The sequence below is a fragment of the Ensifer sp. ZNC0028 genome, from assembly GCF_000799055.1.
Lineage (GTDB): Bacteria > Pseudomonadota > Alphaproteobacteria > Rhizobiales > Rhizobiaceae > Ensifer.
The window spans coordinates 1-51,447 of sequence record NZ_JTLA01000072.1; the positions used below are offsets into that span (position 1 = coordinate 1).

Below are 51,447 nucleotides of genomic sequence, written 5' to 3' on the forward strand. Positions count from 1 at the left end.
CGGCGGCGCGTCGGCCGTGGCCGGCGTCAGCGACACGGCGGCGCAGCCGAGCGGAACGGCTGTGCCCTTGGTTGCGATGTTTTCCTTGATCGTCACCGGCACGCCGTCGATCGCCCCCAGAGGCTCGCCCTTTGCCCAGCGTTCCTCCGAAGCCTTGGCGGCCTTGCGCGCCTCAGTCGGATCATAGGCCCAGAGCGCATTCAGCTTCGGCTCGGAAGCGTCGATGCGGGCAATGACGGCTTCCGTGACCTCGACGGGGGAAAGCTTCTTCGAGCGGTAGGCGTCGACAAGATCGACGGCGGAGAGATCGGCGAGTTCGGACATGGGGCACTTCCTAGGCAAAATGGCAGCGGGCGGACCAGGCCGGCGTTACCGGCTTGGCCTCAGGCGTTCGGCTCAGACAGATCTCCTGTCTCGCGGGACAGACGGCGGCATAGGCGCAGCCGGCTGCGGTCGTTGCGGTATGGACGGGCGTTTGCGGTGGCCCATCGGAGCGCACGCGCTTGCGGCGCCCGGAAAACGGCTTGGGCACGGCGGCGACCAGCGCTTGGGTGTAAGGATGGCGGGGGTTGTCGAACACCTCTGATGTCGGGCCTTCCTCGACGATGCGGCCGAGATGCATGACCGCCACCCGGTCGGTGATGGCGCGCACGACGCCGAGATCGTGGCTGATGAAGAGATAGGAAAGGCCGAGCCTTTCCTGCAGGTCCATCATCAGGTTCAAAACCTGCGCCTGGATCGAGACATCGAGAGCCGACACCGGTTCATCGGCGACGATCAGCGCCGGCCTTGTGATCAGCGCACGGGCAATGGCGATGCGCTGGCGCTGACCGCCGGAGAATTCGTGCGGATACTTGTCGGCCGACACCAGTGGCAGGCCGACCGCCTCCAGAACCTCGGCGATGCGGTGGTTGCGCTCGGCGGCACCCGATCCGCGCTCCAGCGAAACGATCGGCTCGGAGATGATCGTGCGCACCGTATGGCGCGGATCGAGTGAGCCGTAGGGATCCTGGAAGATCGCCTGAAAGCCCTTGCGCGCCTCGCGCAGTCCGGCGCGATCGAGCGCATAGATATCCTTGCCGGCAATCGAGACCTGGCCGGACTGAGGCCGTTCCAGCCCCATCACGGCGCGGGCCAGCGTCGATTTGCCGGAGCCGCTTTCGCCGACGATGCCGAGGCTCTGGCCAGCGGCCAGTTCGACGCTGACGCCGTGCAGCACGCGCAGACGGCTCTGCTTCGAGAATATCGAGGGGCGCGGCAGGTCGTATTCGCGCACCAGATCGGTGGTCTTGAGGATTACCTCGCTCACGATGCCACCATCCTTTCGCGCGGATGAAAGCAGGCGGCGCGATGCTCGACATTTTCATCGGTATTGATCAGGTCCAACGCCGGGATCGCCAGGCGACAGTCCGGTTGGGCATAGGAACAGCGGTCGGCAAAGGAGCAATGCGGCGGCCGGCCGAACGGGTCAGGCACGATGCCGGGAATGGCGTTCAGCCTTGGCCGCCCTTCACTTGGATGTCGCGGGGCGAGTGCTGCGCCATGCGGTGAGGCGGCGAAAAGGCCACGGGCATAGGGATGCGCCATGCGGGCAAACACATCCTCGGTGCGCCCGGTTTCGATGATGCGGCCGGCATACATGACGGCGATGCGGTCGGTCATCTCCGAGACGACGCCGAGATCGTGGGTGATCAGCATCAGCGCCGTGCCAGTGTCTTCGATGAGTTCGTCGAGCAGGTCGAGGATCTGCGCCTGCACGGTGACGTCGAGCGCGGTCGTCGGCTCGTCGGCGATCAGCAGGTCCGGCTCGCAGGCGATCGCCATGGCGATCATCACGCGCTGGCGTTGACCGCCGGAGAGCTGATGCGGATAGAGGTCCAGATCGAAGCGCGGCGCCGGCAGGCCGACGCGGTCGAGCAGCGCGCGCGCCTTCTTCTCGGCATCGGCTTTCGTTTCGCCGAGGTGCAGCCGCCGACCCTCGGCGATCTGCGCGCCGATCGACTTGACCGGATTGAGCGCGGTCATCGGCTCCTGGAAGATCATCGCCATGCGCCGGCCGCGATAGCCGCAATAGTCGGCTTCGCCCAAGCCCGCGAGATTGCGGCCGTCGAAGGAAAGTTCGCCACGCACCCGCATGCGCTGCGGCAGCAGCCCCATGACGGCAAGGGCGGTCATCGACTTGCCGCTGCCGGATTCGCCAACGATGCCGAGGCGTTCGCCGCGATTGAGCTCGAGGTCGATGTCGCAGACGATATCAACCGTGTTCTTGCCGGCTGCGAGTTCGACCGACATGCCGGCCATCTGAAGCAAGGGTTTCGTCATCGTTGCCGCCTCACGCGCGGGTCGAGAATGTCGCGCAGGCCGTCGCCGAGCAGGTTGAGGCCGAGCACGGCGAAGGTGATCGCCAGTCCCGGGAAGATCGCGAGCCAGGGCGCCTGATAGATGAAGGTCTGGGCGTCGTTCAGCATCTTGCCCCAGCTCGGCATCGGCGGCTGGGTGCCGAGGCCGACATAGGAGAGGCCCGCTTCGGCGACGATTGCCAAGGCGAACTGGATCGTCACCTGGACGAGCAGCACGTGGTTGATGTTGGGCAGGATGTGCAGAAGCGTGATCGACACGTCGCCACGGCCGGCGCAGCGGGCGGCCTGTACATATTCGCGTTTCCAGAGGCCCATCGAGGCGCCGCGTGTGACGCGGGCAAAGACCGGGATGTTGAAGATGCCGATCGCGATCATCGCATTGGTCGCGCCGGGACCGAAGATGGCGGTGATGATGACGGCGGTCAAAAGTGCGGGGAAGGCGAAGGCGAGGTCGCTCATGCGCATGACGAGACCGTCGACCCAGCCGCCGCGGGCAGCCGCCCAGGCACCAAGCGGCACACCTATGCCGGCGCCGACGAGCACCGCGACGATCGAGACGCTGATCGAGTTGCGGGCGCCGACCATGATCATCGACAGGATGTCGCGGCCGAAATTGTCGGTGCCGAACCAGTGGGCGAGGCTCGGTCCCTGCAGCTTGTCACGGAAGTTCATCGCGGTCGGCGAATAGGGCGTCCAGACATAGGAGACGAGCGCCATTGCCACGAGGATGACAGTGACGGTGGCGCCGATCGTCAGGTTTCGGCTGCCGATGAGCTTGGAGAAGAGGCTGGGTTGCGCGGCAGTTGCAGGAGCGGACATCAGCGGCCTCCCCTCGACAGGCGCGGATCCAGATAGCCGTAGACGAGATCGACGAGGAAATTGATGGTGATGACGGAGGCGGCAAGCAGTGTCACCAGCGTCTGTACCGTCACGAGATCGCGCTGCGCGATCGCCTGGAAGACGAGGCGGCCGATGCCCGGCAGGTTGAAGACGTTTTCGATGATGATCGTGCCGGCAAGCAGGAAGGAGAACTGCAGGCCGATGATGGTGACAACCGGGATCAGCGCATTCGGCACCGCATGTTTCCAGAGTGCCCCGGAGCGGCTCAGCCCCTTGGCGCGGGCGGTGCGGATGAAATCCTCGCCGAGCGTTTCGATGACGGCCGAGCGCGTGACGCGGCCGAGAATGGCTGCAAGCGGCAGGCCGAGCGCGAGCGCCGGCAGGATCAGCGAATGCAGGCCGTTCCAGATGCCGCCTTCCCAGCCGGCAAAACCGGAGGCCGGGAACCAGGCGAGCTTCAGCGCGAAGAGCAGGATGAAGAGCAGCGCCAGCCAGAAGTTGGGGATGGCGACGCCGACCTGGGCGATGCCCATGACGACGGTGTCGCCGGCCTTGCCGCGGTTGGCGGCGGCATAGACGCCGATGGCGATGGCGACGACGACGGAGATCGCCATGGAGAGCAGTGCCAGCGGCAGCGTCACCAGGATGCGGGGCCCGAGCAGTTCGCGGATCGGCACCGAATAGGTGAGGCTCATGCCGAAATCGCCGACGACGAAGCCGCCGATCCAGTGGAGGTAGCGGATCCAGATCGGCTGATCGAGGCCGAGCTGCCGGTGCAGCGCCGCGATCGCGTCGGCGTCGGCATTCATGCCGAGCATCAGCACGGCCGGGTCGCCGGGCAGCACCTGCATCAGCAGAAAGACGATGACTGAGGCGACCAGTGTCGTCAGCAAGAGCGACACGAGGCGACCGCCAATGAAGGAAATCACATCAACCTCCCGGAAAGAGCGAGCGTTGACCGGCGCCGGGTGCGGCGGCCAACGGCAGATCTGCGTCCACTCCCTCAGCGAAGGAGCGGATGCCAGAGCGGGGTGCGGTTTTCCGGCCGCATCCCGCTCAATGAAAGTCGATCAGTTTTCCCAATAGGTCTGGGTCTGGTCGTCGGCCGGTACCGGCATGTTCTTCCAAAGGCCCTTCACCTTCTTGTTCCAGACGCCGATCTTCGGCAGCGCGTAGAGGAAGACGTTCGGTTCGTCGGCTGCCAGCTTGCGCTGGAGCTGGCCGATCAGGTCCATCTGCTCGGCCTCGGTCGCAGCCAGCGTGTAGGACTTGTAGAGCGCCTTGTATTCCGGGTTCTGGTAGTTGAAGTAGTACTTGTCGCGCGCATAGATATCGAGGTCGCGGGCTTCCGCATGGGCGATGATCGTTGCGTCGAAGTTCGAGTTCTTGAAGACCTGATCCAGCCATTGTGCGAACTCGATCGGAACGAGGTTCACCTTGATGCCGACTTCGGCAAGCATCGCCGCAATGATCTCGCCGCCGCGGCGGGCATAGGCCGGCGGCGGCAGCATGATGGTGATTTCGAGGTTCTGAACGCCTGCTTCCTGCAGCAGCTGCTGCGCCTTGCCGGGGTCATAGGGGTAGGTCTCGTTCAGATCGACATAACCGGGCTCGACCGGCGAATAATGCGAGCCGATGGTCGTGCCGAAGCCCGAGTAAGTGCCTTCGACCAGCGCCTTGCGGTCGATCGCATGGGCAAGCGCCTGACGGACGCGCACGTCGTCGAAGGGCTTCTTCGCATTGTTGAGCGCGAGAACCACCTTGCCCGAGGTGCTGCCGACCTCGACCTGAAGGTTCGGATCACTCTGGAACTGGCTCACCAGTTCTGCGGCCTGAAACATCGGGAAAGCATCGACGTTGCCGGCAAGAACGGCGGCGGCGGCGGCCGACGGGTCGCTGATGAACTTGAAGGTGACTTCGCTGAGCTTGGCCGGCTCGCCCCAATAGTCGGCGTTCTTTTCAAGCACCACCTTGTCGCCCTTCGCCCATTCCTTGAACTTGAACGGGCCGGTGCCGACAGGCTTGGTCTTGTTGTCGGCGGCCGACGACGGCGCGATCATGACCGCGTCGCCCCAGGCCATGTTGAAGAGAAAGTTGGAGGCCGGGCGCTTCAGCGTCACGACCGCGGTTGCCGGATCCGGGCATTCGGTCTTTTCGATCGGCTCGAACAGGCCCTTCTGGGCGTTGGTGGAATCGGCCGAGACGGCGCGCTCATAGGAGAACTTCACGACCGAGCAGCCGAAGGCGGTGCCGTCGTGGAACTTGACGCCCTGGCGAAGCTTGAAGCTGTAGGTCTTCTGGTCGTCGGAGATCGTCCAGCTCTCGGCGAGCAGCGGCTTCACCGTGCCGTCTTCGACCACGCGGACAAGACCTTCGAAGAGGTTGCCGTAGGTGATGTAGCGGATCGGTGCGGCGGCACCCGCGGTCGGGTCGAGGCCCGGCGGTTCGAGCACCTGGCCGACGGTGATCGTATCCCTGGCCATTGCCGGCGTCAGCGACGCGGCGATGAAGCACGAGGCAAGCGCCAGTTTCGTCAAGTTCATCATGGTTCCCCCGCTTTGCGGTTTCGTTGTTTATGGTCCCAGAAATCGGATCGAAGCAATCAGATCGAGCGTCCGCCGTCGACATCGAGCGCCACGCCGGTGATCATCGACGCCTGTGGCGAGGCGACGAAGAAGGCGGCCTCGGCAAGGTCCTCAGGCTTCAGCAGGCGTCCGAGCGGAATGGAGTTGCGGAATTTCTTGCGGATGTCCTCGCTATCCTCGCCCATGAAGGTGGTCAGCAGCGGCGTTTCGCCGGCAACCGGATTGAGCGCGACGACGCGGATATTGAAGGGCGCCAGTTCGATCGCCAGCGCCTTGGTGGCGGAAACGACCCAGCCCTTGGTGGCGTTGTACCAGGCAAGGTTCGGCCGCGGCCGGTTGGCGCCGGTCGAAGCGATGTTGACGATGACGCCGGACTTGTTGTCCTTCATGTGTGGCAGCAGCGCCCGCGTCATCAGATAGACGCCGCGCACATTGACGCCGAGGATGCGGTCGAACTCGTCGGGCTCGACCAGTTCGGCGTTTTGCGGCTTGTGGCCAATGCCGGCATTGTTGATCAGGATATCGACGCGTCCGAACTGTTTGAGGCCTGCGGCAACGGCAGCGGCGACATCCGTCTCCTTGGCGATATCGGCAACCACGGGAAACGCGTTCTTGCCGAGTTCCTTGGCGACGCGCTCGGCGCCTGACGCATCGCGGTCGACGACGATGACCTTCGCGCCGCCTTCGATGAAGCGCTTCGCAATGCCCTCGCCGAAGCCGGAGCCTGCGCCGGTGATGAGAGCGACCTTACCTTCTAGTGACACGTGTAGTTCCTCCCGAGGAGACTTGGATCATGGGTGAGAGCGGGATGCGGGCGGAAAACCGCGCGCACTTTTCCTCATCCCGCTCTAGCCGTGGTAGACAGAAATGGTTTTCATGCTGGCAAAGCCGTAGAGGGCCTCGAAACCCTTCTCGCGGCCATGACCGGATTTCTTGACTCCGCCGAAGGGCAGCTCGACGCCGCCGCCGGCGCCGTAATTGTTGATGAAGACCTGGCCGGCGTGCACGGCGCGCGCCATGCGCAACTGCCGGCCGCCATCATTGGTCCAGACGCCGCAGACGAGGCCATAGTCGGTGCCGTTGGCAAGCCGGACGGCCTCCTCTTCGCCGTCGAACGGCATGATCACCTGCACCGGGCCGAAGATTTCTTCCTGCACCGTGCGGTGTTGATGCGGCACGTCGCGCAGAAGGGTAGGGGCGACATAAGCGCCCTCGGTGGGCGCGTCGGCGACGATCTCGCCCTGCGCCGCAACTTTCAGGCCATCCTTGGCGGCATCGAGAAGGAAACCCTCGACGATCGCCTTCTGCCGCTGCGAGACGACCGGGCCAACCGAGAGATCGCTACCGGCCGGACCGACCTTCAGGGCGCGGTATCGCTCGCTCATCCGCGCCACCACCTCTTCGTAGACGGCGCGCTCGACCAGGATGCGCGACGAGGCCGAGCAGGTCTGGCCGGCATTCTGAATGCCGGCATTGACGAGGAACGGAACGGCGCGATCAAGGTCCGCATCGGCAAAGACGATCTGGGCTGACTTGCCGCCGAGCTCCAGCGTCACCGGCACCGCGTTCTTTGCCGCTGCCGCCTGCACCATTTCGCCGGTGCGGACCGAACCGGTGAACGAGATGTGGTTGACGTCGGGATGTTCGGAAAGGGCCGCACCCGCTTCCGAGCCGAAGCCGGTGACGATGTTGAGGGCGCCCGAGGGCAGGCCTTCTTCCTCGGCGATGCGGGCGAATTCGAGGATCGTCAGGCAGGCTTCTTCCGCCGGTTTGACCACGGCGGCATTGCCCATCGCAAGGGCGGCACCGAGGCTGCGGCCGAGGATCTGCATCGGATAGTTCCAGGGGATGATATGGCCCGTGACGCCATGCGGCTCATAGACGGTCAGCACGGTGAAGCCGTTCTGATAGGGGATGGTGTCGCCATGCACCTTGTCGGCGGCACCGCCATAAAATTCGAGGTAGCGGGCAAGTGCCACGACGTCGGCGCGGGCCTGGGTCAGCGGCTTGCCGACATCGCGCGCCTCAAGCTCCGTCAGGAGGTCGATGTTGCGCAGCACGCCCGCCGAAATCCGGGTCAGAACCCGGCCGCGCTCGGTCGGCGTCAAACGCCCCCAGTCACCGGAAAGCGCTGCGCGTGCCGAACGCACGGCGAGGTCGATATCGTCCCGGTTGCCCCGGGCGATGCGCGCGAATTCCTGGCCATTGGATGGGTCCCTGACGGCGATGAACTCGCCGCCCGTTGCGTCCTGCCACTTGTTCGCGATGAAATTGCCGTAGGTCTTCACAGTCATGCCTCTTTGTCAGTCCCGCGCTCTTCAAGCAGCGCCTTCAGTCTCATGGCCGTCGCGTTGATGTGGGCGCGGGCCAGCTTCTCGGATTCATCAAGGTTGCGCGCGGCGATCGCCTCGACGATCAGCCCGTGTTCGGCGACGGCCGTGCTCGCCCGTTCGCTCGAAAGCGAAAAGGCCGGCGCGAAAACCTGGGAGGTCATGCGCAGCAGCGGCCCGAGCGGCGCCAGGGAAGCATTGCGCGAGGCTGCAACGATCGCCTCGTGAAAGACGACGTTGGACTGTGTGTAGGCGCCGGGATCCCAGTTCTCTACGATCTTGCGCTGGCGCTCCACCTGCTTTGCCAGATCCTTGATCTCGGCCGTGGTTGCTCGTTCGGCGGCGTTGCGGGCCGCCACGCCATCCATTGCCTCGCGCACCGCATAAGCATCGAGCAATTTCGGCAGGTCGGCCGTCGCCACCCGGACGCCGCTGCCCGGCTTGTTGACGACCAGCCCGTCGCGCTCGAGCACGCGCAGCGCCTCGCGCAGCGGCGTGCGGCTGATGCCGAACTCGGCAGCGATCTTCTCTTGGCGGAGCGTCGCGCCGGGGGCGTAGACGCCTGCATAGATGCGTTCGCGAAGGGCCTGTGCCACTTCGTCGAGCAGTCGCGATTGGCTTCGCCATTCAAAGGATTGGTTCATCGATCCCTCCCAAGATCGAGACAAATTGTATCCAGGATACAGGCGGTGTCAATCCGGTGATGACACCTAAGTCCCAGGGATTGTCATCAAGCGCTGGCGACTCCGTCGGCTTCGGCGATCCCGACTTGCGTCGACGCGTTGACGCGCCGCTCGCAGCGGCTTCTATTAGAGATAGCTGTGGTGGGAGGCTGACCGTGCAGATGCTTGATTGGATTGCGATTATCCTGTTCCTCGTGACCTGGGTGGGGCTGGAGCCGATGATGGCGCTTGGCTGGCCGCGCCGGACCGACAGCCTGATGCTGGATATGGTGCGCATCCGGCAGGCCTGGATGCGCGAAGTACTGACCCGGGACACCAATTTCATCGGCGATGCTGCCATACTCGGTCACACGATCAACTCGGCCTCGTTCTTCGGTTCGGCCAATCTCATCGTCATCGTCGCCATGAGCAGCGCGCTTTTCATTCAGCCGACGATCGGACTTCAGTCGGGCATCATCGCGATGTTTGCACCGATCGAGCCGTTGTGGCTGTTTCAGTGCAAGGTGCTGCTCGTCATGGCGACGCTGCTGCGCGGGCTGTCCGAATTCATCTGGGCGGTGCGGCAGATCAATTACTGCCTCGCGGCGATCGGCGCGAGCCCGTCGCGCGAAGAGGCCCGCGACATCGCCGCATGGGCCCACGCCCTGTCGCTGATGATCAATCCGGCCCTTCGCTCCTTCAGCCAGGGGGTGCGCTCCTACTATTTCACCGTGGCGGCGGCGCTCTGGTTCCTGGGGCCGATCGCCTTTGTTATCGCCATCGTCGGCTCGGTCGCGCTTCTCGTCTGGAGACACAGCTGGTCGGATACGGCCAAGGGCGTGATGGAAGTGCGCAGGCTGCTCGACGAGAGCCATCCGGTGACCGTTGCGGCAGAACCCTCAACAGCCGTCCATTCTTCGGCGGCAAACAGCTGAGGGTTTTTGGCGTGACCGGTTGGAATCGGCCGGCGAGGGCACCACCTAGTATCTGTAACGCTCTGGAGGCGGTCGCCCATGTCAGACAAACCGATCAAGATCCCCGGTCCCGATCATCCGATCACCACCGAAAGAAACCCGGCCCGCGTCGTCGTCACACTCGGCGGGCGCGTCATCGCCGATACCCGCAATGCGCTGGCTCTGCGCGAGGCAACCTATCCCGCGGTGCAGTACATCCCGCGGGAGGATACCGACATGTCCCTGCTTGAGCGCACGGATCATTCGTCCCATTGCCCCTATAAGGGTGACGCCTCCTATTTCAGCATCCCCTTGGGCGGCGAGCGGTCGCGCAACGCCGTCTGGACCTATGAAAACCCGCACGCGGCGGTGGCCGCCATCAAGGACCGGCTGGCCTTCTATCCAGACCGGGTCGATTCGATCGAAGAGATCCAGCCCTAGAGCTTCGGCCTCAACTGAACGTCTGCATTCACGCGAACGGCGACACCTTTGCCGCAGGGTCACGCGTCGCGAAGCCGAAACGTCTCGCGCACGGCCTTCAAGAATTCCGCCACTTTCGGCAGGTCGCCGAGTTGCTGGTGGAAGAGATAGTAAATGTGGGTGGACGGCCCGGACCACGCGGGAAGAACCGGAACGAGCCGTCCGGTTGAGACGCCGTCGGCGGCAAGCGCTTCGCTGAGCATGCCGATGCCGAGACCCTCGGCGGTCAGCCGCTCGCTGATCGCCGGATCGTCGACGACGATCGACGGCGGGCGCTCCAGGATAAACTGCCTGTTGCCGTCCGAAAGCACCCAATGGGCAAGGTCCCGCCGCATGCGCGTCCGGTAGGCGATCAGCGCCACATGCATCAGGTCTTCCGGAGACGAGAGCGCCAATCCGGCGGAATAGGCAGGAGCGGCATAGAGGCGCGGGGCGATCGTTCCGATCTTTCGATAGATCATCTCGCTGTCGACCGGCTGTCCCATCCTCAAGGCCACGTCGACGCCTTCGCCGATCAGGTCGACATTCTGGTGGGTGGTCTGCACGTCGACCTGCACCTCGGGGCAAAGCGCCGCATAGCGCTTCAGGATCGGTGGCAGGAAGGTGCGGGCAAAGGCGACTGATGTGGCGACACGCAGGCGCCCGCGCGCCGTACCGTCGGCGGGCTGGAAGCCGGCGATGCCGCGGTCGATGAGTTCGACGGCGCCGCCGACCGACTCCAGCAGGTGCTTTCCGGCCTCGGTCAAGGAGACCCGACGGGTGGAGCGCAGCAGCAGGGCGACGCCAAGGGCGGCCTCAAGCTCGCCCAGGCGCCGGCTGACCGTGCTCGGTGGCAGGTGCAGGCGAAGCGCTGCTGAGGAAAAGCTCTCGGAGCGGGCGACCTCGAGGAAAATCCTGAGGCTGTTGAGATCGGCAGATTGGGGGGATTTCATGCGTTTCCGGAACAATCACTTCCACGATCGCAGGATAATCGACCGGCGGTTGAATTGATAGCGTCTCGGCATCCAATCGAAGGAGCCGATCATGACCACCCGCAGACAAGCTTTGGGCCTTCTTGCCGCCACCGCCCTGTTACCGCTCGCACCGCGTTTCGCCTTTTCCGCCGCGCCGTTCTCGACCGTCGCCAATGCCGGTTACTATCGTTTCCGCTTCGGAAAGTTCGAAGTCACCGCCTTGTCGGACGGCACCGTGTCGTTGCCGATGACGAAGATCTATCAGAACGAACCGGAAGCCGAACTGCAGCGCAGGCTGGAGGCGAATTTCCTCGGCAAGGAGCCGCATCTGTCCATCAACGCCTACCTCGTCAACGACGGCGAACGGCTGGTGCTGATCGATGCCGGATCGGGCGCCCTGCTCGGTGCTGCCGCCGGCAAGCTCGTGCAGCATCTCACCGCCTCCGGCTACCGCGCCGACCAGGTCGACGCCGTGATCCTGACCCATGTGCACGCCGACCATTCCGGCGGCCTCATTGTCGACGGCAAGCCGCAATTTCCGAACGCGGAGATCCATCTCGCCGACCGCGAATACCGCTACTGGATCGAGCGCGAGGGCGTAACGGCGCTGACCGAGGCGCAGAAGACCGATTTCCAGCGGGCACACGACGCCCTTGCTCCTTACATCGCCGTCGGAAAGGTGAAGCGGTTCGCCGACAATGGCGCCGTCTTGCCGAACCTCGGATCGGCACTGCGCGCCGGGCACACGCCCGGGCATTCCGCGATCGTGCTGACAGCGGATGACGGCCAGCGCCTCGTCTTCTGGGGCGACGTCATTCACGGGGATTACATCCAGTTCGACACGCCCGACGTTTTCGTCAGCTTCGACGTTGACGGCACTGCGGCGGCGGCGACGCGTGCCGTGGCGCTGGCGGATGCGGCCGATGGGCGATACCTCGTTGCCGGTGCGCATCTGCCGTTCCCTGGTGTCGGCCATGTGGCGCGCGAGGAAACGCTCTATCGCTTCGTCCCCTGGAACTACGTTGAGTAGCAGTTGGCTGCCTCGGCCTTGTCTACGAGATGACGTTGCGGATGAAGGTCACGACGTCGTCGCCGTCATTGATGTAGGCATAGGCCTGGGCCGAGCTGTAGACGGTATGGGTGCCGCTTGCGTAGCGCTTGCGCTCGCCCGAGAGCTCCAGCGTCAGGGCGCCTGCCGTCACGAACAGCATCTCATGCCATCCCTGCGGATCGGGCTCGGCGTCGTAGCGTTCGCCGGGCGCCAGCGACCAGAGCCACATCTGCGCCTCGCTCGCAGCCGGGGTGGACGCAAGCAGCCGCGCCTCGCTTTCCTTTTGCCGACCGCGCCAGGTCACCGCGTCGATGCTGCCGCCGGACTGTCGTGACGGATCCCGGACGAGATCGATGAAGCCGACCTTCATGGCGGCTGCCAGTTTGTCGAGGCTGGAGAGGCTGATGTTGGCGTCTCCGCTCTCGACCGCGACGATCATTCGCCGGCTGATGCCGGACGCCTCGGCCAATGCCGACTGGCTGAGGCCCGCCGCCTGGCGGATCCGTTTCAGGTTTTCGGCGACGTGAGACAAAACGTCGGATCGATCTTGACGGTGCAATATATTGCTCATAACATCTTTCTACAGCGACCGAACACCAATTGCCACAGCTTTTCCAGGGGGCTCCGATATCAACGGAGTGTCTGTGCGGAGGCGTGTCAGCTCGTCGGTTCATGTCACAGCAGACGGTAATTCTCAACGAGAGCGCCGTGGCCGTCTCGACCGTCGCACCGGCATGGTCGGGGCCATGCTTTCAACATTCGAAAGGAACTCCGCATGAAAATCCGCGACTTCGGCGTCGAGATCTGGATGAACCGCTATGAGAACCATTGCGAATGGAACCTCGCCGAAACCTGCGTCGAGTCGCTGACCGTCGCAGAGCTGCTGGAGATGGCGGGCAAGACGGATACGATCCTTGCTGAATTGCTGCCGCTGAAACTGACCTATGGCGCGATCGAGGGATCCGAGCGGCTGCGCGGGCTGATCGCGGGCCTCTATGCGAAACAGGGCATCGAAAACGTCGTCACCACCCATGGCGCGATCGGCGCAAATGCGCTGGTGCACGAAACGCTGGTCGAACCGGGCGACCGGGTGATTTCGGTGCTGCCGACTTATCAGCAGCACTATTCGATCCCCGAGAGCTACGGTGCCGATACGCAGATCCTACGCCTGACTGAAGAGGCCGGTTTCCTGCCCGACCTCCAGGAATTGCAGCGGCTGGCGATCCCCGGGACCAAGCTGATCGCCATCAACAATCCCAACAACCCAACCGGCGCGCTGATGGACCGCGCCTATCTCGAAAGGATCGTCGAGATCGCGCGCGCTTGCGGCGCGTGGATCCTCTGCGACGAGGTCTATCGCGGCACGGATCAACAGGGCGATGGCATGACGGCGTCGATCGCCGACCTCTATGAAAAGGGCATCAGCACCGGCAGCATGTCGAAAACCTTTTCGCTCGCCGGACTCAGGCTCGGCTGGATCGTCGCGCCGCCCGAATTGATCCGGGCCGTTTCCGTCCATCGGGATTACAACACCATCAGCGTCGGCATGCTCGACGACCATTTCGCGGCCATCGCTCTTGAAAACAAGGACAAGCTCCTTGCCCGCAGCCAGGCGATCACCCGCACCAACCTCGCCATTCTCTCGGACTGGGTGGATGCTGAGCCGCTGATCTCCTGGATCAAGCCGCAGTCTGGCACGACCGCGCTTCTGAAATACGACCTGCCGATGACATCAGAGGCGCTCTGCCTGCAACTGCTTCAGCGAACCGGCGTGATGTTCACGCCGGGCAGCGCCATGGATATGGAGGGCTACCTCAGGATAGGCTACGCCAATAACGAAGGCATCCTGCGCGAAGGCTTGAGGCGCGTATCGGCGTTCCTGCGGGAGCAAAGGGTCGCCGCCGCGTGAATGTCGGCGGCGCATTTCTTCATGGTGCGATATCCAGTTCCGGATAGCGGCGGAAGATGCCGTCCTCGTTGAAGGCCAGGCGTCGCGGCGACGCGAGATAGGCGGCGATGTTGGGCCGGCTCTTCACCAAAGCATGCAGCCTTATGAGGTTTGGAAACCGCACCTCGTCGTGCCGCATCGCCTTCGGGAAGGCATAACGCAGCCCTTCGATCACCTGGAAAAGCGAGAGATCCACGTAGGTGACGGCGTTGCCGATCGCGTGGCCGTTGCCATCGGGGTTTTGTGCAAGCACCCGCTCGAAATAACCGAGAAACTTCGGGATGCGGTTGGTGACGAATTCGGCCGCGCGGGCCTTGGCCTCCTGCTTCTGGTCTTCGTAATATTTGGACGTCGCGATCGGATGGTGCGTGTCGTGCACTTCGGCGATGAAATCGGTGATCGTCAGCTGCAGGCCGTTGGAAAACCAGCGCAACGCCTCATCGTTCGGTGCAAGGCCGAGCTTGGGGCCGAGGTAGCAGAGGATGTTGGCCACATGCGAGATGATCTGGTCGCCATCCTTAAGGAAGGGCGGGGCGAACGGGATGTACGCTTCGGTGGTGCTCGCCATCAGCTTCATCATTTCGCCGGTGCCGCGGCCTGGTTCGCGCGTGACATCGACGTAACTGGCGCCGGCGTCCTCGAGCGCCAGCCGCACGAATTCGCCGCGGCCCTGAATGCCGTCCCAGTAATACAACTCATAGGTCATGGATGCCTCGGCGTGGTTCTTGATCCCGGCTTGATATAGGCAGCGAACGAGCCACGGCGAGGGCGGGCCGCACTTGGGCCCGCCCCCTGTCGAGCAAGCCCTGTCCCATGTTATTGCGCTAGGTGATTGTGTCGTCGGCCTGCCGAGGAAGCTTAGTGAGCAAACCGAACTATCGCGACATCGCTGAATTAGCCGGCGTCGGAACCGCGACGGTCGAGCGGGTCTTGAACGGCCGCGGTGGTGTTCGCCCGGACCTCGTCGAAAAGGTGGTCGTTGCGGCGCGCGCGCTCGCCTATCCGCGAACCCTTCCCGAGGCCCATCGCGGGCTGCTGCGCATCGACGTGCTGATGGTGCGGCCGGAGACGACCTTCTATCGCCGCCTGTCCCAGGCGTTCCAGCGGATCGCCGAGACGCTGGATCCGCTCGTTGTCGTGCATCGCAGTTTTACCGAGGAAATGAAGCCGGAGGAGATCGCCAGGCGCATCCTGTCAACCGAGGTTACCCGCGCCGGATTGATCCTGGCCGTGCCCAACCATCCGCTGATCAGCGCCGCCGTCGAAGCGGTGATCGCGCGTGGCGTGCCGGTGGTCCATGTCGTGACCAGGGCCTCGCACGAACTGGGCGAGTTCGTCGGCATCGACAATCACGCGGCCGGACGAACGGCGGCACTGTTCATCGCGCGCATGGCGCGCCAGACAGGGCCAGTCGTCGCGCTCTGCCACCCGATCTATCAGGTCCACCGCGACCGCCTCAGCGGCTTTTCGGATTATTTTGCAGCGCATCCGGGCGAGCGCCGGTTCGAGTGGCTGGGCTTTACCCGCGACGAGGAGCATTACGGCGCCGAAGCGTTGCGATGGGCGCTCGACATGTATCCGGATATGGCCGGGCTTTATAATGCCGGCGGCGCGAACGCGGCCGTGATCGACGTGCTTCGCCGGCACCCGCGCGGCAGGGAGATTTTCTTCGTCGGCCACGAACTCACCGATTACACCCGCAAGGCGCTGAGCGACGGCATCATGGACGTCGTGCTCGACCAGGCGCCAGAGGCGCAGGCCCGTCGCTCGCTTGACCTGATGCTGCGCCGTATCGGGATCTCCGAGATGGAGCCGGACACGGCGCCCATTCGCTTCGTCACCATCACCGCCGAGAGCCTTTGATCTGATTTGATCAAACAAGCTTTCGCCGTTCCAACCGCCTCCTGCTAGATTTTTATCAAGAAGGAACGCGGATCCGACCGAACCGGACAGCGATCTCCTTCACCGGAATTTGGCGGAGCGCACGCGATCCGCCGGGAGGAGAGCGTCATGGATGATCTGAAATATGGAACGCGCAACAAGCGCGGTGACTGGGCGCCGAACGACCCGATCGAAACCGCGCCACTGTTTGCCTTCCCGCCAAAACTGCTGGCACTCATCAAGTGGCTGCCGCACTACTTCTTTCCGTGGAATGCGATCTTCGCGGCCTCGGCCGTTGCCTATTGGGCCTGGGTGATCCCACCGGTCGAGACGATGCAGACGCTCGGTATTGGCTGGATCGCCTGGCTTTACGTGGTGAACGCGGTCTGCGTCTTCCTGTTCTACGGCGCGTTCGAGTTGCACCTCTATGTGCTGAAGCGGCAGGAAAACCGCTTCAAGTACAACGGCAAGTTCCCGGCCGAGCAGAAGAGCAAGGCTTTCTGGTTCGAGAGCCAGAACCTCGACAACATCCTGCGCACCTTCCTGTCGGGCGTGACCATCTGGACCGCCGTCGAGGTCGCGATGCTCTTTGCCTATGCCAATGGCTATGCGCCGTGGCTGACCTTCGCGGACAATCCCTGGACGCTCGCGCTTGTCGCACTCGTCGTGCCTGTCATCCACGAGTTCCACTTCTTCTGCATCCACCGGCTCATCCACACGCCGCTGCTCTACAAATGGGTGCATTCGGTCCACCACAATTCGGTGAACCCGTCGCCGTGGTCGTCGCTGTCGATGCATCCGGTCGAGCATCTGCTCTACTTTGGCACCGCGTTCTATCACCTGATCCTGCCGTCGAACCCGATTCTGATGCTCTACCAGCTGCACTATGCGGGCTTCGGCGCCATTCCCGGTCATGTCGGCTTCGACAAGGTCGAGGTTGGTGAAGAGACCCTGGTCGATAGCCACGCCTATGCGCACTACCTGCACCACAAGTACTTCGAGGTGAATTACGGCGACGCCCTGATCCCGCTCGATCGCTGGTTCGGCACCTGGCACGACGGCTCCAAGGAGGGCGAGGCGCGGATGCAGGAACGCTATCGCAAACGCAAGGAAAAACTAGCTAGCCGCAAGGCACGCAACACCATCGCGGAGGCAGCAGAATGAGCAACGTGATCAACTGGGTACCCGCTTGCAAGCTTGACGACATCGAACAGGAAGGGGCGATCCGCTTCGACCATGGTGGCCGCACCTACGCCGTCTACCGCGGCCCCGACGATAGCGTCTATTGCACCGCCGGCCTCTGCACCCACGAGGCCGTCCATCTCGCCGATGGCCTCGTCATGGACTACGAGGTCGAATGTCCCAAGCATTCCGGCGCCTTCGACTACCGCACCGGTGAAGCCATCAGGCTTCCGGCCTGCGAGAACCTGAAGACCTATCCCGCCGAAATCGTCGACGGCGAGGTTCGCGTGGCGCTCGGCTAGGGCCACCCACGCAAGCATTGATCAGGCCCATCGAGCCTCCGGAATGCGATCGGGTGATCCGGCACCCTCGGGAGGAAATCATGAAATCCATGTACCTGGCGGCAGCGCTTGCCGCCTTGATGGGAAGTGCTGCCTCGGCGGAGACGATCGGCGTCTCGATGCAGAGCTTCGACAACAACTTCCAGACCCTGCTGCGCGAGGGTATCAATGCCCGGGTCGGCGAGGTCAACGGCGCCACCGTCCAGATCGAGGACGCCCAGACCGACATCTCCAAGCAGCTCAACCAGGTGAACAACTTCATCGCGGCGGGCGTCGACGCCATCATCATGACACTGACCGATACCTCGGCCGCAGCAGGGATCAGCGAAGCCGCCGAGAAGGCGGGCATTCCGCTCGTCTACCTCAACCTCGAGCCGGAAAACCTCGGCAAGCTGCCGGCAAAACAGGCCTATGTCGGCTCGAAGGAAACGGACTCCGGTAAACTGGGCGCGGAAGCCGCCTGTTCGCTGCTGAAGGAAAAGGGCAAGGCCAGCGATGCGCAGGTCTACATCCTGATGGGCGATCTTGCCCACCAGGCCTCGCGCGATCGCACCTCGGCGTTCAAGGAAACGCTCGCTGCCGGCGACTGCAAGGGTGTCACCATCGCCGACGAGCAATCGGCCGCCTGGACGCGCACCAATGCGATGGACCTCACCACCAACTGGATCACCGCCGGACAGCCGATCGACGTGGTCTTTGCCAACAACGACGAAATGGCGATCGGCGCCATCCAGGCGCTGAAGGCCGCTGGCGTGTCGATGGACGACGTGATCGTCGTCGGTATCGACGCGACCCAGGACGGGCTTGCCGCCATGGCCGCCGGCGACCTCGACGCGACCGTGTTCCAGAACGCCAAAGGGCAATCGGCCAGTGCCGTCGATGCCGCGGTCTCGCTGGTGCGTGGTCAAAGCGTCGAAAAGAACGTCTGGGTTCCATTCGAGCTCGTCACGCCCAAGAATATGGCCGACTACGCGGCGCGCAACTGATCCTCCTGCATCCCTTTGATCGCAACCGGTCAAAGGGATGCAGGGACTTAAAGTTCGACAGCGACCTTGTCTGATCAGACGTGCGGCGCTGAGGGCCGGCGCATTTCTCCTGCCTGCGCCGGCCACCTTTTTTGAACGGACTGACAAATCTACGTGCGGTTCTGCTGGACCGCACCGTCAACGCCTGGTCTACGGAGCAAGCCATGGATCGCATCATCATCATCGGTGCCGGGGAATCCGGCACGCGCGCGGCCTTTGCGCTGCGTGAATCGGGCTTCGTCGGCAGCGTCACGCTCATCGGTACGGAACCGCATCTGCCCTATGAGCGCCCGCCATTGTCGAAGCCGCTCGATGGCGCGGTGCAGATGAAGCCGATCTGCGGTGCCGAAGCGCTGGAGACCGCCGGTATCGACTATATCAAGGGCGTTTCCGCGTCTCGACTGGACCGGCATGCCCGCTCCGTGACCTTGAGTGATGGGCGGACACTCGCCTACGACAAGCTGCTCCTCGCCACCGGTGCCCGGCCGAGACGGCTCACGTGCGCCGGGGCCGAGCGCACGCTCGATTTTCGCACCTACCCGGATGCGGCGGCGATCTTCTCGCGTACGGAGACCGCCAAAAGCGTTGCGATCATCGGCGGCGGGCTGATCGGCATGGAACTCGCGGCAGTGCAGCGCGGCAAGGGCATCGCTGTCAGCGTCATCGAAATGGCACCGAGGCCGCTCGGTCGCGCGGTGCCGCCACGCTTCGCCGCGAAGCTTCATGCCCGGCATCTGGACGAAGGCGTCACCTTCCATTTGGGGCGGGGGATCGCTGAAATCATCGATGATGCGGTTCTTCTTTCCGATGGCACCGCGGTGCCGGCCGATATCGCCGTCGCCGCCATCGGCGTCCAGCCGGATACAGCACTCGCGGAGGCGGCAGGGCTGGCCGTCGGCAACGGCATCCTGACCGACCTCTATCTGCAGACTAGCGACCCGAACATCTATGCATCAGGCGATTGCGCTGCGGTGGCCCAGCCCGGCGGTGGGCATATCCGCTTCGAAAGCTGGCGCAATGCGCGCGCCCAGGCGGAGGTCGCAGCCCGCAACATGGCCGGCGGCAAGGACGTTTTCGCGGCGATCCCGTGGTTCTGGACTGATCAATATGACCTCGGCCTGCAGGTGGCAGGCCTGCCGCATGCGGACCATGAAACCGTGACGCGCCAGCTCGACGGCGGCGAACTCGAATTTTACCTCGATGGCGGGCGTCTCGTTGCGGCCGCTGGCCTCGGTTTCGGCAATGGTCTCGCCAAGGAGATCAAGCTCGCGGAAATGCTGATTGCTGCCGGCGTCAGTCCCGATCCGGGAGCGCTGGCCGACGCCAGCGTGAACCTCAAGGCGCTGCTCAAAAGTGCCAGGGCCGCCTGATGCAGACACTGCTTGTCTTTCAGTCGCTCTGGGCGATGGAGCGCCGGCATGCGGACGGATTTGAGCGCAGTCTTGAAGAGAACATTGCAATGATCGTCGAGGCCGGGTTCGACGGTATCAGCGCGCATTACACCAATCGGCGCGATGTCGAGCACCTCAACGCCGTGATCCGTGGCACCGGCCTGAAGATCGAAGGTGTCTGTTTTCCTCGAAGCGTCGAGGATCTGCGCTTGACGCTGGAATTGGCCGCGGAATTTCCGGTCAGCCACATCGACCTGCAGGCCGACATTCGTCCGCGCCGGGTCGAGGATTGCCTGCCGCTGCTTGACGGCTGGACACGGCTTGCCGAGGCGAAGGGCGTACCCGTCTATATCGAAACCCATCGCAATCGGATTACCAGCGACCTTCTGTTCACGCTCGATCTGCTCGACCGGCGCCCCGACCTGCCGCTCTTGGCCGACCTTTCGCATTATCTCGTCGGTCGGGAGTTTGCTCTTCCGGTGGAAGACGAAAGCCACGCCCAGATGCAACGCATCCTGCGCAACGCTAGGGCTTTCCACGGCCGCATCGGCTCCTGCCAGCAGATCCAGATCGAGCTTTCCTTTCCGCATCATCGACTCTGGGTCGACCTCTTTCATCAGTGGTGGACCTACGGCTTTCGGCACTGGCGCTCCCGTGCCGCTGAAGATGCCGAGCTGGTCATGACCTGCGAACTCGGCCCGAGGCCCTATGCCATTACCGACAGGAACGGCAACGATACGACCGACCGCTGGGCCGAAGCGCTTTTGCTCCGCGATATGGTCCGCGAGATCTGGGCGGATTGCGCCACTTCCTCGACGCGTGAAGGACGGGAATTGCGGACGCCCGAACGCGTCACTTAACGAAGGACGGCCGGAACGGTAGATTGTGCTCGAGGCCGAGCCAGGGCGGGTTTTCCGCATACATCTCCACGATCAGCGCCTTGATCAGTTCGATGTAGCGCGAATTGTCGCCGACCCGGTGGTTGAGGATAACGGGTGAAGTCGCCCGCTCGCCCTCGATCATGCGATAGTGCAGGTCCGAGCGGACCTGGCGCGCCGAGGAGGGGACGATGCAAAGTCCGGCATCTGAGGCGACGAGACCAAGGGCGCTCTGGATCTCGCGCACCTCATGCACCTCGGCCGGGCGCACATCTTCAGCGTGAAGCAGGCTCAGCACGTGGTCGGCATAGCTCGGGCGCGGTTCCTTCGGGTACACGATCAGTTTTTGCCCGGCAATCGCGCTTAACGGCAGGGGAGACGTGTCATCGGCAAACGGCGTGCCCTGCGGTATCGCCAGGGCAAGGCGCTCTTCCCGCATGAGGATGCCGGCGACGTTGGGATCGTTGTGATGCAGCCGGCCGAAACCGACATCGATCCGGCCCTCCTTCAGCGCCGCGATCTGCTGCACCGACACCATTTCCAGCAGGCGGATGTCGAGTTCCGGCGCGTTCTGCCTGAGCTTGCGCACCAGCGTCGGCAGCCCGCCATAGAGCGTGGACGCGACAAAGCCGATCGACAGCACGCGGTTCTGGTTGAGGCCGACACGGCGCGTCGCTTCCACCATCTGTTCCACCCGGCCGAGCACCTGTAGCGACTGTTCGTAGAACAATCGGCCTGCCTCCGTCAGCCGCACCGGCCGGCTCTTGCGGATGATCAGCGGCACGCCCAGTTCTTCCTCAAGAAGCTGGATCTGCCGGCTGAGCGGCGGCTGGGCGATGTGCAGCTGCTCGGCGGCGCGGGTGAAATTGCGCTCGCGGGCGACGGCGACGAAGTAGCGAAGCTGGCGCAGATCCAATGTTACGGCCCCTATTGTCCTACCATTGCGGTATGTTGCAGTGCGGCAAGCGCATGAATGCGCGTAATCTTTGCCGTACTATACCGTGAAGGTATCGTAGATAACCTATTTGGTGTTGGACGTCACCCGGTGCGTGAGCGCACTGTTCACGCCATGAACACGACCCTTGCACCCATCGCTCCGACCGCAGCCTTTTCTCCCGTCGTCGAACGGGTCGAAACTGTTCTGGTCGATCTGCCGACGATCCGGCCGCACAAGCTCTCGGTCGCGACCATGACCGGCCAGACGTTGATGCTGGTGAAGGTGCATTGCAGCGACGGCACGGTCGGCATTGGCGAGGGCACGACCATCGGCGGTCTCGCCTATGGCGGCGAGAGCCCGGAATCGATGAAGCTTGCGATCGACACCTATTTCGCACCGCTCATGATCGGCGAGGACGCGAGCCGGGTGAGAGCCCTGATGGCCCGGATCGGCAAGGCGGTGAAGGAAAACCGCTTCACCAAGAGTGCTGTGGAAACGGCGTTGCTTGACGCCTACGGCAAGCGCCTGGGTCTGCCGATCAGCGACCTCTTGGGCGGGGCACTGCGCAAGCGCCTGCCGGTCGCCTGGACGCTGGCGTCGGGTGATACGGCCAAGGACATCGCCGAAGCCGAGAAGATGCTCGACCTTCGCCGCCATCGGATCTTCAAGCTGAAGATCGGTGCCAGGCCGCTGAAGGACGATATCGCCCATGTGGCGGCGATCAAGAAGGCGCTCGGTGACCGCGGTGCGGTGCGTGTCGACGTCAACATGGCTTGGAGCGAATTCGAGGCGGCCTATGGCATGGCGGCACTTGCGGACGCCGGTTGCGAACTGGTCGAACAGCCGGTCGCCTCGACCGCAGCACTCGGCCGCCTGGTCCGTCGCTTCCCGGTGGCGCTGATGGCGGACGAGTCCCTCACGGGACCGGAAAGCGCCTTCGAGATTGCCAAGACCAAGGGTGCCGACGTCTTCGCGGTCAAGATCGAACAGAGCGGTGGCCTGTTCAATGCGCAGCGCGTGGCGGTCATCGCCGATGCCGCGGGCATTGAACTCTATGGCGGCACGATGCTGGAAGGTGGTGTCGGCACAGTGGCGTCAGCCCACGTGTTTTCCACCTTCGCCAAGCTGCAATGGGGCACGGAGCTTTTCGGCCCGCTGCTTTTGACCGAGGAAATCCTGGCGACGCCGCTCGACTACAGCGACTTCGAACTGACGGTGCCGGACGGGCCGGGGCTCGGGATCGACCTTGATGAAGACCGGCTGAAATTCTTTGCGCGCGACGGGCTGCGCAAGACGATCAGCGTTGCAAAGTGAGGATCAAGCCATGCTGTTTCACGTCAGAATGGATGTTCGCATTCCCCACGATCTGCCTGCCGAGCAGGCGGCGGAGATCCTCACCCGGGAAAAGGCCTATTCGCAGTCGCTGCAGCAGAGCGGCAAGTGGCGGCACATCTGGCGGATCGCCGGGCAGTACGCGAACTACAGCGTCTTCGACGTGAAGGACAATGCCGAGCTGCACGAGATCCTCTCGGGCCTGCCGCTCTTCAAGTTCATGCAGATCGAGGTCACGCCGCTGCTTCGGCACCCATCCTCGATCCGTGAGGACGATAGCTGAGAATTTGTGCGTGCCGCGGCCGGGAGGTTTGGCAAGCGGCTTGAGCTTCAAGACAATCCAAGTGGAGGAATTGATATGAACGTGAAGATTTTCGACAAGCCGGAGACTCAAGCTTTCCTGAAGGTTCTGAGCGGCCTCGACAAGGACGGCGGCAACCCGCGCGTCAAGCAAATCGTGCACCGGGTAATGTCGGACCTGTTCAAGGCGATCGACGATCTCGACATCACCCCGGACGAATACTGGACCGGCATTGCCTGGCTGAACGAGATCGGCGCTGCCGGCCAGGCCGGCCTGATCTCGCCCGGCCTCGGCCTCGACCACTTCCTCGATGAACGTCTCGACGCGATCGACGAAGCGCTCGGCATCGAGAATCAGACGCCGCGCACCATCGAGGGCCCGCTCTATGTTGCTGGCGCGCCGGCTTCGGAAGGCTTTGCCCGTCTCGACGACGGTCGCGACACCAATGGCCAGACGCTGATCATGCACGGCACCGTCTATGATGCCGCCGGCCAGCCGCTGAAGGGTGCCACCGTCGAAGTCTGGCACTGTGACACCCGCGGTTTCTATTCGCATTTCGATCCGACCGGCCTGCAGGCGCCGTTCAACATGCGCCGCACGATCGTCACCGACGCCAAGGGCTGTTACAAGTTCCAGAGCATCGTGCCGCACGGCTACGGCGTGCCGCCGGGCAGCCCGACCGAGCAGCTGCTTTCCGCCCTTGGCCGCCATGGCCAGCGCCCGGCGCATATCCATTTCTTCATCAGCGCCGACGGCCACCGCAAGCTGACGACCCAGATCAACATCGCCGGCGATCCGCTGGTCAACGACGACTTCGCCTATGCGACAAGGGATGGCCTGGTGCCCGATGTCACCGAGCGGACCGACGAGGCGAGCATCAAGGCGAACGGTCTTTCCGGTCCCTTCGCCGAGATTGTGTTCGACATCCATCTCACCTCGCTGGTGAACGGCGTCGACAACCAGGTCAACGAGCAGCGCAAGCGCGCCGCCGCCTGATCACCTCTGCGGCGGCCGACTGAGCCGCCGCCCCCTGACATCAGACATTGTTGCAATCGCTAGAGCCGAGCACGGATCAGCCGTTTGCGGGAGAAGAACCATGTCCGCCGTTATCGACAAAGCCCAAGCCCTCGACGACCTGCTCGCGACAGCGGTCGAGGACGATCATGAGGCCGGCACCTTCCGTTGCCGTCGCGACATCTTCACCAACGAAGACCTCTTCGAGCTGGAGATGAAGCACATCTTCGAAAGCAACTGGGTCTATCTCGCCCATGAGAGCCAGATCCCCGAGAACAACGACTATTACACCACCACCATCGGCCGGCAGCCGGTTGTCGTCACCCGCGACAAGACGGGCGAACTGCACGCCGTCATCAATGCCTGCGCCCATCGCGGCGCCATGCTCTGCCGCCGCAAGCACGGCAACAAGGGCAGCTTCACCTGTCCTTTCCACGGCTGGACCTTCTCCAACACCGGCAAGCTCTTGAAGGTGAAGGACGAGAAGACGACGCAGTATCCGCCGCAGTTTGCCAAAGACGGTTCGCACGACCTGAAGCGCGTTGCCCGCTTCGAGAGCTATCGCGGTTTCCTCTTCGGCAGCCTCAATCCGGATGTCACCTCGCTCGAGGACTATCTCGGTGAAACGAAAGTCATCATCGACCAGATCGTCGACCAGGCGCCGGGTGGTCTCGAAGTGCTACGCGGCAACTCTTCCTACATCTACGACGGGAACTGGAAGCTGCAGATGGAGAACGGCTGCGACGGCTATCACGTCAGCTCCGTTCACTGGAACTACGCCGCCACCATGGGCCGGCGCAACGAGGAGGGCACCAAGGCGGTTGATGCCTCGAGCTGGAGCCGCTCGATTGCCGGCGTCTACGGTTTCGACAACGGCCACATCCTGCTCTGGACCAACACGATGAACCCGGAAGTCCGGCCGGTCTTCCACGCCCGCGAGGAGATCAAGTCGCGCGTCGGCGAGGTCCAGGCGGATTTCATCGTCAACCAGACCCGCAATCTCTGCCTCTATCCGAACGTCTTCCTGATGGACCAGTTCAGCACGCAGATCCGCGTCACCCGTCCGATCAGCGTCGACAAGACCGAGATCAGCATCTTCTGCTTTGCCCCCAAGGGCGAGAGCGCCGAAGACCGGGCGCTGCGCATCCGCCAGTACGAGGACTTCTTCAACGTGTCCGGCATGGGCACGGCGGACGATCTGGAGGAGTTCCGCGCCTGCCAGCAGGGTTACGCCGGCATCACTGCGCTCTGGAACGATCTGTCGCGCGGCGCACCGCTCTGGATCGACGGTCCGGACGAAAATGCCAAACGCATGGGCATCGAACCCTTGCTCTCCGGCGAGCGCAGCGAAGACGAGGGCCTCTTCGTCCGCCAGCACGAATATTGGGCGAAGGTGATGCGCGAAGCGCTTGCCTTAGAGAGACAAGGAGCGGTCGCATGACGATCTCCTACGACACCGCCTGCGCTTTCCTCTACCGCGAAGCGCGCCTGCTCGACGACCGGCAATGGGACGAATGGCTGACCTGCTATGCGCCCGACGTCAGCTACTGGATGCCAGCCTGGGACGACGACGATCAATTGACGGAAGATCCGCAGTCGCAGATCTCGCTGATCTACTATCCGAGCCGCGATGGCCTGGAAGATCGCGTCTTCCGTATCAAGACGGAGCGCTCGGGCGCTTCGACGCCGGAGCCGCGCACCAGCCACAACGTCACCAATGTCGAGCTTGTGGCCGATCGCGGCGAGGAAGTGGACGTCCGCTACAACTTCCACACCCTCAACCACCGCTACAAGGTCACCGACCACTTCTTCGGGACCATGTTCGTCACGCTGCGCAAGAGCGGCGGCGAGCTCGTGATCTCGCAAAAGAAGATCGTGCTGAAGAACGACTACATCCGCCAGGTCATCGACGTCTACCACATCTAACGTCCGTCGCCTGGCAAGACAGGACTGGGAGGAACAACCATGGCCAGCTACAGGATCGCTTTGAATTTCGAGGACGGGGTGACCCGTTTCGTCGAATGCCGGGACGACGAGAAGGTGCTCGACGCCGCCTTCCGTAACAAGATCAACCTGCCGATGGACTGTTCCGACGGGGTTTGCGGCACCTGCAAGTGTCGCGCCGAAAGCGGCGCCTACGATCTCGGCGACGATTTCATCGACGACGCGCTGACATCGGACGAGGCTGAAAGCGGGCTAGTGCTGACCTGCCAGATGAAGCCGTCAAGCGACTGCGTCATCGCGGTGCCGACGACAGCAGCTGCCTGCAAGACCGGGCAGCAGAAATTCTCGGCAACCGTGGCGCGGGTCATTCCGCACAACGATGCAGCGATCGTGCTGGAACTGGACGCGGACGCAGCCCCCGCCTTCCTTCCCGGCCAATATGTCAACATCGACGTGCCCAGCAGCGGCCAGAGCCGTTCCTATTCCTTCAGTTCAGCGCCCGGCGAAACCCGTCTCGGTTTCCTGATCAAGAAGATCCCGGGCGGTCTCATGAGCACGTGGCTCGAACGCGCCGAGGCGGGCACGAAGCTGGAACTGACCGGACCGCTCGGCAGCTTCTATCTGCGCGAGGTCCAGCGTCCCTTGCTCTTCCTCGCCGGTGGCACCGGTCTCGCGCCGTTCCTGTCGATGCTCGAGGTGCTGGCGCGCACCAATCCGGAGCAGAAGGTGCATCTGATCTACGGCGTCACCCGTGACCTCGATCTTGTGCTGGTGGACGAGATCGAAGCCTATACCAGGTGCCTTCCCAACTTCACCTTTGAGACGGTCGTCGCCGACGCGGCGTCCAGTCATCCGCGCAAGGGCTGGGTCACCCAGCACATGCCGGAGGACGTGCTCAACGGCGGCGACGTCGATGTCTATCTCTGCGGTCCGCCGCCGATGGTGGACGCCGTGCGCAAGCACCTCGACGACTCCGGCGTGAGGCCCAACAGCTTCCACTACGAGAAGTTCACGCCCAACGTGGCGGCGAAGGAGGCAGCATGACCTCCGCCCGTTTGGAAGGACGGTTTGCCGGCAAAGTGCTTGTCGTCACCGGCGCTGCGCAAGGCATCGGCCGCGCGGTGGCACTGCGCGCCGTGGCTGAAGGCGGCAAGGTCCTCTTTGTCGATCGCGCCGAGTTCGTCGCTGAGGTGGCGGCCGAGGCGGGCAGCGAGCGGGCGACGGCTTTCGTGACTGATCTCGAAACCCAGGAGGGGGCAGCCGCAGCGATGCACTCTGCCGCCGAAAAATTCGGCGGCATCGACATCCTGATCAACAATGTCGGCGGCGCGATCCGCATGCGCCCGTTCTGCGAGTTCGAACCGGCGCAGATCGATGCGGAGATCCGCCGTTCCCTGATGCCGACGCTTTACGGCTGCCATGCTGTGTTGCCGCATCTTTTCGCCCGAGGCGGCGGCACCATCGTCAACGTCTCCTCCAACGCCACGCGCGGCATTCACCGCGTGCCCTATTCGGCGGCGAAGGGCGGCGTCAACGCCATCACCCAGGCGCTGGCGATGGAGCTTGCCGAGCGCAACATCCGCGTCGTCGCGACCGCGCCGGGTGGCACTGAAGCGCCGCCGCGGCGCGTTCCGCGCAACGCCGAAGGCGACAATGACGCCGAGAAGGGCTGGATGGGCGAGGTCGTCGCCCAGGTGAGGCAGTCGAGCTTCATGAAGCGCTACGGCAGCATCGACGAGCAGGCGGCCCCTATCCTTTTTCTGGCGTCCGACGAGGCCTCCTACATCACCGGCAGCGTGCTGCCGGTCGCCGGCGGCGATCTCGGCTGACGGACCATCATTTTAACGCGCTAACACCTGGGGAGGAGAAGATGCGCTCCATCGATGTGAATGAGGCAATTGACGGAAGCCCGCTTGGGCGCTTTCAGTGGATGGTGGTGGCGCTGACGGCGCTGCTGTTGATCGTCGACGGTTACGACGTCTTTGTCGCTGGAACAGTGCTGCCGACGCTGATCAAGGAATGGGGTTTGAGCAAGCCGCAGGCCGGCGCGCTGCAGGCCTGGGCGCTGTTCGGCATGATGTTCGGGGCGCTGATCTTCGGGCCGCTCGCCGACCGGATCGGCCGCAAGAAAGGCATCGCCATCAGCTTCCTGCTGTTTACGCTTTCGACGCTTCTGACCGGCTTTGCCAATTCGCCGGAGCAGTTCAAGATCTTCCGGTTCTTCGCCGGTCTCGGCTGCGGCGGGTTGATGCCGAATGCCGTGGCGCTGATGAACGAATATGCGCCGAAGCGCCTGCGGGGCACCCTGGTCGCCCTGATGTTCTCCGGCTATTCGGTCGGCGGCATGGTGGCGGCCGGTCTCGGCATCGGCCTCATTCCGTCCTATGGCTGGAAGCCGATGTTCTTCATCGCCGCCGTGCCGCTGCTGCTCTTGCCTGTCATTCTCTGGAAGCTGCCGGAATCGCTCGGCTTCCTCATCCGTCAGGGCAAGCAGGACGAGGCCAAGCGCATCTACGCCAAGATCGACCCGAACGTACGTCTTGGCGCCACCGACAGGCTGGTCTTCTCCGAGACGAAGGGTGCTTCCGCATCGGTGCTGGAGCTCTTCCGCCATCAGCGGACGCTGCGCACCGTCATGCTCTGGGTCGCCTTCTTCTGCTGCCTGCTGCTCGTCTACCTCTTGTCGTCCTGGCTACCGAAGGTGCTGCAGGAAGCCGGCTATGCCGAGAAAGCGAGCCTGCTTAGCCTGTTCTCGCTGAATTTCGGCGGCATGGTCGGCGCGATTGCCGGCGGCTGGCTCGGTGACCGCTTCGGCTTGCCGAAGGTGGTAGTCGGTTTCTTCGTTGCCGCCGCCTTCTCGATCGCGCTGATCGGCTTCAATCCGCCGGCAGGCGTCCTGTTCCTGATGGTCTTTGTTGCCGGAGCCACCACGATCGGCACGCAGATCCTGCTCTATGCCAGTGTGGCGCAGCTCTACAATCTCTCAGTGCGTTCCACCGGGCTCGGCTGGGCCTCCGGCGTTGGCCGCATCGGCGCGATCGTCGGGCCGACGCTTGGCGGCGTGCTTCTGGCGCAGGAGCTTCCGCTGCAGCAGAACTTCGCGATCTTCGCCATCCCGGCGGCGATCTCGGCCGTCGCCATGCTGGTCTTCGCGGTCAGCAATGCCCGCCGTGTCGAGATCGCACGTCTGGCGCCCGCATAGATCGAGGTGAGACGGCCGGGCCACGAAAGGCCCGGTTGCCACCCCTTGAGCGCGCGCTGTCGATATCTACCTATTGCAGCGCGCGTACCACCTGAGGCGCGGTGTTGCGCCAAGAACGACAAAGCCGCCCTCGCTGGCGGCTTTCCCGATCGGAGCTTCTCTTTCATGGCCTATCTCGACCTGCCCAGCCATCGGCTTCACTACCGCATCGACGGCGACCAGAGCGGCAATGCGCCCTGGCTGCTCTTCTGCAATTCGCTCGGCACGGACCTCTCCATGTGGGATGCGCAGATCGCTGATCTGTCGCCGCATTTCCGCGTGCTGCGCTATGATCGCCGCGGCCATGGCCGCTCCTCGGCGCCGCCGCCGCCCTATGCGCTGTCCGACCTCGGCCAGGACGTGATCGCCCTGTTGGATGGGCTGGGAATCGGGCGGACACATTTCTGCGGCCTGTCGATCGGCGGCCTGACCGGGCAATGGCTCGGTATTCATGCCGGCGAGCGTCTCGACAGGATTGTTCTCTGCGCGACTGCGGCGCGCATCGGGACGCCCGAGAGCTGGGCCGCGCGCGTCGACAGCGTCCGGGCGGACGGTCTCGCAGGGCTTGCCGCAGCAACGGCCGAACGCTGGTTCAGTCCGCAATTTGCAGCAAGCCACCCGGAAGCCGTCGATCGCATTCTCGGCGCCTTCGCCGCCACCTCGACGGACGGCTATATCGGTGGCTGCACCGCGCTCGCGGGCGCGGACCTTCGGGAGGAGATCGCAGCGATCGCCAATCCCATGCTCGCCATCTCCGGCGATAGTGATCCGGTATGCCCGCCGGCGGATCTCGAATACATCGCCGCCCGGGTGCGGCGAGGCCGCCACCTGTCGCTGCCGGGCCGGCATATCGTCAACATCGAGTCGGCAGAGACGTTCAACGCGGCGCTGCTGGAATTCCTTCGCGTCTGAAGGCGGCCTGAACGGCGCCGCGCCAATCAAATCAGCGCTTACTTGACGGGAACGAGAAGCGGCGCGTCCTTGGCGACGATGTAGGTCGCGAGCTCCGATGCCTTGGCAGTGCCGACGTTCTTCGCCACATGGGCAACGCCGGCCGGAATGAACAGCGCCTGACCGGCCTGAAGCGTCACCGGATCCCGGCCCTCAAGCTGGTATTCGAGCGAGCCTTCAAGCCCATAGGCGATTTCCTCGCCCGGATGCGAATGCTTGATCGAGGCGGTGCCCGGTTCGATGTCGACACGAACCTGCACGGCCTCGTGTCCGGGCACGCTGATCTCGTTCTTGATCAGGTCCGTACGCTGGATGCCTTGCATCTGCTGGGCCTCCGCCATGCGAAGCGTCGTCATGCTGCCGGCGATCAGCAGGGCTGCGGCGATGATGCGGGTCGTTTTCATGGGGTCCTCCGTGATGGATGATTGCATGTGCGTTGTTGGAAGCACGCGCATTTCAGCGGAGGCGTGTATTGGCGGTGTGTCGGCCGGGCGGTGCTTTTGTAAGCCTTTGTAGTCTGTGGCATCGCTTGCGATCGTCCGGCTGCCGGAAGTGCGAGACGGCGGGGCCTCGTCCTGGCCAGGCGGCGATCCGCGGTGCGCATCGCCGCCTGGCTTGCAATTTTACCGACCGCTATTCGCCAAGGCTCTGTTGCAAGGCCTCGCGGGCAAGTTCGACGATTTCCGCGTGGATGTCGGCACGGGGGCGTTCGGTCGGTTGGCAGATCGGATCGACCTCGCCGAAGGTCTTGAGCAGTTCGGCGGCGCCGTCCTTGCATATCGGCAGGAAGCTGAAGTGGTCCGCTCCGGCGACCGCGGCATAGGAGCCCTTCGGCGTCAGCGCCGCCAGCGGCTCGGAGGCGACGGCAAGCGGGATCGTCTCCTTGCTGCCGAGATTGATGAAATGCATCGGGATCGCGATCGCCTTGAGGCTGTCTTCCACATAGGCCTGGGCAAGACCTGGGTCGACGAGCACTGCAGCCTTAAGGCGCCCGTCGAGGTTCGACTGCTCGAAACGCGCCTTGTCGACGGTGCGAAGATCGAGCTTGTCGACATCGACCGGTGCGTCATCGACATAGCCCCTGCCGCCGACAAACCAGGCGCAGTCCCATTTTTTGTAGCTGTCGCAGTAGCGGGCATAGGCATCGAGACTGGCCCTTGCCCCTGAAATCTCCATGGCGGTCGAGCCGCCGAGAGAGAAACCGAGGACGGCGATCCGCTCGGGGTCGATTGCAGTGCTCCATTGCGGATCCCGGGTGAATGTGTCGATCAATGCCGAGAGGTCGGCCGTCCGTTCCCAAAGCTTCGGCGTGTTTGAGGGCGTCGAGTCGCCGCTGGTGGTGCCGGGATGGTTAGGGCCCGCGACGATGAAACCCGCTTTCGCCAGGTCGGCTGCAAGCCAGCTCATGGCTTCGACGCGGCCGCCCGACCCATGGGACAGAACCACCAGCGGATATCGGCCTTGGCGCAAGGGGGCGTTCTTCGATGCGGGCGATCCCTTGAAGATGCGGTTGTCGCCGATAAGCACGGGCTCACCCCCGGCTCCGGCGGGATACCAGACGGTGACGGCAAGTTGGCGTTCCCGCTTCGGTGCGGCAACGTCGATCTCGCGGACGCCGACGTCATCGGCCTGCGCCGAGGCAGCCAGGCTCAGAAGGAAGGCGGCGGCGGGAATGAACTGGAGGAGGGGCATGGGTATCTCGCTGTGTTGGAAAAGACGGCCGATCGTCACAAACGCCCCGCATGTCCGCGTCCTCGATCGTGATTGAGGTCGTCCCGAATCGCGATCTGGGCAATGATCCGCCCATCGAATGCTTGCCCGCCTTTTGTCTGCCGGCCTTTCCTTTGAAGGACATGTCTTGATCTTCCTGCCGCTCCCGTTCGTCGTCGCCTTGCTGCTTCTCGTCCTGCTTGCCTTCGTGCTGCATGGTGACGAGCCGGCGCGGCGGAACCGACCGTTCTATGCCCTGTTGACGCTGTGCGCGCTCCAGTCTGTGATCGTCGGGCTGCGTTGGGGCTATGACCTCGCGGCGTTGAAATTCGCGCTGCCGGTGCTGGCGAGCAGCGTGCCGCCGCTGGTGCTTGCGAGTTTCCACAGCCTGATCCGCAAAGACGAGCGCAGCGTTGCTGCGGCGGGATGGATCCACGCGGCGCCGACGATCGGCATGCTCGTGCTCGTGCTGTTTGCGCCGCGCTACATCGATTTCGCCTTGATCGTCGAATATGTCGGATATGCGCTGGCGCTCCTGAACCTGGCGCGCGTCGGTACGGATGCGCTGGACGAAGCGCGTTTCGAAGGCGCCACCGCGGCGCACCGCGCCCTGCTCATTGCCGCGTTCTCGCTCTGCCTGTCGGCGCTCTTCGATCTGGCGATCCTTCTGGATTTCGAATGGACGAAGGGCGCGAATATCGGCCTTATCGTCAGCAACGCGAACTTGCTGGGCCTGCTCTTCATCGGGCTGACAGCCGTGGTCGCGGACCGTGCGCGCGCGCTTCCGGCCGCCGGCGCGGTCGCCGAAGAGGATCCGGTTGCAACGCCGCAGGATCGCGAAATCCTCGACAGGATCGAGCGCCTACTCGTCGGCCAGAAACTGGCCCGCGACGAAAACCTCACCCTGTCGCGATTGGCGCGCCGCGCGGGCCTGCCCGCCCGGCAGATATCGGCCGCAGTCAACCGGCTGGCGGGCAAGAACGTCTCGCAATACATCAACGAGATCAGGATTGCAGAGGCCTGCCGGCTGTTGCGCGAGACCGATATGTCGGTGACTGCGGCCATGCTTGAATCCGGTTTTCAGACGAAATCGAATTTCAACCGCGAATTCCGCCGCGTCACCGCCTTGAGCCCCGTCGCCTGGCGCGAGCAGAACCGGGCCGGTTCGCTTGCCGCCTGACTGCTGCCATGGCGATGCCCGGCCGCGATGCGGCCGGGCTTGAGGGATGCAAGATGTACGGTGACGCCCTTGTGACCGTTACTACTGATCTGCGGCATTGTCGCCGATCGTGATCGGAACGTCCTTCGTCTTGCCGGTCCGCCATACGCTCACGTTCTTCGAGGTGCCGGGCGAGAGGTCGGCGACCATGCGTGACAGGTCTCGGGGCGACTTCACCGGGTTGCCGCCGAGCGCGGTGATGACGTCGCCGGCCTTGATGCCGGCCTTGGCGGCAGGCGTTCCGCCGTTGACGCCGGCAACGAGCGCGCCCTCGGGCTGGGCAAGGCCGATGGCGTCGGCGATATCAGCCGTGACCGGCTGTATCTGCACGCCGATAAAGCCGTGCTGGATCGAACCATCCTTCATCAACTCAGTGACGACCTTCTGCGCCTGGTCCGACGGGATGGCGAAGCCGACGCCGACGCTACCGCCGTTCGGCGAATAGATCGCCGTGTTGATGCCGACCACCTGGCCCTTTGCGTCGACCAGCGGTCCGCCGGAATTGCCGTGGTTGATCGGGGCGTCGATCTGGATGAAATCGTCATAGGGGCCGCTGTGCAGGTCGCGGCCGCGTGCCGAGACGATCCCCGACGTGACCGTCGTGCCGATGCCGAACGGGTTGCCGATCGCCAGCACCTGGTCGCCGACCCGCAAGGTGTCTGAATCGCCCCAGGCAACTGTTGCCAGCGGCTTCGGCGCCGCGATTTTCAGCACCGCCAGGTCGTTCTTCGGGTCGGCGCCGACAAGCTTGGCGGGTATCTGCGTGCCGTCGTCGAGCGTCACCATGATGCTCGAGGCCTTGTCGATGACATGGTTGTTGGTGACGACGTAGCCGTCCGTGGTCACGATGAAACCGGAGCCGAGCGCTTCGGCCCGTTGCGGTTGGCGCTGCTCGGGCGCCTGGTCCGGCATCGGGATGCCCTGGTCGTGGAAGAATTGGCGGAACTGTTCGTCGAAGGGCGAGTTTCCGCCCTGTTGTGAAGGTTCGCCCGCACCGGTGTTGTCGGCCTTGATCACGGTCGTGACCGTGACGACTGCGGGCTTGTCGGCCGATACGATCGGCGCGAAAGACCCGCCAGATGCTGCAGGGACTGCAACGACCGGGCCGGCCGCGGCGGCGGCCACGTCATGGCCTGAGAAGGCTGCCACGGACAGGGGCGCAATGATGACGGCTGCGCCGAGGAGGGCGGCAGCTCTATACCTCGTGAGAATGTTTGACATGATCCTGTTCCTTTCGCTGCCTGTTTGCCGGACAAACGTGGTCGGGCGCGGCCCGAGGCAGGTCGGGTCTGCGGCGCGGCGTCGGCCGGCTTCGGATTAAGGGGCGTTTTGGTGCCGAAGGACCGGACCCTGGAAAGGGCCCGGCGCCATCGGCTACGGCTCACCCGAAGACCGGGTGAGCCTCAACGTGTCGGTCAAGCCATGCGGGCGATGTCACGGTTGAGGTGGTGAACGTCACCCTGAAGCCGGGCATAGGACTTGTCCGGCAGCATGCCGTGATGGGCGGCGGCGGTGTTGATCGCTTCGGCGCGCACGGCGCCGTCCTCGCGTTCAAGCTTGCTGTAGTTTGCTGCCGTCAGCTTGCCCTGTTCGCGATCGACGTTGATGCGGTGATTGTCGACCCGGAGTTCATGCAAGACATGATCAAGCCGCGTCGATGCCATGTGGGTCGGTGTCCGGTAGACCGGCATCGCCGGGGTGGACATGTCGTCCTGGGCGAAAATGCCCTGGTAGTAATCGCCGGTATAGGCACCCTTTTCGTTGTCGCGGCCGAAATCGTGATGATCGGCGGCAAAGGCGGCGCCGCTCAGAAGGACGAGGGCGACGGTTGCGATGGTGGTGGTCTTGAAGGGCGAGCGCATGACTGCATCTCCTGAATTGAAGGAAGCGCTGTGCGCTTCCATTCGAGGCTGTCTCCTATTGTCGCGTCACGGCCGAAGCGGTCGCCGGCAATATTCAGCCTCGAAATGAAGGTATTACTTCCATGCGCCGCCGTCATGTTAATAACGCGTAATATTTCTGTAAACATCTCCGGGAAGCCGCTTCATTAACATTATTTAATGAAGGCAGATTTTCTCCCATCTGTCGGTTATTCTTTTCCGGAGCGTGTATTGTGGCTCTTTTGCGGCAGTCAGCCTGCGCCTTTTCTAGTCAGTCGAGCCTTGGGGTCGCGAGCACGGAGAAGGAGCTACGATCCCGCATAATGGGCGCGCGGCCGGATCAGATCGCCGCTGACGACCTGTTCCATCGCGTGTGCGAGCCAGCCGACGGTGCGCGCGAGGGCGAATATCACCATCGGCGCGTCGTCGGGCAGCGCATAGGCGGCCGCGAGTGCGGCCAGCGAGAAGTCGAGATTGGCCGGTTCTCCGAGCAGTTCTTCGCCTGCTTCGGCCAGCGCGGCATAAAGCGGCGGCACGTCGAAGCTCGACATGATCGCCTTCGCGCGCGGGTCGCCGTCCGGATAGAGCCTGTGGCCGAAAGCCCGGACCACGCCATCCGAAGACAGCATGGTACGGATCGCCTCGCGCACCCCACCCACGGCCGCCTGTTCGGCAAGTCGCGTGACACTGAGCCAGGCGCCGCCGTGCCTGGGGCCGGTGAGGGTGGCAAGACCCGAAAGCGTGGCGGCAGAAAGTGCTGCACCGGAGGACGCGGTGACCCGCGCCGCAAAGGCGGAGACGTTGAGCTCGTGTTCCGCCGTCAGCACCAGGCATCGGCGGATCGGTTCCGCCGCTTCCGGCCGCCCCCAGCCCTGCGCCAGGCGGTCGTGCAGCAGCCCGTTTTTCCGCGACGGCGCGAGGCCGGCGGCAACGGTCGCAAGTACCTCGGCGGCCTCGGCCTTCAGGATGGCGTGCCTGCGTCCGAGCGCCGGCAGGTCGGCTTCGATGCGCCCGGCAAGAAGCGTAAAGGTCGTTGCAAGCCGCGATTGGCCGTTGCCGGGATCGTTCGCTGGAATGTCAACCGCCGCCGGTGTCTGCCAGAGCAGCGCGGCAATCTCCTCCAGGGTTGCCGTGGCGGCAAGTTCGATCGCGTTGCGGCCGCGATAGGAGAGCCGTCCGCCGGCAATGCTGGAGATCGTCGTCGGCAACACCGGTTCGCCCCAGCGGATCGTCTCGGCCGCCACGACCGATGCCTGTCTTCTGCCGGCGTGGCGCTCGGCCAGCCGGTGCACATCGTCGGCCTGGTAGAGGCTGCGGCGCGGATCGGCAGGGTCGGGCTTGGCGCGAATGCGGCCGCGGCTGACATTGGCATAGAGCGTCTGCCGCTTGCTGCCGAGCCTTAGGAGTGCCTCTTCGGCGGTGATCCAGAGTGTGTTCATGTTGATCAATTGCATCAAGATTGACGTCAATAGGTCTAGGTCGGATCATTCTCCTCGTAAAGGAGAAACTTGATGATGAAGAACGGACTTGAAGACGTCGTTGCCGCCGAAACGCAGCTCTCCCATGTTGACGGCGAGGCGGGTCAATTGATCATCCGCGGCGTCTCGCTCGATCACCTGGCCGGCCAGGCGAGCTACGAGGATGTCGTGGCGCTGTTGTTCGAGGGGTTGCTGGGGCCGATGCCGGACCGGACCGAACTCGCCAAGCGCCTGGGTGAAAAGCGGGCGGACGTGTTCGCCCATGTCGGCGTCATCGACGACGCGCTGCTGGAACTGCCGCCGGTCGACATCATGCGCGCGCTCATCGCCCGGCTCCCGGATGGGGAGGATCTCGACTCGGCCTTACGTCTGCTCGCCGCGCCGGCCGTCTTCCTGCCGGCGGCGCTGCGCATGAAGAGGGGCGAGGCCCCGGTCGCGCCGACGCCGGCGCTGTCGCACGCCGCCGACATCCTCGCCATGCTCGGCGCCAAGGTGCCGAGCGGCCAAGACGTGGCGGCGCTTGATGCCTATCTGGTGACGATCTCGGACCACGGCCTCAACGCCTCGACCTTCGCCTCGCGCGTGGTCGCCTCCACCAAGGCCGGTCTCACCTCGTCGGTGCTTGCCGCCATCGGCGCTCTCAAGGGGTCGCTCCATGGCGGTGCGCCCGGGCCGGTGCTCGACATGCTGGATGCGATCGGAACGCCCGAGAATGCGGAGGCCTGGCTTTCTGAGGCGCTCGACCACGGCGAACGGCTGATGGGCTTCGGTCATCGCGTCTACCGTGTTCGCGATCCCCGTGCCGATGCGCTGAAGGGCGCGCTGAAACGACTGATCGTCGCGCCTCCGGCGAACCGCGATCGCATTCAACTGGCAGAAGCGGTCGAACAATCGGCGCTCGCCATCCTGAAGGCGCGCAAGCCCGATCGCCCGCTCGACGTCAATGTCGAGTTCTATACGGCGTTGCTGCTCGATGCGCTTCACTTCCCGCGCGACGCCTTCACCGGCGTGTTCGCCATCGGCCGCACGGTCGGCTGGATCGCCCATGCCCGCGAGCAGGCGCTGGAAGGCCGCCTCATCCGGCCGCGTTCGCTCTATGTCGGGCCGCTGCCGCAGCAGGCCGCGTGAGTGTTCTACGCTGAGGCCGAGACCATCCGCGCATTTCGCAGGTGCTGTTGAAAGAACGCCTTCAGATCGCGGAAGTCATCGAAACCAAGGACGGTCGCAAAACGGGCGACCGTCGTCGGCGAGACGGCGCAGGCGAGCGCGATCGACCGGGCGCTGCCGAATGCCACGAGGTCGGGCTTGGCCAGCGCGAACAGGGCGATCTGTTCGAGCTGGCGCGGAAGTCTGAGCGCTCGGGACGCAAACATCCCCTTCAATTCCCTCATGTCGCCGGGGCGCCTTTGCGCCGCGTTCGTTTCGGCGTCCGCATGTCCATGGCCTATCGGCACGCTGGTACTCTCCATTCACAATCCTCCTCAACGCGCCTGCGCAGGCGCATGCCCTCGAAAGCAGCCGCAGGCGGGCTATTTCCCCACCTGCTGCCCGCCTTCATGATTTTTCACTTTACTGTACCGTCCGGACGGTATAGTAACTCAATCATCGCTGATCGCAACAACACGTTTTCTGGGGAGGAGACGAGAATGCGTTGGATGAAGTGCTTCAAGGCGGCCGCCATGGCCGGTGTCGCTTTTGCCGCCATGCCGGCGGCTGCGGCCGAAGTCTCGATTTTCTGCAGCTCGGCCGGTGCCGAACTCGAGCTTTGCCAGTCGGCCTCCGAGGCCTGGGCCAAGGAAACCGGCAACACCGTCAAGATCAACAAGATGCCCGCCAACTGGGGCGAGGCGCTGCCGCTCTACCAGCAGCTGCTCGCCGGCAAGTCCGGTGACGTCGACGTCCTGACGCTCGACAACATCTGGGTCGGAACGCTGGCGCCGCACCTGGTCGACCTTCGCGAGAAGGTTCCGGCCGATGAAATCTCCGCCCATTTCGAATCCTCGCTCGCCGACGCCACCATTGGTGGCAAGCTTCTGGCCATGCCCTGGTTCGTCGATGCCGGCCTGATGTTCTACCGCAAGGATCTGCTGGAGAAGTACGGTAAGGGCGAGCCGAAGACCTGGCAGGAACTGACCGAAACGGCGAAGTTCGTTCAGGACAAGGAACGCGCCGGCGGCAGCCCCGACATGTGGGGCTATGTCTGGCAGGGCCGTGCCTATGAGGGGCTGACCTGCGACGCGCTCGAATGGGTCGCTTCCTTCGGCGGCGGCAATTTCATCTCGCCTGATGGCACCATTACCGCGAACAATCCTGAGGCCGTCAAGGCGCTCGATCTCGCCCGTTCCTGGATCGGCAACATCAGCCCCGAGGGCGTGCTGAACTATGACGAGGAAGGCTCGCGCGGCGTCTTTGAGGCCGGCAATTCCGTCTTCCACCGCAACTGGAGCTATGTCTGGGGCACGACCCAGGCTGAGGACTCCTCGTTGCGCGGCAAGATCGGCGTCATGGCGCTGCCGGTCGGGGCGGAGGGCCAGAAATCGAGCGGCTGCTACGGCGCGGGCCTGCTCGGCGTTTCCAAATATGCCGACGATGTCGATGCGGCTGTCAGCCTGGTGCGTTACCTCACCGGCGCGAAAGAACAGAAGCGCCGCGCGCTTCAGGCCTATAGCCCGACCTTGAAGGCGCTTTACGAGGACAAGGACATCCTCGCCGCCAATCCGTCGCTGGCCTTTGCCGAAAAGGCCTATGCCGAAAGCGCCTCGCGGCCATCGCAGGTGACCGGCGCTTCCTACAACCGGGTGTCGCAGCGGATCTTCAACGGCGTGCACAATGTGCTGAGCGGCAAGGAAAGCGCTGCAGATGCACTCGCCAAGGTCAGCAGCGGTCTGGAGCGGCTGAAGGCGCGGGGCTGGTAAGCCCGCCTCGACGATACGGGGTCCGGCATGACGGACCTCGCCACCACAGGAACTGAGGAAACCAACGTGAATATTGCGATCGCACCGTGCTGCTGGGGCATCTATTGGCCCCAGGGGAATGATCTCGGCTGGACGGATTATCTCGACCGCATCCGTGCGGCCGGCTACCGGCACACCGAGCTCGGCCCCTATGGCTACTTCTCCACGGACGCCAAGGTGCTTTCGTCCGAGTTGGCAAGCCGCGACCTAAAGGTCGTCGCGGCCGCCCATGTGCATACGCTTGCCGATGCATCCACCTGGCCGGTGCTTGAGGAAAAGGCGCAGGCGATCTGCAAGCTGCTTTCTGAAATCGGCGGCACGCATTTCATCCTGATGGACGAGTCAGAATTCTACCCGAAGGACTGCATGGGTGTGGTTGACGAAGCCGGCTGGCGCGCGATGATCGACCAGACGGACCGGGCGGCGGCGATCGCCCGCAGCCACGGCCTGCAGTTCAGCTTCCACCCGCATGTCGGCACCTGCGTCGAGCGTGAGGACCAGATCGAGCGGCTGCTTGCCGACACCGATCCCGATCTCGTCGGGCTCTGCCTCGATACCGGCCATCACGCCTATTGGAAGGCCGATCCGATCGCGTTTTATCGGCGCCACCGCGAACGCATCAACTCGGTGCATCTGAAGAACGTCGACGGCGCCTTCCGCGAGCGCGTGCTTTCCGAAGGCATCCATTCGGATCGTGCCTTTGAAGAGGGCATCATGACCGATCTCGACCGTGGCGTCGTCGATATCGCCGCCTTCGTGTCAGCGCTGTGGGAGACCGGTTACGACGGTCCGCTGGTGGTCGAGCAGGATCTGGCGCTGAACCATCCCGATACGCCGGAAACGATCGCTCGGCGCAACCATGACTTCGTCTCGAAGCTCCTCGCGAACGGGGCCGGCGCATGAAGGTCGAGATCCACGATACGCCGGCGGCCATCGGCGAGCGTCTTGCGGACCGGATCATTGCCGGTATCCGGGAAGCGAGTGCTGCAGGCCGCAACTACGTTCTCGGTTGCCCCGGCGGCCGCAGTCCGTTGCCGGTCTATGAGGCGCTTGGACGCCGTCTTGCTGGCGACCCCGTCGATTGCACGCGGCTGATCATCGTCATGATGGACGAGTATCTCCGTCCCGCAGAAGGGGACGGTTTCGCCCCGCCGCCGGCTGAGGCGCATTACTCCTGCTGCGGCTTCGGGGAACGTGAGATCGTCGGCCGCATCAATGCGGCGCTGCCGGAAAACTTCCGCATTCCGTCCGAAAACTTCTGGATGCCGGATATTGCGGCACCTGGCGGCTACGATGAGCGCATCGCTGCCGCTGGAGGCATCGATCTTTTCCTGCTCGCCTCGGGTGCCGGCGATGGACACATCGCCTTCAACCCGCCGGGCTCTGCCCGCGACAGCCGCACCCGCATCGTCACCCTTGCCGAGCAGACGCGGCGCGACAATCTCGCGACCTTCCCGGATTTCTCAGGCATCGACGACGTACCCTCGCATGGGGTTACGATCGGCATCGGCTCGATCGCCGAACAGTCGAAGGCCGTCGCGATGATCGTCTGGGGCGAGGGCAAGCGTCACGCCTTCTATCGCCTGACGAGCGCACGCGCTTACGACCCGAGCTGGCCGGCGACCATCGCCGTCGAATGCCGGGGTGCTGAACTCTACGCCGATGCGGACGCCGCCGGCGAATGGGGAGCGCGGTGATGAGCAAGCATGCCATCGGCATCGATGTCGGGGGAACGAAGACCAAGGCCTGCCTTGTGCGTCTGGCCGACGGCGCCGTGATCGCCGAGCGCACCGAGCCGACCCGCTGCCAGGAGGGCGGTGCCGCCGTGCTGGACCTGGTGGCCTCGCTTGCCGAGACCATTCGCCACGAAGGCGAAGCACTTGGTGTCGAGACGACAGGTCTCGGCGTCTGCCTGCCGGAACTGGTGACCGGCGCGGGCGAACCCGCTTCCGCCTGGAACTTCGACTGGCGCGGCCTCGATTATCACGGCCGTCTCGGCGGTTTCGGGCCGCTGCATATCGATAGCGACGTGCGTGCCGCCGCCTTCGCCGAGGGGTGGATTGGCGCCGGTCGCGGTATCGATCCCTTCGTCTACGTGACCATCTCGACCGGGCTTTCGCACTCGCTGGTGATCGGCGGCACGCCCTATGCGGGTGCCCGTGGCTTTGCGATCCATTTCTCCGGCAGCGATCTCGTTGCCTTCTCGGGCGAAGGGCAGGACCAGGCGGTTCGCCACAACCTCGAGCTTTTTGCGAGCGGCAAGGCGCTCGGAGAGCGTTACGGCCGGTTGAGCGGCCGACCGGACGCAAGCGCGCTGCAACTCTTCGAAGCCGAAGCGGACGATCCGCGGGCGGCACAGATGGTGGCCGACGGTCTTCTGTCGCTCGCTTCCTATCTCGGCCAGCTTGTCAACACGCTCGATCCCGCCGTGCTCATCCTCGGCGGCGGCATCGGTGGCGACCCGTCGGTCAATGCGCGGCTCGCCGCGCTGACGCGGCCGTTCATCTGGGCCGATAGCGCGCGCGACATGCCGATCGTTCCAAGCCTTCTCGGTGATGCGGCCTGCGCCATCGGCGTGGCCGCGCTTGCAAACAGGACTGCCAACCAGACGGTGCGCCAATGAGTGGAATTGCCCTTACCAATGTCGTCAAGCGTTTCGGTGCGCTGACCGTGATCGACAAGGTCAACCTTTCGGTCGCAGAAGGCGAGTTCGTCGTCTTCGTCGGTCCCTCCGGATGCGGGAAGTCGACGCTGCTGCGCATGATCGCCGGGCTCGAGGAAATCTCGGACGGCGAGTTGCAGATCGGCGGCGCGCGCATGAACGAGACGGCGCCGGCGCGCCGTGGCATCGCCATGGTGTTCCAGTCCTACGCGCTCTATCCGCATATGAGTGTCGAGCGCAATCTCGGTTTCGCGCTGGAAACCGCGCGGCTCGCCGGCGGCGAAATCAAGGAGCGCGTGGCGAAGGTTGCCCGGTTCCTCAAGATCGAACATCTGCTCGCGCGCCGCCCGGCCCAGCTTTCCGGCGGCCAGCAACAGCGCGTCGCCATCGGCCGTGCGCTCGTCCGCTCGCAGAAGCTGTTCCTGTTCGACGAGCCGCTCTCCAATCTCGATGCCGATCTGCGCATGGAGATGCGGGTTGAGATCGCCCGCATTCACCGCGAGCTCAAAGCCACCACCGTCTATGTCACCCACGACCAGCTGGAAGCGATGACGCTGGCGGATCGTATCGTCGTGCTGAAGGACGGCCGTATCTCGCAGGTCGGCACGCCGATGGAGCTTTACGAGCGCCCGGCCAACAAGTTCGTCGCCAGCTTCATCGGCGCCCCGCGCATGAATTTTCTCAGCGGGACGCTCGCCAATGACGCGGGCGGAAGCCGCCTCGAGGTGCTCGACGCCCGCCATGGACTTGGGCATCTCGGCTATGAAGGCGAAGTCAGCGTCGGCATCCGGCCGGAAGACTTGATCCTCGGCGGCGGCGACGTCCGCCTACCTGCAACCGTGCAACTTGTGGAGCCGCTCGGTGGCGAGGCGCTCGTCCACGCGCGCCTTGGCAACGGCCAGTCGCTGGTCGTCAAGGCACAGGGCAAACCCGATCTCAGGCCGAACGCCGACATCACCGTCGGCTGGCTGACGTCGAAGGCGCATATTTTCGGTGCCGACGACATGGCGCTCTCGGCCAAGGGAGCGTGAGGCCATGATGGCGGGTTCACGATCAACAGGACTGCGGCAGGCGCGCGTTCGTACCGCCTGGCTGTTTCTCGCGCCAAGCCTGCTTGTCCTCACCGGCGTGGCGCTCTGGCCGCTCGGCCGCACCTTCCTCTTTTCCTTTACCGACGCCCTGCTCACCGAGCCGGACTTCTACAGCTATGTCGGCTTCGACAACTACTATGCGCTGTTCGAGGATCCGCTCTGGTGGCAGTCGGTCCGCAACACGCTTTATTTCACGGTCATTTCCGTGTCGATCGAGACCGTGCTCGGCCTAACGATCGCGCTGCTCCTGAATTCCCATATCGCCGGGCGCGGCATGATGCGGGCGATCATCCTGATCCCCTGGTCGATCCCGGTCGTCGTCAGCGCGCGCATGTGGCAATGGATGCTGCATGACCAGTTCGGCATCGTGAACCACGTGCTGAAGCTTGCCGGCGTGATTGAAAGTGGTGTCGCCTGGACTGCCAATTCGGCGCTGGTGATGCCCGTGATCATCGCGGTCGACGTCTGGATCACCACGCCCTTCATGGTGCTCCTGATCCTTGCGGGACTGTCGATGCTGCCGCGCGGCATCTATGAGGCCGCCTCGATCGATGGCGTGCCGGCATGGAAGCAGTTCACCTCGCTGACGCTGCCGCTGCTTGCCCCGAGCATCGCCGTCGCCGTGCTCTTCCGCCTGCTGGACGCGCTGCGCATGTTCGACCTGAGCTACGTGCTCTCCTCCAACAGTGACGACACCAAAACGGTCTCGATCTATGCCCGAGAAGTGCTCGTCAATTTCCAGGACATGGGTGTCGGCTCGGCCGCCAGCACCGCCGTCTTTCTGATGATCGCGCTGGTGACCGCCATCTACGTCACCGTCTTCCGTCTCAATCGCCGCCTCATGGGAGTTTGACATGGTCAGGAGCAACACCGGCAAACGCCTGCATAAGATCGCGATCTACTCCCTCTTCGGCATCGTCGCGCTCTACACGCTGTTTCCGTTCTATTGGATGATCGCCTCGTCGATGAAATCGGGCCAGGCGATCTTCGACGTCACCTTCTTGCCCGACCTGAAGTTCAACAACTACGCGGCGATCCTATCGGACGGCGTGTTTTTGCGTTCGCTGCTCAATTCGTTGATCGTCGCCTTCTCGGTCGTGGCACTGTCGTTGCTGCTGGCTGTCGGCGCGGCCTATGCGCTCGGCCGCATCGATTTCCGCGGCCGCTCGCCGATCATGCTGCTGGTGCTCGCGGTATCGATGTTCCCACAGATCGCGCTGCTTTCCGGGCTCTTCGAGATGATCCGCTGGCTCGGGCTTTACAACACGATCGGCTCGCTGATCTTCGCCTATATGATCTTCACGCTGCCCTTCAACATCTGGGTGCTGACGACCTTCATGCGTGACCTGCCGAAGCAGATCGAGGAGGCGGCGATCATGGACGGCTGCTCGCCGCTGCGCATCGTGCGCTGCATCTTCCTGCCGATGATGGGACCGGCGCTGATCTCGACGGGGCTTCTCGCCTTCATCGCGTCCTGGAACGAGTTCATGTTCGCGCTGACCTTCATCCTCACCGACGAGAACCGCACCGTGCCGGTGGCGATCGCTTTGATCTCCGGGTCGAGCCGCTACGAGTTCCCCTATGGGGCGATCATGGCCGCCTCGACCATCGTCACGGTGCCGCTGATCATTCTCGCGCTGATATTCCAGAAACACATCGTCTCCGGCCTGACGGCCGGTGCGGTCAAGGGTTGAAATGGCCTCCATTCGAGGCGGAAAGGGTACTCACATGCGTGTCGTTCGTGTTGGTTTGATCGGGCTTGGCGAAGTCAGCCAGCTCATGCATCTGCCGATCCTGGCCGATCATCGCCATCTGTTCGAAATCGCCGGCGTCTATGACGTCTCGCCGAGCCTGACGGCCTATTGCTCGGCCCGTTATCCCGGCGCAAAGAAATATGAGACGGCGGAAGCGCTCGTCTCTGCACCTGACATCGATGCCGTCTTTATCCTGACCCCGGACCAGACGCACAGCTTCTATCTGGAGATGGCGCTGAAGGCGAAGAAGCACGTCTTCCTGGAAAAGCCCGCCTGCCTGACCCTCGGCGAAATCGACGCGGTCGCGCCGCTGGCGGACGCCACGGACCGGCTGCTCTTCGTTGCCTATATGCGCCGCTATTCGCCGAGCTTCCTGCGCGCCAAGGCGATGATGCCGGCTGCGAGCGACGTGCGTTACGTCCGCGTCCGCGATATCATCTGCGAGGGCCCGTTCTTCATTCGACAGACCCGCAACATCTTCTACCCAACGGACCTCGACGCCGCGTTCCTGGCGGAATCCCGCGCGCAGACGACGGCGCTTCTGAAACAGGTGGTCGGTGATGATGCGCCCGCCGATCTGATGCGCGCCTATCAGGTGCTGACCGGACTTTCGTCACACAGCCTTTCGGCGATGCGCGAACTGATCGGCCTGCCGAAGCGGGTGATCGCCGCGCATCACAAGTGCAACGGCGAATCCATTGTCGCGCTGTTCGACTACGGTCACTTCACCGCGATCTACGAAGCGATGATCGACAACGTCGCCCGTTTCGATGCCCGCATCGAGGTGCTGTCCGATCGCCGCCAGCTGCGCGTCAGCTACGACACGCCCTATATCCGCAACCTGCCGACTGCGCTCGAAGTGATCGACAGCACCGATACCGAGACCGAAACACGCACCTTCGGCCCTGATTACACCGATCCGTTCGCCCTGGAGCTGCGGTCCTTCCACGATCATCTCGTCAACGACACGAAGCCGAAGACGACGTTGTCGGACTCGCGTCAGGATCTGGCATTGATGGCCGAGATCGTCGGTCGCCTGCGCGAGAGTTCGGGGCTATAGCAGGACATGTTTCACACACTAGAGTTGTATCGACATGGCAAAACGCGAAACCGCACGTGACCGCATCCTGACCGCCGCCGAAGCCATCGTCGTCGGCAAGGGCGTGTCATCCCTCACCTTCGACGAAGTGGCGGAACAGACCGGCCTCAGCAAGGGCGGCATTCTCTACCACTTCGCCAGCAAAGACGCGCTGGTGCGGGCGATGGTCGAGCGTTTCGTCTACCGTTTCGAGACCGGTCTCTCCGGCCTCGAAACCGAGGACGAGGACCCGCATGGCCGCTACACCCGCGCCTATGTGCGCGCCACGCTCGGCGAGGCCACCAGCACCGGGGATCAGTACGACCGCCTGGGTGCCAGCATCACTGCCGCCTTGTCGAACTTCCCCGACCTTCTTGAGATCGTGCGCCAGCAGAACATCCGCTGCCAGGCATCCGTCGAAAACGACGGCCTCGATCCGGTCGAGGCGACGATCACGCGACTGGCGGTCGAGGGCATGTGGCTGGCGGAGGTCTTCAACGTCATGCACCTCGACCCCGAGATGAAGCGTGCGGTCACCGCCCGGCTTTTGGAGCGGACGCACGCCCAAGCACCGCCGAAATAGCGCGCGTCCCGCGCTGACATTCCCCCGCATCGGCGCGCCGCTTCGCGCCCAGAACCAAGGAGTTTTCCGATGGGATACAAGCCGTCTCCCCGTCCCGTTTTCGATCGTCCCAGCCACATCCCCTATGCCGGCGTCACGCGGCATCTGTGGGGCGAGGAAAATGCCGGTCTCGTTGACGACTGGATCTATGCCTCGACGGACAGCATCCACCAGATCGTCTTCGGCATGCAGCCCGGCGGCTGCTTCAAGCACACGGAAGCCTTCCGCACGATCTTCGGGGCGGACGAGGTTCTCTACGTGCTCTCCGGCACGCTCGGTCTCGCCAATCCCGAGACGGGTGAATTCTGCATCGCAAAGGAAGGCGAGGCGCTGTTTTTCCGCAAGGATACCTGGCACCACGGCTTCAACCTCGGCAACGAGCAGGTCCGCGTGCTGGAATTCTTCGCGCCGCCGCCGGCCAAGGGTACGTCAGGCCCCTATGCGCGTACCAAGCCCTATATCGAGATCGAGCAATCGCGTTACGGCCAGAGCGAGTTCATCGGTCGCTGGCCGATGGAGGCCGAAGCGCAGCGCAAGGCCAGGACAATCCATCCGATGCGCGATGCCGATCTGCTCCTGAGCCTCGATCGACAGACGCAGGGCGCCTATACCGGCCTCTACTGTGCGACCGACCAACTGACCGTCGGCAAGACGACGCTGCTTTCGGGAAAACGCACCGGCATGGAGCGCCACAAGGGTGACGAATGCCTTTACGTGGTGTCGGGCACCCTGAACATCCACGTGCCGGATGCCGAAGGCCAGGTCTGGTTCGAGCTCAACCCGCGCGACGGCTTCTACATTCCGGCGGGTTTCGACCACCAGTATTTCAACATGACCGGCGACAAGGTGGAATTCGTCTTCGGCGTGGCGCCGGAGTACTGATCTCGAACAAAAAATACGGCAGTACCCGGTGGATACTGCCGTATCTGAAAACAGGAAGTACGCTGAAAGACGTTGCTTCCGAAATCCGTCGGCGGCCCTTAGGCCGCCTTTTTTGCGTCGAAGGGGATCTCGATGTCGACGGCGAGCGTCGAGACCTGCGGGCCGCGCTCCATTGTCACGCGGACCTTGTCGTCGTCGATCTGCATGTGCTTGGAGATCGCCTGGAGGATCTCGTCGCGCAGTTTGGTGACGAGATCGCTATCGCCGGCTGATGCGCGCTCATGGGCGAGCAGCACCTGCAGCCGTTCGCGGGCGGCCGGCGCTGACTGGGTGCGGGAGAAGAAACGGAAAAGGTTCATGCCGCTTTCCTTCCGAAAATCTTGCCGAGGAAGCTGCGCTTCTCGCCGGGGATGGTGATCGGCAGGGCTTCGCCTTTGAGCCGGCGCGCCGCGTCGAAGTAGGCGAGTGCCGGCGCGCAGCGGGTGTCGGCGAGCGTCACCGGCGAACCGACGTTGGAGGCGCGCAGCACGTCGGCGCTTTCCGGGATGATGCCCATCAGCGGGATCGACAGGATTTCCAAGACGTCGTCGACCTTCAGCATGTCGCCGCGCTCGGCGCGGATCGGGTCGTAGCGGGTGAGCAGCAGGTGCTTTTCCATGCGCTCGCCGTTCTCGGCCTTGAGGGTCTTGGAATCGAGCAGGCCGATGATGCGGTCGGAATCGCGCACCGACGAGACTTCCGGGTTGGTCACGACGATCGCAATGTCGGCATGGCGCATGGCCAGCGTCGCGCCGCGCTCGATGCCGGCGGGGCTGTCGCAGATGACCCAGTCGAAGGCGCTCTGAAGGGCGGCGATGACCTTCTCGACACCTTCCGGCGTCAGGTTGTCCTTGTCGCGGGTCTGGGAGGCCGGCAGCAGATAGAGCGTTTCTAGGCGCTTGTCGCGGATCAGCGCCTGCGACAGCTTGGCCTCGCCCTGGATCACGTTGACCAGGTCATAGACGACGCGGCGTTCCGCGCCCATGACGAGGTCGAGATTGCGCAGACCGACGTCAAAGTCCACGACGACGACTTTCTCGCCGTTCTGAGCGAGTGCGGCGCCCAGTGCGGCGCTGGACGTCGTCTTGCCGACGCCGCCCTTGCCCGATGTAACTACGACTACCTTGCCCATTCGTCTCTCCAAGTATCTGTGAATTCGCCTTCGCCTACGTCCTCGTGACCCCGGCCGGATCGACCTGAATCACCAGATGCGGATGGCCAGCATCCACACCCTTCCTTGCCTCGGCCTAACCGAGCGTTCCCGCCTTCAGCTCTTCGCCGTCGAGCCAGATCTGCACGGCCTTGCCGCGCAGGTTCTGCTCCATGTCGTCGGCCGTCTTGTAGAAGCCGTCGATCGCAATCAGTTCCGCTTCGAGCTTGCGGCAGAAGATCCGCGCCGAGGCATTGCCCGTGGTGCCGGCCATCGCCCGGCCGCGCAGCGCGCCGTAAATGTGGATCGAGCCGCCGGCGACGACTTCGGCGCCCGAGGCGACCGAGCCGATGATCGTCACGTCGCCTTCGGGGAAGAACAGCGACTGGCCCGAGCGTACCGGCTGGGTGACCACGATCGACGGTGTCGCCTTGGCGGCAACCGGTTCTGCCGTGATCACCGTATCCGCGCCTGCTTCGGCTTCCGCTTCCGGCGCCTCGGTCTTTTCGGCCTGTTCCGCCATCTTGGCTTCGTAGTCCGCCGCTGGGCGACCGTCGGTCATCGCGGGCGGAAGGTCGGCGCCGAGCAGAGACTGGCGCGCACCTTCGATGCCCATGATGCGCACATTGCGCTTGCCGAGCTGGTCGACGAGTTCGCGCAGTTGCGACCGGTCGATATCAAGGCCATCGACGTCGAGCACCACCGGGCGCCGCAGGAAGAAACCGGCGGAGCGGGAGGCGAGATGGTCGAGGCGGGTGAGCCAATCCTCGAGCGGAAGCTCGGGGGTCAGCGCTAGCGCAAGGAAGGATCGCCCCTTGAGGCGGATCGGCCGGGATTCGGTTAACACATCGTTCATCTTGGTAAATTTTCCGTTGCTTCGGTGTATCGATCAAATGGTTAACAAATGGTTAATTCGGCAATGCGAAGGTTAATGAGGCGGCCTTGAGGACCGGTCGCCGAACGCTGGAAAACAAGGAAAATCGGGTGGCGGAAAAAGCTGCTCTTTTGCCCATCGTCGCCCTGGTTTCGGCCGATCAGACCCGGCGCCCGGCGCGGGGAGACGCAGAAAGCGTCGACGAGGCAAGAGCGATTCGTCCGGCCCCCTAAGGGGAGTTGACATTGGAACGCTAAAATAAGAACATAACAAGAACAAAACGGAGGTTCCCATGAATCGGATGGAGACCATGACCCACACGGAAGAAGTGATCGAACGCGCCATGGCCGCCGTTGCGGCCGCCCGAAAGAAGCGGGAACGCGAGGCCGAATGGCGCAAGCGCACCTTTGGCCGCATCGACATGGCGCCGCCGTTGCCGCGGCTGAAGCGTGGCGGTGTCCAGCTTTCGCTTCGGCTCGACGGTTCCGCCCGCTGACGAACGCGCCGACCGCTTCAGGCCCCGTGGCTGGATGACGTACGAAACGAGCCGAGGCTTCGAGAGGAATGAACATGAGGCATCGTCGAAGCATCGACCTGATGCCGCGCGAAGACGCCGCCGATTACGGGGCGACCCTGGAACTCTTGCCGGAATGGTATGTGCTCGTGGCGAAATGCGGGAACTGCCGGCACCAGGGGCGGATCGATCGCCGGCTTGTTGCAAACAGGCGCGGATGGGGCGTCTCTCTCAATTCCATCGGCCCGGCATTGAAATGCGTACGCTGTGGCAACAGGGAAGGGAACAAACTGCTCCTTGGCCGGTTGCCTCGGGACTGATGGGTCGGCGTGGGCAGAAAGCCTGGCAGGGCAAATGTGTTGCCTTGAGCGCCCGAAGTGCATTCTTATCCGGTTGGAAATGAATCATCATTATTTATAGTATAGAATCTGAATTTATCGATAGGTTGCGCGGTTTACTGACTTTTAAGCCGATAATGGTTCGATTGTTAACGAAAGTTATCAAGCGTGATGCGCTGAAAACGGCGTGAATTCGGAACAATTTATTATTCCTTTCGTTGATGTCGTGATTGAACGAAAGGATGAGATCATGAAGAAGCTTGTAATCGCCGCGGCTGTTGTTTCTTTGGTGGCAGGATCCGCATTTGCTGAGGATGCCAACCAGAAGGCTGGCACGGCCGCAGGTATCGTTGGCGGCGCGACGGCGGGTGCCGTTGTCGGTGGGCCGATCGGTGCCGGCGTAGGCGCCGTGGTCGGTGGCGCGCTCGGTGGAGCGCTGACGCCGCCGCCGCCGGAAGTCATCACCTATGTCGAACAGCAGCCCGCGCCGCCTTCGGTGGTGGTTCAGGAACAGGTGGTGATCGGTAAACCCATCCCGCAGGCCGTCGTCCTGACGCCCGTACCGGACAATCCGCGCTACGCCTATGCGGTCGTCAATGAGCACCGCGTGATCGTCGAGCCG

The 51,447-nt window shown here is 63.7% G+C and carries 54 protein-coding genes and 1 pseudogene; 33 read left to right on the forward strand and 22 right to left on the reverse strand.

Annotated elements, in window-relative coordinates; all coding sequences use genetic code 11:
- The 9 genes from L981_RS17080 to L981_RS17120 all read right to left on the reverse strand — a co-directional run.
- The coding region (locus L981_RS17080; RefSeq protein ID WP_043618653.1) for an amidase family protein at positions 1-324 on the reverse strand (324 nt) is incomplete at its 3' end.
- A gap of 10 nt (positions 325-334) precedes the next feature.
- Complete coding sequence (locus L981_RS17085) at positions 335-1,309, reverse strand: ABC transporter ATP-binding protein (protein WP_082006062.1); 975 nt, start codon at positions 1,307-1,309, stop codon at positions 335-337.
- Positions 1,306-2,322: an ABC transporter ATP-binding protein gene (locus L981_RS17090; RefSeq protein WP_043618657.1), complete on the reverse strand. Its 1,017-nt coding sequence runs from the start codon at positions 2,320-2,322 to the stop codon at positions 1,306-1,308. Before L981_RS17090 ends, L981_RS17085 begins: the two co-directional genes overlap by 4 nt.
- On the reverse strand, positions 2,319-3,179 hold the full coding sequence (locus tag L981_RS17095) for an ABC transporter permease (RefSeq protein WP_043618659.1): 861 nt from the start codon (positions 3,177-3,179) through the stop codon (positions 2,319-2,321). Before L981_RS17095 ends, L981_RS17090 begins: the two co-directional genes overlap by 4 nt.
- Positions 3,179-4,129 carry an ABC transporter permease gene (locus L981_RS17100; RefSeq protein ID WP_043618662.1) on the reverse strand — a complete coding sequence of 317 codons (951 nt, stop codon included), beginning with the start codon at positions 4,127-4,129 and terminating at the stop codon, positions 3,179-3,181. The genes L981_RS17095 and L981_RS17100 overlap by 1 nt, the downstream gene beginning before the upstream one ends.
- Positions 4,130-4,270: 141 nt before the next feature.
- Entirely contained in the window at positions 4,271-5,746 is a 1,476-nt protein-coding gene (locus L981_RS17105; protein WP_043618665.1) for an ABC transporter substrate-binding protein, read from the reverse strand.
- Positions 5,747-5,802: 56 nt separating this feature from the next.
- Positions 5,803-6,549: a glucose 1-dehydrogenase gene (locus tag L981_RS17110; protein ID WP_043618667.1), complete on the reverse strand. Its 747-nt coding sequence runs from the start codon at positions 6,547-6,549 to the stop codon at positions 5,803-5,805.
- 84 nt (positions 6,550-6,633) lie between these two features.
- Complete coding sequence (locus L981_RS17115; protein WP_043618670.1) at positions 6,634-8,079, reverse strand: aldehyde dehydrogenase family protein; 1,446 nt, start codon at positions 8,077-8,079, stop codon at positions 6,634-6,636.
- Positions 8,076-8,759, reverse strand: a complete 684-nt coding sequence (locus L981_RS17120) for a GntR family transcriptional regulator (RefSeq protein WP_043618673.1) — start codon at positions 8,757-8,759, stop codon at positions 8,076-8,078. Before L981_RS17120 ends, L981_RS17115 begins: the two co-directional genes overlap by 4 nt.
- 200 nt (positions 8,760-8,959) lie before the next feature.
- Between L981_RS17120 and L981_RS17125 the strand changes: the two genes are divergently transcribed.
- Both L981_RS17125 and L981_RS17130 read left to right on the forward strand, forming a co-directional pair.
- Positions 8,960-9,712 carry a DUF599 family protein gene (locus tag L981_RS17125; RefSeq protein WP_082006063.1) on the forward strand — a complete coding sequence of 251 codons (753 nt, stop codon included), beginning with the start codon at positions 8,960-8,962 and terminating at the stop codon, positions 9,710-9,712.
- 78 nt (positions 9,713-9,790) lie between these two features.
- Positions 9,791-10,171 carry a DUF427 domain-containing protein gene (locus tag L981_RS17130; RefSeq protein ID WP_043618675.1) on the forward strand — a complete coding sequence of 127 codons (381 nt, stop codon included), beginning with the start codon at positions 9,791-9,793 and terminating at the stop codon, positions 10,169-10,171.
- A 59-nt stretch (positions 10,172-10,230) separates the two neighbouring features.
- On the opposite strand, the gene L981_RS17135 is transcribed toward L981_RS17130, so the two are convergent.
- The gene (locus tag L981_RS17135; protein WP_043618678.1) at positions 10,231-11,142 is read right to left on the reverse strand and encodes a LysR family transcriptional regulator; all 912 of its coding nucleotides are present in this window, start codon (positions 11,140-11,142) and stop codon (positions 10,231-10,233) included.
- 91 nt (positions 11,143-11,233) lie between these two features.
- Between L981_RS17135 and L981_RS17140 the strand changes: the two genes are divergently transcribed.
- Complete coding sequence (locus L981_RS17140; protein ID WP_043618683.1) at positions 11,234-12,193, forward strand: MBL fold metallo-hydrolase; 960 nt, start codon at positions 11,234-11,236, stop codon at positions 12,191-12,193.
- Positions 12,194-12,215: 22 nt separating this feature from the next.
- Here the strand turns inward: L981_RS17140 and L981_RS17145 are convergent, their stop codons facing one another.
- Positions 12,216-12,785, reverse strand: a complete 570-nt coding sequence (locus L981_RS17145) for a helix-turn-helix domain-containing protein (protein WP_043618684.1) — start codon at positions 12,783-12,785, stop codon at positions 12,216-12,218.
- Positions 12,786-12,989: 204 nt separating this feature from the next.
- Between L981_RS17145 and L981_RS17150 the strand changes: the two genes are divergently transcribed.
- Positions 12,990-14,123, forward strand: coding sequence for an aminotransferase (locus L981_RS17150; protein ID WP_043618686.1), 1,134 nt, complete (start codon positions 12,990-12,992; stop codon positions 14,121-14,123).
- 19 nt (positions 14,124-14,142) lie between these two features.
- On the opposite strand, the gene L981_RS17155 is transcribed toward L981_RS17150, so the two are convergent.
- A complete protein-coding gene (locus tag L981_RS17155) occupies positions 14,143-14,868 on the reverse strand; it encodes a glutathione S-transferase (protein ID WP_043618688.1) in 726 nt (241 codons plus the stop codon).
- 155 nt (positions 14,869-15,023) lie between these two features.
- On the opposite strand from L981_RS17155, the gene L981_RS17160 reads away from it, so the two are divergent.
- The 6 genes from L981_RS17160 (at position 15,024) to L981_RS17185 (ending at position 20,842) form a co-directional block, all read left to right on the forward strand.
- On the forward strand, positions 15,024-16,025 hold the full coding sequence (locus L981_RS17160) for a LacI family DNA-binding transcriptional regulator (protein ID WP_043618690.1): 1,002 nt from the start codon (positions 15,024-15,026) through the stop codon (positions 16,023-16,025).
- Between the two features lie 147 nt (positions 16,026-16,172).
- Complete coding sequence (locus L981_RS17165; protein ID WP_043618693.1) at positions 16,173-17,207, forward strand: sterol desaturase family protein; 1,035 nt, start codon at positions 16,173-16,175, stop codon at positions 17,205-17,207.
- An 8-nt stretch (positions 17,208-17,215) separates the two neighbouring features.
- Entirely contained in the window at positions 17,216-17,527 is a 312-nt protein-coding gene (locus L981_RS17170) for a MocE family 2Fe-2S type ferredoxin (RefSeq protein WP_043618766.1), read from the forward strand.
- An 80-nt stretch (positions 17,528-17,607) separates the two neighbouring features.
- Positions 17,608-18,552: a substrate-binding domain-containing protein gene (locus L981_RS17175; protein WP_043618695.1), complete on the forward strand. Its 945-nt coding sequence runs from the start codon at positions 17,608-17,610 to the stop codon at positions 18,550-18,552.
- Positions 18,553-18,755: 203 nt separating this feature from the next.
- Positions 18,756-19,961: an NAD(P)/FAD-dependent oxidoreductase gene (locus L981_RS17180; RefSeq protein ID WP_043618698.1), complete on the forward strand. Its 1,206-nt coding sequence runs from the start codon at positions 18,756-18,758 to the stop codon at positions 19,959-19,961.
- Entirely contained in the window at positions 19,961-20,842 is an 882-nt protein-coding gene (locus L981_RS17185) for a sugar phosphate isomerase/epimerase (protein WP_052201840.1), read from the forward strand. Before L981_RS17180 ends, L981_RS17185 begins: the two co-directional genes overlap by 1 nt.
- Here L981_RS17185 and L981_RS17190 read toward each other — a convergent pair.
- On the reverse strand, positions 20,835-21,776 hold the full coding sequence (locus L981_RS17190) for a LysR family transcriptional regulator (protein WP_043618701.1): 942 nt from the start codon (positions 21,774-21,776) through the stop codon (positions 20,835-20,837). The two genes, L981_RS17185 and L981_RS17190, sit on opposite strands and share 8 nt — an antisense overlap.
- A 153-nt stretch (positions 21,777-21,929) precedes the next feature.
- Here L981_RS17190 and L981_RS17195 point away from each other — a divergent pair, with 153 nt between their 5' ends.
- From L981_RS17195 to pcaD, 9 genes are all read left to right on the forward strand, one after another.
- Complete coding sequence (locus tag L981_RS17195) at positions 21,930-23,111, forward strand: muconate/chloromuconate family cycloisomerase (RefSeq protein WP_052201841.1); 1,182 nt, start codon at positions 21,930-21,932, stop codon at positions 23,109-23,111.
- A 10-nt stretch (positions 23,112-23,121) separates the two neighbouring features.
- Positions 23,122-23,412 carry a muconolactone Delta-isomerase gene (catC, locus tag L981_RS17200; protein WP_043618704.1) on the forward strand — a complete coding sequence of 97 codons (291 nt, stop codon included), beginning with the start codon at positions 23,122-23,124 and terminating at the stop codon, positions 23,410-23,412.
- Positions 23,413-23,487: 75 nt separating this feature from the next.
- Entirely contained in the window at positions 23,488-24,426 is a 939-nt protein-coding gene (gene catA, locus L981_RS17205) for a catechol 1,2-dioxygenase (protein ID WP_043618707.1), read from the forward strand.
- Between the two features lie 100 nt (positions 24,427-24,526).
- Positions 24,527-25,885: a Rieske 2Fe-2S domain-containing protein gene (locus L981_RS17210; protein ID WP_043618709.1), complete on the forward strand. Its 1,359-nt coding sequence runs from the start codon at positions 24,527-24,529 to the stop codon at positions 25,883-25,885.
- Positions 25,882-26,370: a benzoate 1,2-dioxygenase small subunit gene (gene benB, locus L981_RS17215; protein WP_043618712.1), complete on the forward strand. Its 489-nt coding sequence runs from the start codon at positions 25,882-25,884 to the stop codon at positions 26,368-26,370. The genes L981_RS17210 and benB overlap by 4 nt, the downstream gene beginning before the upstream one ends.
- A 39-nt stretch (positions 26,371-26,409) precedes the next feature.
- Positions 26,410-27,432, forward strand: a complete 1,023-nt coding sequence (benC, locus tag L981_RS17220; protein ID WP_043618714.1) for a benzoate 1,2-dioxygenase electron transfer component BenC — start codon at positions 26,410-26,412, stop codon at positions 27,430-27,432.
- A complete protein-coding gene (benD, locus tag L981_RS17225) occupies positions 27,429-28,217 on the forward strand; it encodes a benzoate diol dehydrogenase BenD (RefSeq protein WP_043618718.1) in 789 nt (262 codons plus the stop codon). The genes benC and benD overlap by 4 nt, the downstream gene beginning before the upstream one ends.
- A gap of 41 nt (positions 28,218-28,258) precedes the next feature.
- Positions 28,259-29,590, forward strand: a complete 1,332-nt coding sequence (locus L981_RS17230) for an MFS transporter (RefSeq protein ID WP_043618721.1) — start codon at positions 28,259-28,261, stop codon at positions 29,588-29,590.
- Positions 29,591-29,755: 165 nt separating this feature from the next.
- The gene (gene pcaD / locus L981_RS17235; RefSeq protein WP_043618724.1) at positions 29,756-30,541 is read left to right on the forward strand and encodes a 3-oxoadipate enol-lactonase; all 786 of its coding nucleotides are present in this window, start codon (positions 29,756-29,758) and stop codon (positions 30,539-30,541) included.
- A 38-nt stretch (positions 30,542-30,579) separates the two neighbouring features.
- Here the strand turns inward: pcaD and L981_RS17240 are convergent, their stop codons facing one another.
- Both L981_RS17240 and L981_RS17245 read right to left on the reverse strand, forming a co-directional pair.
- Positions 30,580-30,984, reverse strand: coding sequence for a cupin domain-containing protein (locus tag L981_RS17240; RefSeq protein WP_043618728.1), 405 nt, complete (start codon positions 30,982-30,984; stop codon positions 30,580-30,582).
- Positions 30,985-31,213: 229 nt separating this feature from the next.
- Entirely contained in the window at positions 31,214-32,272 is a 1,059-nt protein-coding gene (locus L981_RS17245) for an alpha/beta fold hydrolase (RefSeq protein WP_043618730.1), read from the reverse strand.
- A 166-nt stretch (positions 32,273-32,438) separates the two neighbouring features.
- Between L981_RS17245 and L981_RS17250 the strand changes: the two genes are divergently transcribed.
- A complete protein-coding gene (locus L981_RS17250) occupies positions 32,439-33,470 on the forward strand; it encodes an AraC family transcriptional regulator (RefSeq protein WP_043618733.1) in 1,032 nt (343 codons plus the stop codon).
- 84 nt (positions 33,471-33,554) lie between these two features.
- Here L981_RS17250 and L981_RS17255 read toward each other — a convergent pair.
- The 3 genes and pseudogenes from L981_RS17255 to L981_RS17265 form a co-directional block, all read right to left on the reverse strand.
- Positions 33,555-34,730: pseudogene (locus L981_RS17255) on the reverse strand (Do family serine endopeptidase); the annotation flags it as partial.
- 194 nt (positions 34,731-34,924) lie between these two features.
- Complete coding sequence (locus L981_RS17260) at positions 34,925-35,371, reverse strand: hypothetical protein (protein ID WP_043618779.1); 447 nt, start codon at positions 35,369-35,371, stop codon at positions 34,925-34,927.
- Between the two features lie 326 nt (positions 35,372-35,697).
- Positions 35,698-36,828: a citrate synthase gene (locus tag L981_RS17265; protein ID WP_043618782.1), complete on the reverse strand. Its 1,131-nt coding sequence runs from the start codon at positions 36,826-36,828 to the stop codon at positions 35,698-35,700.
- Positions 36,829-36,903: 75 nt separating this feature from the next.
- Between L981_RS17265 and L981_RS17270 the strand changes: the two genes are divergently transcribed.
- Positions 36,904-37,995, forward strand: coding sequence for a citrate synthase/methylcitrate synthase (locus tag L981_RS17270; protein WP_043618785.1), 1,092 nt, complete (start codon positions 36,904-36,906; stop codon positions 37,993-37,995).
- 5 nt (positions 37,996-38,000) lie between these two features.
- On the opposite strand, the gene L981_RS34560 is transcribed toward L981_RS17270, so the two are convergent.
- Complete coding sequence (locus L981_RS34560) at positions 38,001-38,240, reverse strand: MurR/RpiR family transcriptional regulator (protein ID WP_052201846.1); 240 nt, start codon at positions 38,238-38,240, stop codon at positions 38,001-38,003.
- A gap of 282 nt (positions 38,241-38,522) precedes the next feature.
- On the opposite strand from L981_RS34560, the gene L981_RS17280 reads away from it, so the two are divergent.
- The 10 genes from L981_RS17280 (at position 38,523) to L981_RS17325 (ending at position 47,910) form a co-directional block, all read left to right on the forward strand.
- Positions 38,523-39,782: an ABC transporter substrate-binding protein gene (locus tag L981_RS17280; RefSeq protein WP_052201847.1), complete on the forward strand. Its 1,260-nt coding sequence runs from the start codon at positions 38,523-38,525 to the stop codon at positions 39,780-39,782.
- 66 nt (positions 39,783-39,848) lie between these two features.
- On the forward strand, positions 39,849-40,724 hold the full coding sequence (locus L981_RS17285; protein ID WP_052201843.1) for a sugar phosphate isomerase/epimerase: 876 nt from the start codon (positions 39,849-39,851) through the stop codon (positions 40,722-40,724).
- The gene (locus tag L981_RS17290; protein WP_043618736.1) at positions 40,721-41,518 is read left to right on the forward strand and encodes a 6-phosphogluconolactonase; all 798 of its coding nucleotides are present in this window, start codon (positions 40,721-40,723) and stop codon (positions 41,516-41,518) included. The genes L981_RS17285 and L981_RS17290 overlap by 4 nt, the downstream gene beginning before the upstream one ends.
- Positions 41,518-42,444 (forward strand): ROK family protein, encoded by a 927-nt coding sequence (locus L981_RS17295; protein ID WP_043618739.1) that lies wholly within the window; start codon positions 41,518-41,520, stop codon positions 42,442-42,444. The genes L981_RS17290 and L981_RS17295 overlap by 1 nt, the downstream gene beginning before the upstream one ends.
- Positions 42,441-43,514, forward strand: coding sequence for an ABC transporter ATP-binding protein (locus L981_RS17300; protein WP_043618742.1), 1,074 nt, complete (start codon positions 42,441-42,443; stop codon positions 43,512-43,514). The genes L981_RS17295 and L981_RS17300 overlap by 4 nt, the downstream gene beginning before the upstream one ends.
- A 7-nt stretch (positions 43,515-43,521) precedes the next feature.
- Positions 43,522-44,427, forward strand: a complete 906-nt coding sequence (locus L981_RS17305; protein WP_090296665.1) for a carbohydrate ABC transporter permease — start codon at positions 43,522-43,524, stop codon at positions 44,425-44,427.
- Position 44,428: 1 nt separating this feature from the next.
- On the forward strand, positions 44,429-45,268 hold the full coding sequence (locus tag L981_RS17310) for a carbohydrate ABC transporter permease (protein ID WP_052201845.1): 840 nt from the start codon (positions 44,429-44,431) through the stop codon (positions 45,266-45,268).
- A 34-nt stretch (positions 45,269-45,302) separates the two neighbouring features.
- The gene (locus L981_RS17315; RefSeq protein WP_043618744.1) at positions 45,303-46,388 is read left to right on the forward strand and encodes a Gfo/Idh/MocA family protein; all 1,086 of its coding nucleotides are present in this window, start codon (positions 45,303-45,305) and stop codon (positions 46,386-46,388) included.
- A 34-nt stretch (positions 46,389-46,422) separates the two neighbouring features.
- Positions 46,423-46,989: a TetR/AcrR family transcriptional regulator gene (locus L981_RS17320; protein ID WP_043618747.1), complete on the forward strand. Its 567-nt coding sequence runs from the start codon at positions 46,423-46,425 to the stop codon at positions 46,987-46,989.
- 69 nt (positions 46,990-47,058) lie between these two features.
- Positions 47,059-47,910 carry a cupin domain-containing protein gene (locus L981_RS17325; RefSeq protein ID WP_043618750.1) on the forward strand — a complete coding sequence of 284 codons (852 nt, stop codon included), beginning with the start codon at positions 47,059-47,061 and terminating at the stop codon, positions 47,908-47,910.
- Positions 47,911-48,008: 98 nt separating this feature from the next.
- On the opposite strand, the gene minE is transcribed toward L981_RS17325, so the two are convergent.
- The 3 genes from minE to minC all read right to left on the reverse strand — a co-directional run bounded on the left by minE (position 48,009) and on the right by minC (position 49,955).
- Positions 48,009-48,269: a cell division topological specificity factor MinE gene (gene minE / locus L981_RS17330; protein WP_034798387.1), complete on the reverse strand. Its 261-nt coding sequence runs from the start codon at positions 48,267-48,269 to the stop codon at positions 48,009-48,011.
- Positions 48,266-49,081 carry a septum site-determining protein MinD gene (minD, locus tag L981_RS17335; protein ID WP_043618754.1) on the reverse strand — a complete coding sequence of 272 codons (816 nt, stop codon included), beginning with the start codon at positions 49,079-49,081 and terminating at the stop codon, positions 48,266-48,268. The genes minE and minD overlap by 4 nt, the downstream gene beginning before the upstream one ends.
- A 115-nt stretch (positions 49,082-49,196) precedes the next feature.
- Entirely contained in the window at positions 49,197-49,955 is a 759-nt protein-coding gene (gene minC, locus L981_RS17340) for a septum site-determining protein MinC (protein ID WP_043618757.1), read from the reverse strand.
- Between the two features lie 328 nt (positions 49,956-50,283).
- On the opposite strand from minC, the gene L981_RS17345 reads away from it, so the two are divergent.
- Entirely contained in the window at positions 50,284-50,469 is a 186-nt protein-coding gene (locus L981_RS17345; protein ID WP_034798488.1) for a hypothetical protein, read from the forward strand.
- Between the two features lie 606 nt (positions 50,470-51,075).
- Positions 51,076-51,447 (forward strand): DUF1236 domain-containing protein (locus L981_RS17350; RefSeq protein ID WP_043618800.1); only part of this gene is annotated, 372 nt, incomplete at its 3' end.

Excerpts from the sequence above, each read along its gene's own strand:
- L981_RS17195 (WP_052201841.1), top strand. The coding sequence starts at position 21,930 with ATGAACACGACCCTTGCACCCATCGCTCCGACCGCAGCCTTTTCTCCC.
- L981_RS17325 (WP_043618750.1), top strand. The coding sequence starts at position 47,059 with ATGGGATACAAGCCGTCTCCCCGTCCCGTTTTCGATCGTCCCAGCCAC.
- L981_RS17245 (WP_043618730.1), bottom strand. The coding sequence starts at position 32,272 with ATGCCCCTCCTCCAGTTCATTCCCGCCGCCGCCTTCCTTCTGAGCCTG.
- L981_RS17240 (WP_043618728.1), bottom strand. The coding sequence starts at position 30,984 with ATGAAAACGACCCGCATCATCGCCGCAGCCCTGCTGATCGCCGGCAGC.
- L981_RS17095 (WP_043618659.1), bottom strand. The coding sequence starts at position 3,179 with ATGTCCGCTCCTGCAACTGCCGCGCAACCCAGCCTCTTCTCCAAGCTC.
- L981_RS17135 (WP_043618678.1), bottom strand. The coding sequence starts at position 11,142 with ATGAAATCCCCCCAATCTGCCGATCTCAACAGCCTCAGGATTTTCCTC.
- L981_RS17115 (WP_043618670.1), bottom strand. The coding sequence starts at position 8,079 with ATGACTGTGAAGACCTACGGCAATTTCATCGCGAACAAGTGGCAGGAC.
- benD (WP_043618718.1), top strand. The coding sequence starts at position 27,429 with ATGACCTCCGCCCGTTTGGAAGGACGGTTTGCCGGCAAAGTGCTTGTC.
- L981_RS17150 (WP_043618686.1), top strand. The coding sequence starts at position 12,990 with ATGAAAATCCGCGACTTCGGCGTCGAGATCTGGATGAACCGCTATGAG.
- L981_RS17270 (WP_043618785.1), top strand. The coding sequence starts at position 36,904 with ATGAAGAACGGACTTGAAGACGTCGTTGCCGCCGAAACGCAGCTCTCC.
- L981_RS17315 (WP_043618744.1), top strand. The coding sequence starts at position 45,303 with ATGCGTGTCGTTCGTGTTGGTTTGATCGGGCTTGGCGAAGTCAGCCAG.
- catC (WP_043618704.1), top strand. The coding sequence starts at position 23,122 with ATGCTGTTTCACGTCAGAATGGATGTTCGCATTCCCCACGATCTGCCT.
- minC (WP_043618757.1), bottom strand. The coding sequence starts at position 49,955 with ATGAACGATGTGTTAACCGAATCCCGGCCGATCCGCCTCAAGGGGCGA.
- L981_RS17260 (WP_043618779.1), bottom strand. The coding sequence starts at position 35,371 with ATGCGCTCGCCCTTCAAGACCACCACCATCGCAACCGTCGCCCTCGTC.
- pcaD (WP_043618724.1), top strand. The coding sequence starts at position 29,756 with ATGGCCTATCTCGACCTGCCCAGCCATCGGCTTCACTACCGCATCGAC.
- L981_RS17230 (WP_043618721.1), top strand. The coding sequence starts at position 28,259 with ATGCGCTCCATCGATGTGAATGAGGCAATTGACGGAAGCCCGCTTGGG.
- L981_RS17290 (WP_043618736.1), top strand. The coding sequence starts at position 40,721 with ATGAAGGTCGAGATCCACGATACGCCGGCGGCCATCGGCGAGCGTCTT.
- L981_RS17280 (WP_052201847.1), top strand. The coding sequence starts at position 38,523 with ATGAAGTGCTTCAAGGCGGCCGCCATGGCCGGTGTCGCTTTTGCCGCC.
- L981_RS17345 (WP_034798488.1), top strand. The coding sequence starts at position 50,284 with ATGACCCACACGGAAGAAGTGATCGAACGCGCCATGGCCGCCGTTGCG.
- L981_RS17265 (WP_043618782.1), bottom strand. The coding sequence starts at position 36,828 with ATGAACACACTCTGGATCACCGCCGAAGAGGCACTCCTAAGGCTCGGC.
- L981_RS17295 (WP_043618739.1), top strand. The coding sequence starts at position 41,518 with ATGAGCAAGCATGCCATCGGCATCGATGTCGGGGGAACGAAGACCAAG.
- benC (WP_043618714.1), top strand. The coding sequence starts at position 26,410 with ATGGCCAGCTACAGGATCGCTTTGAATTTCGAGGACGGGGTGACCCGT.
- L981_RS17165 (WP_043618693.1), top strand. The coding sequence starts at position 16,173 with ATGGATGATCTGAAATATGGAACGCGCAACAAGCGCGGTGACTGGGCG.
- minD (WP_043618754.1), bottom strand. The coding sequence starts at position 49,081 with ATGGGCAAGGTAGTCGTAGTTACATCGGGCAAGGGCGGCGTCGGCAAG.
- L981_RS17320 (WP_043618747.1), top strand. The coding sequence starts at position 46,423 with ATGGCAAAACGCGAAACCGCACGTGACCGCATCCTGACCGCCGCCGAA.
- L981_RS17125 (WP_082006063.1), top strand. The coding sequence starts at position 8,960 with ATGCTTGATTGGATTGCGATTATCCTGTTCCTCGTGACCTGGGTGGGG.
- L981_RS17145 (WP_043618684.1), bottom strand. The coding sequence starts at position 12,785 with ATGAGCAATATATTGCACCGTCAAGATCGATCCGACGTTTTGTCTCAC.
- L981_RS17210 (WP_043618709.1), top strand. The coding sequence starts at position 24,527 with ATGTCCGCCGTTATCGACAAAGCCCAAGCCCTCGACGACCTGCTCGCG.
- L981_RS17140 (WP_043618683.1), top strand. The coding sequence starts at position 11,234 with ATGACCACCCGCAGACAAGCTTTGGGCCTTCTTGCCGCCACCGCCCTG.
- L981_RS34560 (WP_052201846.1), bottom strand. The coding sequence starts at position 38,240 with ATGTTTGCGTCCCGAGCGCTCAGACTTCCGCGCCAGCTCGAACAGATC.
- L981_RS17130 (WP_043618675.1), top strand. The coding sequence starts at position 9,791 with ATGTCAGACAAACCGATCAAGATCCCCGGTCCCGATCATCCGATCACC.
- L981_RS17090 (WP_043618657.1), bottom strand. The coding sequence starts at position 2,322 with ATGACGAAACCCTTGCTTCAGATGGCCGGCATGTCGGTCGAACTCGCA.
- L981_RS17155 (WP_043618688.1), bottom strand. The coding sequence starts at position 14,868 with ATGACCTATGAGTTGTATTACTGGGACGGCATTCAGGGCCGCGGCGAA.
- catA (WP_043618707.1), top strand. The coding sequence starts at position 23,488 with ATGAACGTGAAGATTTTCGACAAGCCGGAGACTCAAGCTTTCCTGAAG.
- L981_RS17175 (WP_043618695.1), top strand. The coding sequence starts at position 17,608 with ATGAAATCCATGTACCTGGCGGCAGCGCTTGCCGCCTTGATGGGAAGT.
- L981_RS17185 (WP_052201840.1), top strand. The coding sequence starts at position 19,961 with ATGCAGACACTGCTTGTCTTTCAGTCGCTCTGGGCGATGGAGCGCCGG.
- L981_RS17120 (WP_043618673.1), bottom strand. The coding sequence starts at position 8,759 with ATGAACCAATCCTTTGAATGGCGAAGCCAATCGCGACTGCTCGACGAA.
- L981_RS17310 (WP_052201845.1), top strand. The coding sequence starts at position 44,429 with ATGGTCAGGAGCAACACCGGCAAACGCCTGCATAAGATCGCGATCTAC.
- L981_RS17105 (WP_043618665.1), bottom strand. The coding sequence starts at position 5,746 with ATGATGAACTTGACGAAACTGGCGCTTGCCTCGTGCTTCATCGCCGCG.
- L981_RS17180 (WP_043618698.1), top strand. The coding sequence starts at position 18,756 with ATGGATCGCATCATCATCATCGGTGCCGGGGAATCCGGCACGCGCGCG.
- minE (WP_034798387.1), bottom strand. The coding sequence starts at position 48,269 with ATGAACCTTTTCCGTTTCTTCTCCCGCACCCAGTCAGCGCCGGCCGCC.
- benB (WP_043618712.1), top strand. The coding sequence starts at position 25,882 with ATGACGATCTCCTACGACACCGCCTGCGCTTTCCTCTACCGCGAAGCG.
- L981_RS17305 (WP_090296665.1), top strand. The coding sequence starts at position 43,522 with ATGGCGGGTTCACGATCAACAGGACTGCGGCAGGCGCGCGTTCGTACC.
- L981_RS17300 (WP_043618742.1), top strand. The coding sequence starts at position 42,441 with ATGAGTGGAATTGCCCTTACCAATGTCGTCAAGCGTTTCGGTGCGCTG.